The organism is Azonexus sp. MM2026_4 (genome assembly GCF_055901855.1).
This window is the reverse complement of the sequence record NZ_CM148380.1, coordinates 3,540,107-3,596,337: the sequence shown is the minus strand read 5'-3', so window position 1 is coordinate 3,596,337 and position 56,231 is coordinate 3,540,107. Positions and strand designations below refer to the sequence as shown.

Annotated in this window: 52 protein-coding genes and 2 tRNA genes (2 of these 54 running past the window's edge); 17 read left to right on the top strand and 37 right to left on the bottom strand. The window is 64.6% G+C overall.

The window, feature by feature from the left end:
- Positions 1-1,601: the 5' portion of a thiamine pyrophosphate-dependent enzyme gene (locus tag AC0KWY_RS16945; RefSeq protein WP_474026645.1), read on the bottom strand. It extends 274 nt beyond the left edge of the window; only the first 1,601 of its 1,875 coding nucleotides appear in the window; it begins with the start codon at positions 1,599-1,601; its stop codon lies beyond the left edge, outside the window.
- Between the two features lie 277 nt (positions 1,602-1,878).
- On the opposite strand from AC0KWY_RS16945, the gene aceE reads away from it, so the two are divergent.
- The 5 genes from aceE (at position 1,879) to AC0KWY_RS16920 (ending at position 10,076) form a co-directional block, all read left to right on the top strand.
- On the top strand, positions 1,879-4,554 hold the full coding sequence (gene aceE / locus AC0KWY_RS16940; protein ID WP_474026644.1) for a pyruvate dehydrogenase (acetyl-transferring), homodimeric type: 2,676 nt from the start codon (positions 1,879-1,881) through the stop codon (positions 4,552-4,554).
- A 15-nt stretch (positions 4,555-4,569) separates the two neighbouring features.
- On the top strand, positions 4,570-6,186 hold the full coding sequence (gene aceF, locus AC0KWY_RS16935) for a dihydrolipoyllysine-residue acetyltransferase (RefSeq protein WP_474026643.1): 1,617 nt from the start codon (positions 4,570-4,572) through the stop codon (positions 6,184-6,186).
- Positions 6,187-6,198: 12 nt separating this feature from the next.
- The gene (gene lpdA / locus AC0KWY_RS16930) at positions 6,199-7,971 is read left to right on the top strand and encodes a dihydrolipoyl dehydrogenase (protein ID WP_474026642.1); all 1,773 of its coding nucleotides are present in this window, start codon (positions 6,199-6,201) and stop codon (positions 7,969-7,971) included.
- A gap of 387 nt (positions 7,972-8,358) precedes the next feature.
- Positions 8,359-9,591, top strand: a complete 1,233-nt coding sequence (locus AC0KWY_RS16925) for an HD domain-containing phosphohydrolase (protein WP_474026641.1) — start codon at positions 8,359-8,361, stop codon at positions 9,589-9,591.
- Complete coding sequence (locus AC0KWY_RS16920; RefSeq protein WP_474026640.1) at positions 9,588-10,076, top strand: thioesterase family protein; 489 nt, start codon at positions 9,588-9,590, stop codon at positions 10,074-10,076. The genes AC0KWY_RS16925 and AC0KWY_RS16920 overlap by 4 nt, the downstream gene beginning before the upstream one ends.
- Before the next feature lie 6 nt (positions 10,077-10,082).
- Here the strand turns inward: AC0KWY_RS16920 and AC0KWY_RS16915 are convergent, their stop codons facing one another.
- A complete protein-coding gene (locus tag AC0KWY_RS16915; RefSeq protein ID WP_474026639.1) occupies positions 10,083-10,781 on the bottom strand; it encodes a cysteine hydrolase family protein in 699 nt (232 codons plus the stop codon).
- A 245-nt stretch (positions 10,782-11,026) separates the two neighbouring features.
- Here AC0KWY_RS16915 and AC0KWY_RS16910 point away from each other — a divergent pair, with 245 nt between their 5' ends.
- Together AC0KWY_RS16910 and AC0KWY_RS16905 are read left to right on the top strand one after the other, a co-directional pair.
- Positions 11,027-12,340 carry a cytochrome-c peroxidase gene (locus AC0KWY_RS16910; protein WP_474026638.1) on the top strand — a complete coding sequence of 438 codons (1,314 nt, stop codon included), beginning with the start codon at positions 11,027-11,029 and terminating at the stop codon, positions 12,338-12,340.
- 10 nt (positions 12,341-12,350) lie between these two features.
- Positions 12,351-13,025, top strand: a complete 675-nt coding sequence (locus AC0KWY_RS16905; RefSeq protein WP_474026637.1) for a Crp/Fnr family transcriptional regulator — start codon at positions 12,351-12,353, stop codon at positions 13,023-13,025.
- A 15-nt stretch (positions 13,026-13,040) separates the two neighbouring features.
- On the opposite strand, the gene ppk2 is transcribed toward AC0KWY_RS16905, so the two are convergent.
- From ppk2 to AC0KWY_RS16885, 4 genes are all read right to left on the bottom strand, one after another.
- Positions 13,041-14,156 carry a polyphosphate kinase 2 gene (ppk2, locus tag AC0KWY_RS16900; protein WP_474026636.1) on the bottom strand — a complete coding sequence of 372 codons (1,116 nt, stop codon included), beginning with the start codon at positions 14,154-14,156 and terminating at the stop codon, positions 13,041-13,043.
- A 63-nt stretch (positions 14,157-14,219) separates the two neighbouring features.
- Complete coding sequence (locus AC0KWY_RS16895) at positions 14,220-14,675, bottom strand: SixA phosphatase family protein (protein WP_474026635.1); 456 nt, start codon at positions 14,673-14,675, stop codon at positions 14,220-14,222.
- Positions 14,676-14,750: 75 nt separating this feature from the next.
- Positions 14,751-14,951, bottom strand: a complete 201-nt coding sequence (locus AC0KWY_RS16890; protein WP_374326952.1) for a hypothetical protein — start codon at positions 14,949-14,951, stop codon at positions 14,751-14,753.
- Positions 14,952-14,981: 30 nt separating this feature from the next.
- Positions 14,982-16,232, bottom strand: a complete 1,251-nt coding sequence (locus AC0KWY_RS16885) for an HD-GYP domain-containing protein (RefSeq protein WP_474026634.1) — start codon at positions 16,230-16,232, stop codon at positions 14,982-14,984.
- Positions 16,233-16,575: 343 nt separating this feature from the next.
- Here AC0KWY_RS16885 and AC0KWY_RS16880 point away from each other — a divergent pair, with 343 nt between their 5' ends.
- Positions 16,576-16,833: a PepSY domain-containing protein gene (locus AC0KWY_RS16880; RefSeq protein WP_474026633.1), complete on the top strand. Its 258-nt coding sequence runs from the start codon at positions 16,576-16,578 to the stop codon at positions 16,831-16,833.
- 58 nt (positions 16,834-16,891) lie between these two features.
- Positions 16,892-17,428 carry a cytochrome b/b6 domain-containing protein gene (locus AC0KWY_RS16875; protein WP_474026632.1) on the top strand — a complete coding sequence of 179 codons (537 nt, stop codon included), beginning with the start codon at positions 16,892-16,894 and terminating at the stop codon, positions 17,426-17,428.
- Between the two features lie 281 nt (positions 17,429-17,709).
- Here AC0KWY_RS16875 and AC0KWY_RS16870 read toward each other — a convergent pair whose 3' ends face one another.
- From AC0KWY_RS16870 to AC0KWY_RS16725, 30 genes are all read right to left on the bottom strand, one after another.
- Positions 17,710-18,546, bottom strand: coding sequence for an HDOD domain-containing protein (locus AC0KWY_RS16870; RefSeq protein ID WP_474026631.1), 837 nt, complete (start codon positions 18,544-18,546; stop codon positions 17,710-17,712).
- Positions 18,525-18,770 carry a hypothetical protein gene (locus AC0KWY_RS16865; RefSeq protein ID WP_474026630.1) on the bottom strand — a complete coding sequence of 82 codons (246 nt, stop codon included), beginning with the start codon at positions 18,768-18,770 and terminating at the stop codon, positions 18,525-18,527. Before AC0KWY_RS16865 ends, AC0KWY_RS16870 begins: the two co-directional genes overlap by 22 nt.
- Positions 18,767-19,579, bottom strand: a complete 813-nt coding sequence (locus AC0KWY_RS16860) for a CheR family methyltransferase (RefSeq protein ID WP_474026629.1) — start codon at positions 19,577-19,579, stop codon at positions 18,767-18,769. The genes AC0KWY_RS16865 and AC0KWY_RS16860 overlap by 4 nt, the downstream gene beginning before the upstream one ends.
- On the bottom strand, positions 19,579-20,172 hold the full coding sequence (locus tag AC0KWY_RS16855; protein WP_474026628.1) for a chemotaxis protein CheD: 594 nt from the start codon (positions 20,170-20,172) through the stop codon (positions 19,579-19,581). Before AC0KWY_RS16855 ends, AC0KWY_RS16860 begins: the two co-directional genes overlap by 1 nt.
- Positions 20,173-20,204: 32 nt before the next feature.
- The gene (locus AC0KWY_RS16850) at positions 20,205-20,750 is read right to left on the bottom strand and encodes a chemotaxis protein CheW (protein WP_474025690.1); all 546 of its coding nucleotides are present in this window, start codon (positions 20,748-20,750) and stop codon (positions 20,205-20,207) included.
- A gap of 9 nt (positions 20,751-20,759) precedes the next feature.
- Positions 20,760-22,385, bottom strand: coding sequence for a methyl-accepting chemotaxis protein (locus AC0KWY_RS16845; RefSeq protein WP_474026627.1), 1,626 nt, complete (start codon positions 22,383-22,385; stop codon positions 20,760-20,762).
- Between the two features lie 15 nt (positions 22,386-22,400).
- Positions 22,401-24,629 (bottom strand): chemotaxis protein CheA, encoded by a 2,229-nt coding sequence (locus tag AC0KWY_RS16840; protein WP_474026626.1) that lies wholly within the window; start codon positions 24,627-24,629, stop codon positions 22,401-22,403.
- Positions 24,630-24,644: 15 nt separating this feature from the next.
- Positions 24,645-24,950 (bottom strand): STAS domain-containing protein, encoded by a 306-nt coding sequence (locus tag AC0KWY_RS16835; RefSeq protein ID WP_474026625.1) that lies wholly within the window; start codon positions 24,948-24,950, stop codon positions 24,645-24,647.
- Positions 24,951-24,959: 9 nt separating this feature from the next.
- Positions 24,960-26,216 carry a methyl-accepting chemotaxis protein gene (locus tag AC0KWY_RS16830; RefSeq protein WP_474026624.1) on the bottom strand — a complete coding sequence of 419 codons (1,257 nt, stop codon included), beginning with the start codon at positions 26,214-26,216 and terminating at the stop codon, positions 24,960-24,962.
- The gene (locus AC0KWY_RS16825; protein WP_474026623.1) at positions 26,216-26,581 is read right to left on the bottom strand and encodes a response regulator; all 366 of its coding nucleotides are present in this window, start codon (positions 26,579-26,581) and stop codon (positions 26,216-26,218) included. Before AC0KWY_RS16825 ends, AC0KWY_RS16830 begins: the two co-directional genes overlap by 1 nt.
- A gap of 107 nt (positions 26,582-26,688) precedes the next feature.
- On the bottom strand, positions 26,689-29,241 hold the full coding sequence (locus AC0KWY_RS16820; protein WP_474026622.1) for a PAS domain S-box protein: 2,553 nt from the start codon (positions 29,239-29,241) through the stop codon (positions 26,689-26,691).
- A gap of 186 nt (positions 29,242-29,427) precedes the next feature.
- Positions 29,428-30,072, bottom strand: a complete 645-nt coding sequence (locus tag AC0KWY_RS16815; protein ID WP_474026621.1) for a response regulator — start codon at positions 30,070-30,072, stop codon at positions 29,428-29,430.
- Positions 30,073-30,531: 459 nt separating this feature from the next.
- Positions 30,532-33,279: a PAS domain-containing sensor histidine kinase gene (locus tag AC0KWY_RS16810; RefSeq protein ID WP_474026620.1), complete on the bottom strand. Its 2,748-nt coding sequence runs from the start codon at positions 33,277-33,279 to the stop codon at positions 30,532-30,534.
- A 551-nt stretch (positions 33,280-33,830) separates the two neighbouring features.
- Positions 33,831-33,906, bottom strand: a tRNA-Phe gene (locus AC0KWY_RS16805).
- A gap of 69 nt (positions 33,907-33,975) precedes the next feature.
- Positions 33,976-35,490 (bottom strand): sensor histidine kinase N-terminal domain-containing protein, encoded by a 1,515-nt coding sequence (locus AC0KWY_RS16800; RefSeq protein ID WP_474026619.1) that lies wholly within the window; start codon positions 35,488-35,490, stop codon positions 33,976-33,978.
- Positions 35,468-36,139 carry a response regulator transcription factor gene (locus AC0KWY_RS16795; RefSeq protein ID WP_474026618.1) on the bottom strand — a complete coding sequence of 224 codons (672 nt, stop codon included), beginning with the start codon at positions 36,137-36,139 and terminating at the stop codon, positions 35,468-35,470. The genes AC0KWY_RS16800 and AC0KWY_RS16795 overlap by 23 nt, the downstream gene beginning before the upstream one ends.
- Positions 36,140-36,351: 212 nt before the next feature.
- Positions 36,352-38,034, bottom strand: a complete 1,683-nt coding sequence (gene actP, locus AC0KWY_RS16790) for a cation/acetate symporter ActP (RefSeq protein ID WP_474026617.1) — start codon at positions 38,032-38,034, stop codon at positions 36,352-36,354.
- On the bottom strand, positions 38,031-38,348 hold the full coding sequence (locus tag AC0KWY_RS16785; RefSeq protein ID WP_474026616.1) for a DUF485 domain-containing protein: 318 nt from the start codon (positions 38,346-38,348) through the stop codon (positions 38,031-38,033). The genes actP and AC0KWY_RS16785 overlap by 4 nt, the downstream gene beginning before the upstream one ends.
- Positions 38,349-38,622: 274 nt before the next feature.
- Positions 38,623-40,272 carry a chaperonin GroEL gene (gene groL, locus AC0KWY_RS16780; protein ID WP_474026615.1) on the bottom strand — a complete coding sequence of 550 codons (1,650 nt, stop codon included), beginning with the start codon at positions 40,270-40,272 and terminating at the stop codon, positions 38,623-38,625.
- A 47-nt stretch (positions 40,273-40,319) separates the two neighbouring features.
- Positions 40,320-40,610, bottom strand: coding sequence for a co-chaperone GroES (locus tag AC0KWY_RS16775; protein ID WP_234087000.1), 291 nt, complete (start codon positions 40,608-40,610; stop codon positions 40,320-40,322).
- Positions 40,611-40,907: 297 nt separating this feature from the next.
- The gene (locus AC0KWY_RS16770; RefSeq protein ID WP_474026614.1) at positions 40,908-41,270 is read right to left on the bottom strand and encodes a hypothetical protein; all 363 of its coding nucleotides are present in this window, start codon (positions 41,268-41,270) and stop codon (positions 40,908-40,910) included.
- Between the two features lie 108 nt (positions 41,271-41,378).
- The gene (locus AC0KWY_RS16765) at positions 41,379-41,555 is read right to left on the bottom strand and encodes a hypothetical protein (RefSeq protein ID WP_474026613.1); all 177 of its coding nucleotides are present in this window, start codon (positions 41,553-41,555) and stop codon (positions 41,379-41,381) included.
- A gap of 128 nt (positions 41,556-41,683) precedes the next feature.
- A complete protein-coding gene (locus AC0KWY_RS16760) occupies positions 41,684-41,887 on the bottom strand; it encodes a cold-shock protein (RefSeq protein ID WP_474026612.1) in 204 nt (67 codons plus the stop codon).
- Positions 41,888-42,216: 329 nt separating this feature from the next.
- Positions 42,217-43,233, bottom strand: coding sequence for an RNA 3'-terminal phosphate cyclase (gene rtcA / locus AC0KWY_RS16755; RefSeq protein ID WP_474029748.1), 1,017 nt, complete (start codon positions 43,231-43,233; stop codon positions 42,217-42,219).
- Between the two features lie 23 nt (positions 43,234-43,256).
- Entirely contained in the window at positions 43,257-44,105 is an 849-nt protein-coding gene (locus AC0KWY_RS16750) for a HEAT repeat domain-containing protein (RefSeq protein WP_474026611.1), read from the bottom strand.
- Between the two features lie 4 nt (positions 44,106-44,109).
- On the bottom strand, positions 44,110-44,946 hold the full coding sequence (locus AC0KWY_RS16745) for a nucleotidyltransferase domain-containing protein (RefSeq protein WP_474026610.1): 837 nt from the start codon (positions 44,944-44,946) through the stop codon (positions 44,110-44,112).
- A gap of 3 nt (positions 44,947-44,949) precedes the next feature.
- Complete coding sequence (locus tag AC0KWY_RS16740; protein WP_474026608.1) at positions 44,950-46,170, bottom strand: RtcB family protein; 1,221 nt, start codon at positions 46,168-46,170, stop codon at positions 44,950-44,952.
- 62 nt (positions 46,171-46,232) lie between these two features.
- Positions 46,233-46,646, bottom strand: coding sequence for a zinc-ribbon domain containing protein (locus AC0KWY_RS16735; protein WP_474026607.1), 414 nt, complete (start codon positions 46,644-46,646; stop codon positions 46,233-46,235).
- A gap of 39 nt (positions 46,647-46,685) precedes the next feature.
- Positions 46,686-47,822 carry a slipin family protein gene (locus AC0KWY_RS16730; RefSeq protein WP_474026606.1) on the bottom strand — a complete coding sequence of 379 codons (1,137 nt, stop codon included), beginning with the start codon at positions 47,820-47,822 and terminating at the stop codon, positions 46,686-46,688.
- A 292-nt stretch (positions 47,823-48,114) separates the two neighbouring features.
- Positions 48,115-48,186, bottom strand: a tRNA-Met gene (locus tag AC0KWY_RS16725).
- Positions 48,187-48,521: 335 nt separating this feature from the next.
- Here AC0KWY_RS16725 and rtcR point away from each other — a divergent pair.
- Positions 48,522-50,120: an RNA repair transcriptional activator RtcR gene (gene rtcR / locus AC0KWY_RS16720; RefSeq protein WP_474026605.1), complete on the top strand. Its 1,599-nt coding sequence runs from the start codon at positions 48,522-48,524 to the stop codon at positions 50,118-50,120.
- A gap of 17 nt (positions 50,121-50,137) precedes the next feature.
- Here the strand turns inward: rtcR and cobA are convergent, their stop codons facing one another.
- Positions 50,138-50,929: a uroporphyrinogen-III C-methyltransferase gene (gene cobA / locus AC0KWY_RS16715; RefSeq protein WP_474026604.1), complete on the bottom strand. Its 792-nt coding sequence runs from the start codon at positions 50,927-50,929 to the stop codon at positions 50,138-50,140.
- Between the two features lie 185 nt (positions 50,930-51,114).
- Here cobA and AC0KWY_RS16710 point away from each other — a divergent pair, with 185 nt between their 5' ends.
- The 7 genes in view from AC0KWY_RS16710 to ahbB (AC0KWY_RS16680) are tightly spaced (at most 52 nt apart) and all read left to right on the top strand, a layout consistent with a single transcriptional unit that may run on beyond the window.
- Positions 51,115-52,833, top strand: a complete 1,719-nt coding sequence (locus AC0KWY_RS16710) for a cytochrome D1 domain-containing protein (protein ID WP_474026603.1) — start codon at positions 51,115-51,117, stop codon at positions 52,831-52,833.
- Positions 52,834-52,885: 52 nt separating this feature from the next.
- Positions 52,886-53,206: a c-type cytochrome gene (locus AC0KWY_RS16705; protein WP_474026602.1), complete on the top strand. Its 321-nt coding sequence runs from the start codon at positions 52,886-52,888 to the stop codon at positions 53,204-53,206.
- Between the two features lie 14 nt (positions 53,207-53,220).
- Positions 53,221-53,535 (top strand): c-type cytochrome, encoded by a 315-nt coding sequence (locus AC0KWY_RS16700; RefSeq protein ID WP_474026601.1) that lies wholly within the window; start codon positions 53,221-53,223, stop codon positions 53,533-53,535.
- 14 nt (positions 53,536-53,549) lie between these two features.
- The gene (locus tag AC0KWY_RS16695) at positions 53,550-54,743 is read left to right on the top strand and encodes a cytochrome D1 domain-containing protein (protein WP_474026600.1); all 1,194 of its coding nucleotides are present in this window, start codon (positions 53,550-53,552) and stop codon (positions 54,741-54,743) included.
- A 1-nt stretch (position 54,744) separates the two neighbouring features.
- Positions 54,745-55,755 carry a siroheme decarboxylase subunit beta gene (gene ahbB, locus AC0KWY_RS16690; RefSeq protein WP_474026599.1) on the top strand — a complete coding sequence of 337 codons (1,011 nt, stop codon included), beginning with the start codon at positions 54,745-54,747 and terminating at the stop codon, positions 55,753-55,755.
- Complete coding sequence (locus AC0KWY_RS16685) at positions 55,748-56,200, top strand: Lrp/AsnC family transcriptional regulator (RefSeq protein WP_474026598.1); 453 nt, start codon at positions 55,748-55,750, stop codon at positions 56,198-56,200. Before ahbB (AC0KWY_RS16690) ends, AC0KWY_RS16685 begins: the two co-directional genes overlap by 8 nt.
- A protein-coding gene (gene ahbB / locus AC0KWY_RS16680; RefSeq protein ID WP_474026597.1) for a siroheme decarboxylase subunit beta crosses the window boundary here: on the top strand, positions 56,197-56,231 show its beginning. The gene runs 484 nt beyond the window's last position; 35 of the gene's 519 nt are visible here — the first part of the coding sequence; the start codon lies at positions 56,197-56,199; its stop codon lies beyond the right edge, outside the window. The genes AC0KWY_RS16685 and ahbB (AC0KWY_RS16680) overlap by 4 nt, the downstream gene beginning before the upstream one ends.

Here is a 56,231-nt window from a genome sequence, read left to right as displayed (position 1 = left end):
TTGATCAGCACGCAGGGCTGGTCGGTGATGATGACCGACACCTCGGGCACCTTGACCTCCTCGCGGATGGTCTTGAACAGCACCGGCAGCTGATACGGATTGACCACGTGGATGCGCTCGTCCTTGACGCCGAGCGCCGACACCAGCTTGGCGAAGTCGATGCGCGGCGCCTCGTCGCCGTGAATGTCGCGGCCGTTGCCCGGGTTGTCCTGGCCGCCGGTCATGCCGACGGCGCGGTTGTCGAGCAGCAGGACGGTGACGTTGCCCTTGTTGTACACCATGTCGAGCAGACCCTGCATGCCCATGTGCAGGAAGGTCGAATCGCCGATCACGGCGACCACGCGCTTGTCCTTGTCGGATTCGCCGCGCCCCTTGTCCATGCCGTGGGCGATGCCCATCGAGGCGCCCATCGAGACGCAGGTATCCATCGCCTGCCAGGGATGACCGGCGCCCAGCGTGTAGCAGCCGATGTCGCCGGAGATGTTCAGGTTGCGCACCTGCGACAGCGTGTAATAGACGCCGAGGTGCGGGCAGGCGACGCACATCGTCGGCGGTCGCGGGAAAACCTGCAGGGCGGTGGCGGCCGGCGTTTCCGGCAGCGGCTCGCCGAGCAGGCGGGCGATCGCCGGCTTGAGCACGGCCGGCGACAGCTCGCCCTGCAAGGGCAGGATGTCCTTGCCGATCACCGCGATGCCCTGCGCCTTCAGTTCGGTTTCGACCAGCGGCTCGACTTCCTCAACCACCACCACCTGATCGACCATTGCCGCCAGTTCGCGGCACTTCTCGAACGGCACCGGGCAGGAGAAGCCAAGTTTCAGTACCGGCGCATCCGGGAAGGATTCGCGCACGTGCATATAGGCCGGGCCGGAAGCGATGAAACCGACGCGGCGGTCGTTGCCCGGCTCGATGAAGTTGAGCGGCGAGGTCTCGGCCAGCGCGCGCAAGTCGCGCTCGCGCTGGAACATCAGCGGGATGCGCTTGCCGGCGTTGCCCGGGACCATCACGAAGCGTGCCGGGTCCTTGCGGAAGCCGGCGCCGACGTGAGCCTGCCGTTCGCCGACGGTGACCAGCGCCTTGACGTGGTTGATGCGCGTCGTCATGCGCAGGATCACCGGCACCTGGAAACGCTCGGAGAGTTCGAAGGCTTCGAGCGTCATCGCGTAGGCTTCCTGCGAATCGGCCGGCTCGAACACCGGCACGTGGGCGAAGCGGCCCCAGTGGCGGGAATCCTGCTCGTTCTGCGACGACGACAGGCCGACGTCGTCGGCAATGGCGATCACCAGGCCGCCGCTGACGCCGGTCAGGGTCAGCGTCATCAAGGCGTCGGAAGCGACGTTCATGCCGACATGCTTCATGCAGCAGAAAGCGCGCGAGCCAGCGTAGGCGGCGCCGATCGCCACTTCGAGCGAAACCTTTTCATTGACCGACCACTCGGCGTAGAGGTCCGGATAAGTGGCGATGACTTCGAGCATCTCGGTCGCCGGCGTGCCGGGATAGGCGGCGGCAACCTTGACGCCGGCCTCCCAGACGGCACGGGCAACGGCTTCGTTGCCGGACAGGAAGAGACGGCTGGCGGCCGGGGCGGGCATAACTGCTGCCATGAAAACTCCTGACTGAAACAAAAGCTGTTGATTGTAAAGCGATAGCTCCCTGGTAATTTGATACAGCGCAACTTGCCGGCGATTTGTTTTTTGTTACGTATCGCCGACGCAACGGATCGCCAAACCGGCGCAAAGATTATTGCACGATACGAATTTTGTTTTTACAATGCGCAACAGAAGCTAAGTGTAAACACGGGGTGTGATCCTCCGTGCAAAGCGTTAAAGTTGTCCGGCTTACCCAGCCGGACAGAATGAAAACCCACGTAGGAGACAAACCATGGCCGAACAGCCGAACAACCTGCCCGCCGACCAGGACCCGCAGGAAACCAAGGAATGGAAGGACGCCCTCGACGGCGTCATCAGCAACGAAGGCGCCGAACGCGCCCACTACCTGATCGAGACGCTGATCGCTCAGGCCCGCGAGGACGGCATCGACATCCCGTACTCGGCGAACACCGAATACATCAACACCATCCCCGCCGACCAGCAGCCCAAGTACCCGGGCGACCCGGACATGGAAATCAAGATCCATTCCTACATCCGCTGGAACGCCATGGCCATGGTCGTGCGCGCCAACAAGGACACCAACGTCGGCGGCCACATCGCCTCCTTCGCCTCGGCCGCCGCGCTGTACGACGTCGGCTTCTCGCATTTCTGGAAGAGCCTCGACCACGAAACCGGCGGCGACCTGATCTTCTTCCAGGGCCACTCGGTACCGGGCGTCTATTCGCGCGCCTTCATGCTCGGCCGCCTCTCCGAGGAGCAGATGGACAACTTCCGCCAGGAGACCGGCGGCAAGGGCATTTCCTCCTACCCGCACCCGTGGCTGATGCCGGATTTCTGGCAATTCCCGACCGTCTCCATGGGCCTTGGCCCGATCCAGGCCATCTACCAGGCCCGCTTCATGAAGTACCTCGCCTCGCGCGGCCTGATCGACGCCGCCAAGGCGGAAAAGCGCAAGGTGTGGGCCTTCCTGGGTGATGGCGAGACCGACGAAGTCGAATCGCTCGGCGCCATCGGCATGGCCGGCCGCGAGAAGCTCGACAACCTGATCTTCGTCATCAACTGCAACCTGCAGCGCCTCGACGGCCCGGTGCGCGGCAACGGCAAGATCATCCAGGAACTGGAAGCCGAATTCCGCGGCGCCGGCTGGAACGTCATCAAGCTGATCTGGGGCACCCACTGGGACGCCCTGTTCAACCGCGACAAGAAGGGCATCATGAAGAAGCGCATGATGGAACTGTGCGACGGCGAGTACCAGACCTTCAAGGCCAAGAACGGCGCCTACGTCCGCGAACACTTCTTCAACACGCCGGAACTCCGCGAACTGGTCGCCGACTGGACCGACGACGACGTCTGGCAACTTAACCGCGGCGGCCACGACATCTTCAAGATCTTCGCCGCCTACAACGCCGCCGTCACCCACAAGGGCGCCCCGACGCTGATCCTGGCCAAGACCATCAAGGGCTTCGGCATGGGCCAGGCCGGCGAGGCGATGAACATCTCGCACCAGCAGAAGAAGATGGACAAGGAGCAGATCGCCCGCTTCCGCGACCGCTTCGCGCTGCCGGTACCGGACGACAAGCTGGAAGAACTGCCCTACCTGAAGTTCCCGGAAGACTCCGCCGAATACCAATACATGCGCGAACGCCGCATGGCGCTCGGCGGCTTCCTGCCGTCGCGCCGGCGCAAGGCCGAGCCGCTGGCGATCCCGGCGCTGGACAAGTTCGAGGCCCTGCTCAAGGCCTCCGGCGAAGGCCGCGAACTGTCCACGACGATGGCCATCGTGCGCATCATGAACATGCTGTTGAAGGACAAGCAGGTTGGCCGCAACGTCGTCCCCATCGTCCCGGACGAATCGCGCACCTTCGGCATGGAAGGCATGTTCCGCGCCGTCGGCATCTGGAACCAGCAAGGCCAGAACTACGTGCCGGAAGACCATGACCAGCTGATGTTCTACAAGGAGTCGAAGGACGGCCAGGTGCTGCAGGAAGGCATCAACGAGGCCGGCGCGATGAGCGACTGGATCGCCGCTGCCACCGCCTACTCGGTGCATGGCGTGCAGACCATCCCGTTCTACATCTGCTACTCGATGTTCGGCCTGCAACGCGTCCTCGACCTCGTCTGGGCGGCGGGCGACCAGCGCGCCCGCGGTTTCCTGGTCGGCGGCACCGCCGGCCGCACCACGCTGAACGGCGAAGGCCTGCAGCACGAGGACGGCCACAGCCTGGTCCTGGCCAACCTGATCCCGAACTGCGTCTCCTACGACCCGACCTTCCAGTACGAAGTCGCCGTCGTCGTCCAGGACGGCCTGCGCCGGATGAACCAGGAGCAGGAAGACGTCTTCTACTACATCACGGTGATGAACGAGAACTACGAGCACCCGGAAATGCCCGCCGGTGCCGAGGCCGACATCATCAAGGGGATGTATGCCTTCAAGAAGGGCGGCGAGGGCGAGTTGCGCGTGCAACTGCTCGGCTCCGGCACCATCTTCCGCGAAGTCATCGCCGCCGCCGACCTGCTCAAGGCTGACTGGGGCGTCGAGGCCGACCTCTGGGGCTGCCCGTCGTTCAACGAACTGGCGCGCAACGGCCAGGATGCCAGCCGCTGGAACCTGCTCCACCCGCTGGAAGAACCGAAGCTGTCGCACGTCGAACAGAAGCTCGCCGGCAGCGTCGGCCCGGTGGTTGCCGCGACCGACTACATCAAGCTCTACGCCGAGCAGATCCGCCCCTTCGTCAAGGGCAGCTACGTCACGCTGGGCACCGACGGTTTCGGCCGTTCCGACACCCGCGAGAAGCTGCGCCACCACTTCGAGGTGGATCGCCACTGGGTGACGCTGGCGGCGCTCAAGGCGCTCGCCGACGAAGGCAAGATCGGCCGCGAAAAGGTCGCCGCCGCGCTGGTCAAGTACAACCTGGATCCGGCCAAGCCGAATCCGCTGTCGGTTTAAGAAGGGAGCGACAACATGAGCCAGATCATTGAAGTCAAGGTTCCCGACATCGGCGATTTCGACGAAGTCCCGGTCATCGAACTGTTTGTCAAAGTCGGCGACACGATCAAGGTCGACGACGCCATCGTCACCCTCGAATCGGACAAGGCCACGATGGACGTGCCGAGCCCGGTTGCCGGCACGGTCACGGAAGTGCTCGTTCAGCTCGGCGCCAAGGTTGGCGAAGGCGCGCTGCTGATCAAGGTCGAAACCGGTGCTGCCGCTGCCGCTGCGGCGCCCGCTCCGGCGGCTGCGCCGGCCCCTGCCCCGGCCGCAGCCGCGCCGGTTGCCGCAGCACCCGCTGCCGGCGGTGGCGTGGTCGAAGTGAAGGTCCCGGACATCGGCGACTTCGCCGAGGTGCCGGTGATCGATCTCTTCGTCAAGGTCGGCGACACGATCAAGGTCGACGACGCCATCTGCACGCTGGAATCCGACAAGGCGACGATGGACGTGCCGTCCTCCGCTGCCGGCGTGGTCAAGGAAGTGCTGGTCCAGCTCGGCTCCAAGGTGAGCGAGGGCGCGCTGCTGATCAAGGTGGAGACCGGTGCCGGTGCTGCCGCCCCCGTCGCACAGGCGGCTGCCCCGGCGCCCGCCGCAACGCCCGCCCCGGTGGCCGCTGCTGCCCCGGCTTCGCTGCCGGCCGCCCAACCGCAGGCCCTCGGCCTCGGCGCCAAGGTCCACGCCTCGCCGTCGGTACGCGCCTATGCCCGCGAACTCGGCGTCGACCTGTCCAAGGTCAGCGCTTCCGGTCCCAAGGGCCGCATCGTCAAGGAAGACCTGACCAAGTACGTCAAGGGCGTGATGTCCGGCGCCACCGCCGCACCGGTCGCCGCTGCCGGCGCCAGCCTGGGTGGCGGGCTCGACCTGCTGCCCTGGCCGAAGGTCGATTTCAGCAAGTTCGGCGAGATCGAGGTCAAGCCGCTGTCGCGGATCAAGAAGATTTCCGGCCAGAACCTGTCGCGCAACTGGGTGATGATCCCGGCCGTCACCTACCACGAGGACGCCGACATCACCGACCTCGAAGCCTTCCGCGTCCTGCTCAACAAGGAAAACGAAAAGGGTGGCGGCGCCAAGCTGACCATGCTGGCTTTCCTGATGAAGGCTTGCGTCAAGGGTCTGCAGAAGTTCCCGGAATTCAACGCTTCGCTCGACGGCGACAACCTGGTGCTGAAGAAGTACTTCAACATCGGTTTTGCCGCCGACACGCCGAACGGTCTGGTCGTGCCGGTGGTCAAGAACGTGGACAAGAAGTCGGTCTTCGAACTGGCGCAGGAATCCGGTGACCTGGCCAAGCAGGCGCGTGATGGCAAGCTGAAGCCGGCCGACATGTCCGGCGCCTGCTTCACGATTTCCAGCCTGGGCGGTATCGGCGGCACCTACTTCGCGCCGATTGTGAACGCGCCGGAAGTCGCCATCCTCGGCGTCAACAAGTCGGCGATGAAGCCGGTCTGGGACGGCAAGCAATTCGTGCCGCGCCTGACCCTGCCGCTGTCGCTGACCGCCGACCACCGCGTCATCGACGGCGCGCTGGCGACCCGCTTCAACGTCTATATCGCACAACTGCTCGCCGACTTCCGTCGCGTCGCGCTGTAAGGGAGAAGAACCATGAGCAATCTGGTTGAAGTGAAGGTCCCGGACATCGGCGATTTCGACAGCGTGCCGGTGATCGACCTGTTCGTGAAGGTCGGCGACAGCATCAAGGTGGACGACGCGATCTGCACGCTGGAATCGGACAAGGCGACGATGGATGTGCCGTCGCCGGTCGCCGGTACGGTCAAGGAAGTGCTGGTGCAGCTCGGCGCCAAGGTCAGTGAGGGTTCGCTGCTGATCAAGGTCGAGGCTGGTGCTGCGGCAACTGTCGCCGCGGCCCCGGCTGCCGCCGCTGCTCCGGTGGCGGCGCCGGTCGCCGCCCCGACGGCGGCCGCCCATGCCGGCAGCGCCGACATCGAATGCGACATGCTGGTGCTGGGCGGCGGCCCCGGCGGCTATTCGGCCGCCTTCCGCGCCGCCGACCTCGGGCTGAAGACGGTGATCGTCGAGCGCTATTCGACGCTCGGCGGCGTCTGCCTCAACGTCGGCTGCATTCCGTCGAAGGCGCTGCTGCACGTCACCGCCGTCATGGAAGAAACCGCCCATCTGGCCGACGCCGGCGTCAGCTTCGCCGCACCGCAGATCGACGTGGACAAGCTGCGCGCCCACAAGGAAAAGGTCGTCGGCAAACTGACCGGCGGTCTGGCCGGCATGGCCAAGGGCCGCAAGGTCGACATCGTGCGCGGCGTCGGCACTTTCCTTGATCCTTACCATCTGGCCGTCGAAGTCACCGACGGCAGCGGCCAGGACAAGACCGGCGCCAAAAAGGTGGTGAAGTTCAAGCAGTGCATCATCGCCGCCGGCTCGGCGGCCGTACATCTGCCCTTCATCCCGCAGGACCCGCGCATCGTCGATTCGACCGGCGCGCTGGAACTACGCTTCGTGCCGAAGAAGATGCTGGTCATCGGCGGCGGCATCATCGGCCTCGAAATGGCCACGGTGTATTCCGCGCTGGGCGCCAAGATCGACGTCGTCGAAATGGCCGACGCGCTGATGCAGGGCCCGGACCGCGACGCGGTCAAGGTCTGGGAAAAGCTCAACGCCCAGCGTTTCGAGCGCGTCATGCTGAAGACCAAGACGGTCGCCGTCGACGCCAGGGAAGACGGTCTGTGGGTCAAGTTCGAAGGCGAAGCGGCGCCGAACGCCGACGCCGTGCGCTACGACATGATCCTGCAAGCCGCCGGCCGCGCGCCGAACGGCAAGAAGATCGGCGCCGACCAGGCCGGCGTCATCGTCGACGAACGCGGTTTCATCCCGGTCGATGCGCAGATGCGCACCAACGTGCCGCACATCTTCGCCATCGGCGACATCGTCGGTAACCCGATGCTGGCGCACAAGGCGGTGCATGAGGCGCACGTCGCGGCGGAAGTCGCTGCCGGCCAGAAATCGGCCTTCGACGTCCAGGTCATCCCCGGCGTCGCCTACACCCACCCGGAAGTGGCGTGGGTCGGCTATACCGAGGACCAGGCGAAGAAGGAAGGCCGCAAGGTCGAGACCGCCAAGTTCCCCTGGGCGGCCTCCGGTCGCGCCATCGCCAACGGTGCCGACTACGGCTTCACCAAGCTGATCTTCGATGCCGAATCGCACCGCGTCATCGGCGGCGCCATCGTCGGCCCATCGGCCGGCGACATGATCGGCGAAGTCTGCCTGGCGATCGAGATGGGCTGCGACGCGGTCGACATCGGCAAGACCATCCACCCCCACCCCACCCTTGGCGAATCGATCGGCATGGCCGCCGAAATCGCCCATGGTTCTTGCACGGACGTCCCGCCGCCGCGCAAGAAGTAAAGGTCCTCTGCGTTACGCTAACCTCTAGCTAGCGTTCGTATTTGGCGACGGTTTCATCCGTCGCCTTTTTTTGTCCACCGGCGAGGGCGTGTTCACAGTAATCTGCGGGACGGCGTTTGCCGTGGCGGGATGGGCGCCAAGGCGCGAGGCGCTGGGAATGGTTGTTCCATTCCCGAGCCGAGCAACGCCGGCGACCGCCCGCCACGGCAAACCCGAAGGGCAAGGGGTTGGCGGGGCGCATTGCCGCGTTGCCGCTCGCTTGTGCAGATCACTGCACGGCGCGACCGGCGCCTTGCACTGCCTCCCCGCCAACCCCTTGCGCCGCCCGCTGCTTACTGTGAACACGCCCTAGGGATACCATTGGGAAAAACCGCCGGAAAGAACAACATGTCCCCGCCCCTCCCCACCGGATTCCGCCATCTGGTCTATGCGCTGGCCGATGCCCTCGACCTGGTCGGCATCGACGACGTCGGCCACGGCAAACGGGTCGGCATCATGGCCGCCGAAGTCGCCGAGACCCTCGGGCTGGCGCCGGAACGCCGCCTCTTCTTGTTCGAACTCGGCCTGCTGCACGACATCGGCGTCTCGTCGACCGTCACCCATCACCACCTGGTCACCGAATTCGACTGGGAAGGCGCGCAGGCGCATTGCCTGACCGGCGCCGAGCTGCTGCGCGACTTCGCGCCGCTGCAGGCTTACGCCGAGCCGATCCGCTACCACCACACGCCGTGGGCAAGGCTGCCCGCCGACCTGCCCGCCGACCTCCGCCAGGCCGCCAACCTGGTCTTCCTGGTCGACCGCGTCGATGCCTTCGCCGCACCGCACTACGGCGACGGCAGCCTGCTCATGTCGACCGGCGAGATCCGCGATGCGATCTGCCAGCACGACGGCAGCTACTTCGACCCGGCACTGGTCGCCGCCTTCCTGCAGGCGTCGCGCTCGGAGGCGTTCTGGCTGCGCCTGGAAATGCGCAACGTCCAGGCCAGCCTCGCCGACCGCCTCAACGAACCCGACCAGCGCACCATCGCCATGGCGGAGCTGAAGCAACTGGCCGGCATCTTCTCGCGCATCGTCAACGCCAAGAGCGCCTTCACCGCCCAGCATTCGCTCGGCGTCTCGCGCCTGGCCGGGCTGCTTGCCGGCTATCTGGGGGTCGCCCCGGAACGCCGCGAGCAACTGGAAATCGCCGGCCTGCTGCACGACATCGGCAAGCTGCGCGTTCCCGACGAGGTGCTCGACAAGCCGGCCCGCCTCGACGCCCGCGAACGCAGCATCATGAACACGCACAGCTTCGAGACCTACCAGATCCTGCGCCTGATCCCGGGGCTGGAGGAAATCGCCTACTGGGCCGCCTGTCACCACGAGGAACCGGGCGGCAACGGCTACCCCTTCCATCTGGCGGCGGAGACCCTGCCGCTCGAAGCGCGCATCCTGCGCGTCGCCGACATCTTCCAGGCGATGGTCCAGGATCGCCCCTACCGGCGCGGCCTGCCGGCCAGCGAGGCGCTCGCCTTCGTCGGCGAGCTGGTGACCCAGGGTCGGGTCGATGGCACGATCGCCGCCACCCTCGCCAAGCATCTTGACGCCGCCTACGCCGCGGCCCGCCCGGAAAGCCCATGACCGCAACAGCACAGACTCGGCGCAGCGCCGCCGAACAGCAACGCCTCGAAAGCCTGCTGCAGGAGATGTTCGAACACCGCATCAGCTTCAACGAAGTGCTCGGCCTCAAGGTCGCCTCGTTCGCGCCTGAAGCGCCGCAACTGCGCTTCGCGATGCGCCCCGAACTGGTCGGCCACTACCTCTACGGCCGCCTGCACGGCGGCGTGATCGCCGCCGCCCTCGACACCGTCGGCGGCTTTGCCGCGGTGGTCGGCATCGCCGAGAAGTTCTGCGGCGAGACCGCCGAGCAGGTGGCGCATCGCTTCGGCCGCATCGGCACCATCGACCTGCGCACCGATTTCCTGCACCAGGGCATCGGCCACGAGTTCACGGCCACCGGCCGCATCGTCCGGCTCGGCGGGCGCATCGCCTCGATCCAGATGACGCTGGAAAACGAAAGCGGCCTGCTCATCGCCACCGGCAGCGCCGCTTACGTGGTCAGCTGAGGCGCCTCAGCGGCGCAGCGCGGCGACCGCCTCGGCGGTGCTGAGCACGCCGTTGGCGATCATCCCGAAATTGACCAGTGCCGCCTGGTAGGCCGCTTCGCCGGGAGCGCCGACGGCATCCTTGACGACATAGACGCGAAAGCCGTTCTCCATCAGCGCCCGCAGGTGCGAGTCGACGCACAGGTTGGCGACCAGGCCGGCCAGCACCACGGTGTCGATGCCGCGGCTGCGCAACTGGTAGATCAGGTCGTTGCTCTCCGGGCCGTAGAGCTTGTGCGGGGCGACGACGACGGTCGCCGGATCGTCGATGTAGGGCTTGAAGCGGGCGTAGAAGTCGCCACCGCCGCCAGCGTCGCGGCGCAACGCTCCCATGTCGAGCAACTGGCGCTGCAGCGCGCCGGCGTGCGTCCACTTGCCGTCGAGCGCGCCGTAGACCAGCGGATCGACGGCGAACAGGTAGCCGCCGGCCTTCGCCGCCTGCATCAGGCGCTCCAGGTTGGCGACGGTGTCGAGGCGGGCGAGGTTGTCCTTGAGCAGCCCGTAGAGCTTGCCGTCCTCGCGCAGGAAATCGTTCTGCGGATCGGTGACGACGAGGGCGCTGCGCCCGGGTTCGAACTGCAGCGCGGCACCGCCCCCGGCACTGGCGGGAACGGCGGAGAAGAGCAGCGGTACGGCAAGGAAGAGCGAGACGAATGGCTTTTTCATGATGCATCCTTTCCTTCGGACAGGGATTGCGGCCGCCCGGCATGGACGGCCTGGCGGCATTTTCGGCAGCCCGGCGAGCGGGTTCCGTAGCTTTGGCTACACAAGCCGCCATCCCGCGCCAACGTAGCTTTTGCTACAGAAGGCCGGGCCGGCACGGACTAGCCTGCGCTCAGATCCCCGACCAAGGAGTACCTCATGCCTGCCCCATCCGCCCCGAACGCCGCCAGCTTCACCGGGAGCCGGCCATGAACAGCGGCCTTTCCGATTTCCTGATGATCGGCATTCCGGCCATTCTGACCGGCGCCATCGTCCTCACCCTGATGGTCCGCCGCGAACTGGCGCCGGCCGTCGGCCTGCGCGGCGAACAACGCTGGCTGCTCGGGCTGGCGCTGGGCATGGGACTGGTCGCCTTCAGCATCAAGCTGGGCGTCGCCCTGCTCCTCAGCAGCGCCCCCGGCGCCACCGTCGAAGCGCTCGCCGCGCGCGATTTCGGCAGCGCCGTCATGCCCGACGACGATAGCGTCGCGCTGATCAAGGCCTTCATCAACCCGGCCTCGGGCAACGGCCAGCGCTACGTCTGGGAGCGCCTGCCAAACCGGGCCCCAGCACCGGCCGGGCTGCCGACGACGGCGGCCCGGGTGGCGCTCGGCGAGCGCCTGTTCAACGAACGCCGATTGTCCGGCGACGGCACGCTGAATTGCGCTTCCTGCCACGACCTGACCGGCCATGCCGGCGCCGACGGGCGGCCGCTGGCGCGCGGCATCGCCGGCCAGGTCGGGCCGCGCAACACGCCGACGGTGTGGAACGCCGCTTTCCAGTCGGTACTGTTCTGGGACGGCCGGGCGCCCTCGCTGGAAGCGCAGGCGGGCGGCCCCATCCTCAACCCGGTCGAGATGGGCCTCGCCTCGGCGGAAGAAGCCGAGCGCCGCCTGGGGGGCGATGCCGACTACCGCCGCCTGTTCGCCGCCGCCTTCGGCGACGCAGCCGTCACCTTCCCGCGCATCGTCCAGGCGCTGGCCGCCTACGAGCGCACGCTGATCACGCCGGACAGCCCCTACGACCGCTTCGTCGATGGCGACGCCGGCGCCCTCAGCCCGGCACAGTTGCGCGGCATGGCGCTGTTCGAGAAGCTGGGCTGCATCCTCTGCCATCGCGGGCCGAACTTCAGCGACGCCAGCCTGCTCGGCGGCCAGAGCGCGTTGCGCTACTTCCCGGCCAATCCGACGCCTTACGAGAAGCGCTACCCGCTGCTCGGCGCCGACGGCCGCCCCGGCGTCTGGCGCGTGCCGTCGCTGCGCAACGTCGCGCTGACCGGCCCCTGGCTGCACAACGGCTCGGTGGACCGGCTCGACGAAGTCGTCCGCATCATGGCCAGCGCCCAGCTCGGCCGCTCGCGCCAGTTGCAGGCGTGGATCGACGGCGAGTCGGCGCTGCACGTCGCCGACCAGACGCCGCTGCCCGACGCTCAGGTCGCCGACCTGGTCGCCTTCCTCGAAGCACTGAGCAGCGACCGCCTGCGCCGCCAGGCGGGCTTGCCGGAGGATACCCGCCCGGAATAAGCTGGCGGGCATGGACGACATGACCCCGATCACCGAAATCGCCCCCTTCCGCAACCTGTCCGACGCCGGCCGGGCGTTGCTGGCGCAGGTCCAGGTCAGCGTCCATATGCGCTCGCCGCAGGCGCTGATCCACAAGGGCCAGGCGGCGTCCGGCGCCTACTTCGTGCTCGCCGGCCGGCTGCGCGTCTATGCGCTGGCGCCGAACGGCAACGAGGCCACGCTGTATTTCATCGGCCCCGGCGAAACCTGCGTCTTCGCGCTGAACAGCCTGTTCAACGACCTACGCTACCCGGCCTGGGTGCAGGCGGTCGAGGACACCCGGCTGGCGACCATCCCGGGACCGGTCTACCGGCGCCTGTTCGCGGTCGAACCGGAAGTCCGCGACCTGACGGTGCGCACCCTGTCCACGCTGGTCTTCCGGCTGATGGCCGAACTCGAGGAAGTGCACGCCTACCGGCTGAACCAGCGGCTGGCCAACGCCATCCTGGTGCACGGCAGCGGCGAGGGGCTGCTGCGCATGACGCAGCAGCAACTGGCCGACCACCTCGGCACGACGCGCGAGGTGATCGCCCGCCTGATCGGCGAACTGGTCGACGCCGGCCTGATCGAGAGCCGCCGCGCCTGCATCCGCATCGCCGACGCCGCCGGCCTCGCCCGCCTGATCGCCGGCGAGGCGGCGGCCTGAGCCGCCGCTCCCGGCTTAGAGGATGGGCACCACCGACTGCTCGCCGCGCTCATAGACGACGTTGGCGCGACCGACGATCAGCGGATCGAGGTTGCCGATCAGCTTGGTGTCCTTGTTCGTGTACGGCAGCTTGTGCAGGATGTAGCGCATGGCGTTGAGCCGCGCCCGCTTCTTGCAGTTCGACTTGATCACCGTCCACGGCGCGTCGGCGGTGTCGGTGTGGAAGAACATCGCCTCCTTGGCCTTGGTGTAGTCGTCCCACTTGTCGAGCGAGGCCATGTCGATCGGCGACAGCTTCCACTGCTTGAGCGGATGCACCTTGCGCTCGCGGAAACGGCGACGCTGCTCCTCCTGGCTGACCGAGAACCAGAACTTGATCAGGTGGGTGCCGTTACGCACCAGCATGCGCTCGAACTCCGGCGCCTGGCGGACGAACTCGGCGTATTCCTGGTCGGAACAGAAGCCCATGACGCGCTCGACGCCGGCCCGGTTGTACCAGGAACGGTCGAACAGGACGATCTCGCCGTTGGTCGGCAGATGCTGCACGTAGCGCTGGAAATACCACTGGCCGCGCTCGAGCTCCGAAGGTTTTTCCAGGGCGACGACGCGCGCCCCCCGCGGGTTCAGGTGTTCCATGAAGCGCTTGATGGTGCCGCCCTTGCCCGCCGCGTCGCGGCCTTCGAAGAGGATCACCACCTTCTGCCCGGTTTCCTTGACCCAGGCCTGCAGTTTCAGCAGTTCGACCTGCAGCCGGTACTTCTGCCGCTCGTAATTGCGGCGCTGCATCAGGTTGCGGTACGGGTAGCCGCCGTCGCGCCAGTCCTTGGCCAGTTCCTCGTCGGGATTGAGGGCGCTGCCGTCGGCGCCGACCCGGCGCTGCTTGAGCAGGCTGCGCAGCATTGTCTGCGCCTCCTCATCCGGCGAGTTGGCGAGGATGTCGCGCATCGCCGACAGCTTCGCTTCCTGAGCGGCGTCCACCGCCGCATGCACGGTGAAGGATTCGATGCCGGCAGCCGTCTGCGTCGGCGGCACGTCGCCCTGGGCGACCTGCCGGGGTTGCCGGCCGCTGCTGCGCTTGCTGGTTGTTTTCGCGGCTGCCGGCTTGCTGCTTGCGTTCTTCGTTGTCGCCATGAACTCCCCCTCTTGTAATGGTTGTGCCAAAGGGGCTATTTCACGCCGACCGCGAAAGCTTGTCTACTCCAGCATTTCCACCGGCACCATGGCGCGCAGCACGGTCTGCGTCTCGCCGCGCCGCAGGCGGTTGCTCAGCCACCACAGGGCGCCCTTCTTGATGCTCCAGTCGGCTTCCTGCCCGGCCAGCAAGAGCGAGGCCAGGCGCCCGAGACCGGGCTGATGGCCGACGATCAGCACCGAACCGCTGGCATCCGGCCACCCCGAAGCGGCAATCAGTTCCGAAACGCAGGTGTCCGGACCGATCCGGCGGTTGGTTTCGAACGGCAGGTCGAGCGCCTGCGCCGTCTGCTGGGTGCGGATCGCCGGGCTGACGATGATCCGCGTTTCCTTCGGCAGGCGCTCGCGCAACCAGCCGGCCATACGTTTCGCCTGCCGCTCGCCGCGTTCGGTCAGGCGCCGTTTCAGGTCATCTTCGCCGTCTTCGGCTTCGGCGTGACGCCACAGCAACAAATCCATGATCTCCTCCTCAAACACAGGAAATGATATAGCTGGATTATTACCGCCCCATGTCAGCGCCATGGGCGAGACGAATCAGGCGAAGAGATCGGGCTGCGGCTGGCGCAGGCTGTCGCGGCCGACGGTCAGCCGCACCTTGCTGCCGCGACGGCCGATCGCCTCGACCACCATGCGGCCGGCGCAGGCTTCGGCGACGACGATGACGTTGCGCGACTGCGCCCGCGTCCTGCCGACGTAGAGCGCCAGATTACCCGGTTGCGGAGTCCATTTGAGCATGCGTCATGATAGCCAGCGTGGCGCCGGCTGTCAGCCCGGAGCGGCGTCGGGCCGGGCTGCCGTATCGAGCATGGCGATGATCGCCGCCATGCCTTCGCTGGCCACCGGATCGTCGCAGGCATCGACCCCGAGGTAGATGTTGCGCCCCAGGTTGCGCATGCGCCAGGTGACTTCGTTGACGATCTGCTGCATTTCCTCGAGCAAGCCCTGGTCGCAGGCATCCGCACCGGACAGACTGGCCGCATCGAGGATGCCGGTTGAACGCAGGGAGCGGGCAAACCCTTCAAGCAGGTGGAGTGCCCGGCTGACGATCTCGGCCAGGGGATTCGACAAGCGCTTCCCCGCCACCTCCTGCAGGGCGACACCGACCGCTTCGATATGCGCCAGCAGGCGATGCGCACGATCGACGCATTTCGTGTCGGTGCGGGCCTGCGGCGCCACCTTCAGCGTTTGCAGGCCGCGGATCAGCACGTCGGCGGCTTTCCGGTCGAACTCCTTGGGGACGATGCGCAAGGCCAGCGAAACCTGGCTGGCCCCGGAATTCCCCCGGTTGATCAGCGCCGCCGCCGAATCCGCCACCGCCATCCAACCGGCGAGGTCGTGTTGCTCCTTGCGGGTCAGACGCGCCGGGTAACCGCTGCCGTCGTGCCGCTCATGATGCTGGCCAACGCAAGCCAGCACGCCCTGCGGCATCGAGGTCAGGCTACGGATCAACAACTCGCCGACGCGGGGATGAGTCGCCACATGCTTCCATTCCTGCGGCGAAAGATGGCCCTGGCGCGTGATGTAATCGGGATTGACGTAGATTTCGCCAAGATCGTGCAGAATCGAGGCCACCAGCAGGGTGCGGGCTTCCGCGGCGGACGCCTCGAGCTCGGCGGCGATACCGGCACAAAGGGCGGCGACCACCTGGCTGTGCCGGAAGCTGTCGGCCGAAGTATGGCGAACGCAGGTCATCAACAGCATCAAGGGCGGCGGAATGTGCAGATCCTTGCCGTCACGCAGGATTTCCCGCGCCGCCCGGCTGCCGGCAATGCTTTCGAGCGCCGGATTCTGATCCACCAATTCCAGCGCCCCCTGCAGGATTTCGGCGACCGTCAGGCCATCACGTACCGACAGCGAGCTTTCCAGCGGTGCCCTCAGCTTGCGCAGCAACAGGCGATCCTGCATGTCGCGGGAAACCTCGGCGCCCTTGGCCAGTAGCTTGAACCCCTGCTCGTCGTAAATATCCTGTGTCGCGACGATCGAATGTGTCTCGGAAAGGTCGAGCAACTTCGCCACGCAATGCTGGTTTGAACTATAGACCGCCATCGGACTCCGCACCTTGTCGCCACAGGACTTCCCAACGGGGAATGCACACTGTTGCCTGATTTGTCACAGACGGTTTTTACACCCTTTCCAGCAAAATGGCCACCCTTCTAATACCAAGGTCATAGATTGTCGCCAAACGCACCAAGGCCACAGCCTTCATCAGCCCCGCGCAGCCTGGCAAGAATGCGCCCCGGCCCATCAAAAAATACCAAAGGCATCCTTTCCTTCAGCTTGTTTTAAGCCTCAAGGCATAAACTGGCGTCAGTTCCAGATACGGAACCCTTCCCTGCAAATCCTTTTACGGAGTTGAAACATGAACAAACTGATCAGCGCACTCATCGCCACCTTCATCGCCGGCAGCGCCATCGCCGGTCCGACCTGTACCGTTCCCGAAGAAAAGTGGATGAAGGAAGCCGACTTCAAGGCCAAGATCACCGCCCAGGGCTACCAGATCAAGACCTTCAAGGTTTCCAAGGGCAAGTGCTACGAGATCTATGGTTTCGACAAGGATGGCAAGAAGGTCGAGATCTACTACGACCCGAGCACCGGCGCCGAGATGGAACGCAAGTAAGCCTCTTCAGCAATCTGCCGGCTTCCCTGGTGAAGCCGGCAACCCCTTCAGCGAATCCATGAATACACCTACTACCCCCCGCAGCATCCGAGTCTGGGACCGCTTCGTCCGCCTCTTCCACTGGAGCCTGGTCAGTTGCGTCCTGATCAATTACTTTGCCATCGACGACGGCGAAACCGTGCACCAATGGCTCGGCTACTTCGCCAGCGCATTGGTCCTGGCCCGGATCGTCTGGGGGTTCATCGGCAGCAAGCACGCCCGCTTTGCCGATTTCTTCCCGACGCCGGCGCGTCTGCGCAGCCATCTGCAGGCCATGCGAACGGGAAAGGCCGATCCCCATCCGGGACACAACCCCCTGGGCGCGCTGATGATGCTGACCCTGATCGCCATCGTCCTGGGACTGGGCGTCACCGGCTACCTGCAGGGAACGGACATGTTCTGGGGCGAGGAATGGCTGCAGGAACTGCACGAAGTCCTGGCCTCGACACTGATTACCCTCGCCGGCCTGCATGCCCTGGCAGCGATCGTGATGGGCCGCCTCGAGCGCACCAACCTGGTCCTGGCGATGATCACCGGCGTCAAGAAACAAGGCTGAGCCGCTACGCTTTCACGTCAGAACGGATACGGGACGCTCTGGGCAGGCATCCCGTTCTGCCTGCTTCAGAAAACCTTCCGCTTCGGCCGCGACCGGCTCGAAAAGCAAAACGCCCGACCGAGAACTCACGACACAAACAGACAGTTACCCCGCCTCACGCGCACCAGAGCGCAGTCAGGCGCAAGCCGCAGCCAGAACGCTCGATTTCCGAGCCAGGCGTCAGCCTCGGGCGAGCGGCGATACGGGAACAATTCGCCGGCCCGACCGAGTGACAACGCGAACTAGCCTTTGAGTGCGACGACCAGGGCAGCGACCTCGTCCGCAGAATCGGCAAGGATGGCGCTGAGTTCGACGCCATCGACCTGCTGTTCGATGTCCACTGCCATCCCCTGCCGTCCCAGCCCTGAGAGTTCGGCCAACGGGGATTCGATGGGGGTCAGTCGATCGGCGAGCAACAGGGTGTCGCCAAGCGATGCGGCGGGCATGGCCAGATAGCCGCTCCACAGGACCTCCATGGCATTCAGTACGTTTTCCGGAACATCGAGGGCATGCAGCACGAAGCGTCCGACCTGCGCCTCCTTTTCCCCCACCCAGGCGGCCAGGTCTTCCTCCAGCAGACCGGGGAAGGCAGCCGCACGGGAGATCAGGTAGAAACCGCCGATCTCATGGACGATGCCGGCAAAAAAGGCCGTCTCCGGATCCTGGTGGGTGACACGACTGGCAATCACGCGCGACAGCGCAGCGACATGCACCGAGTGTTCCCAGAGGCGCTCGGCCAGCGCCCGGTGCGCCGGTATCCTGACCATGTTCGCCATCTGGCCGATGATGACGGCTGTGGCAAGCGCTCGCAGGGTGTTGAAGCCGAGTCGGGAAACGGCGGCGCGCAGGTCGGCGTTGCGTCTTCCCGAACGCTGGTAGAGCACGGAGTTGGCGATCGAGATAACACGACTGGCAAGCAGGGGCTCGGCGGAAATCAGGCGGATCAGGGACTCGATTGCACAATCGGGATCGTCGAGCTGGCGCTTGACGCTCAGCGCCAGCTCGGCATGGGTGGGAAAAACCATGCCAGTGCGCTCGGCCTCAGCGATGATGGTGCTCAGTGTGCGATCCACATCCACGGCACTTCCTCCTTCAAACGCGGCGAGTTGGTATTGCCGAACAGCTTGGCCTGGCGGGCGCCTGGACGGCAGCCGGCCGCGCCAAGCGGTTCGAGGAGAAGCCGGAGCGGCGCTGCGCCATAACATGCGCCGAGCAGCGTCGAGATACGCGTTCTGCCGCCGCCGAAATGGAATTCGCCGGGGTTGAGGACGACTTCGCGCAGCGGCTCGGGCAGATCCTTCATGGCTTGCGATAGATGGTCGGCGACACGGCCTGGACGCGGTCGGTGATGCCGTTGAGCGTTTCCGAATGGCCGATCACCAGGTAACCGCCGGATTTCAGCCGGGGCAGCAGGTTATGCACGACGCGGGTCTTGGTCGGCGGGTCGAAGTAGATCATCACGTTGCGCAGGAAGATCACCTCGAAATCGCCGATCTCGGCTTCGACCGGCTGCATCAGGTTGATCTGGTAGAAACGCGTGCGCTGGCGCAACTCCGGCGCGATCAGGAAAGTGCCGGCCTGCGAGCGGACGCCGCGCAGGCAGTATTTCTTCATGAAACCGGGCGGAATGCCTTCCGTCCTCGCCAGCGAGTAGTGGCCGCCGGCCGCCTTGGCCAGGACCTGGGTGCTGATGTCGGAGCCGACGATTTCCCAGGCTTTGTCGCCCAGGGCCTCGGCGAGCGCCATGGCCAGCGTGTAGACCTCCTCGCCGCTCGAACAGGCGGCGCTCCACACCCGGAACGGTGCCGCACTGTTGCGCTGTGGCAGGACCCGCTCGCGCAGGAATTCGAAGTGCTTCGGTTCGCGGAAGAAATAGGTTTCATTGGTGGTCAGCAGGTCCACCATGGTCTGCAGTTCTTCCGCATGCTCGCCGCTCGCCAGCATCCGGTAGTACTGGCTGAAGCTGGTGAAGGCGTAGGCCTTCAGGCGCCGCGTCAGGCGGCCGACGAGCAGGGTCTGCTTGGCCTCGCTCAGGCTGATGCCGGCAATCTTGTAGATCAGGCGCTGGAACAGCGCGAATTCCTGATCGGTGATGGGACTGGGTTCGGCCATCAGAACAGCTCGATCTTCTTGTCGGTGGTTTTCGTCTGCTGCACCAGCGTCTCGGCGTAGCTGCGCTCTTCGCGGGCGATCGTCTCGGCCGTCGCCATGTTGGTCACCATGCGCCGGCAGTAGGCGTCGCCGCTGGCCGGCAGGAACAACAGCTTGCGCGACCAGGGGCCGAGGAAATCGGCGGCGAGCAGCGGGATGCCTTCGCGCGCCAGCCACTCCTTGGCGAACTCGGCGTTGCGCTGGCCGATGTTCATCGCCGCCCCCTCGGCATTGATGATGGTGCCGCCGCCGAAGGCCTTGGCCTGCAGGCGGACTTTCTTGGCGCCGCGCAGGAGCAGCGCGTTGAGCAGCGACTCCATGGCGTAGGCGCCGGAGAGCAGGGTGTCGACGTCGTCGTGACTGCCCCGCCGGATGTTCGGCAGCATGAAGTGGTTGAGCCCGCCGACCCGCGCCTGCGGATCGAACAGGCAGACGGCGACGCAGGAGCCGAGCAGCGTGGACAACGGCCGTTCGGGTTCGATCGCCCAGGCGCCGGGGTGGATGACCCGGGCCAGGCGTTCGATCTCCTGGGTGGAAAGCTGGCTGGGGTCCATCGTTCAGGCGGCGCCCAGGTGGCGGTGGCGGCTCAGCCCTCGCCCGCCGCTTCGCCGGCGCCCGCTTCGACCCCGGTCAGCATGGCGATCTCCTCGACCGAGAGCACCCGGGTGATGTCGAGCAGGATGACGAACTTGCCGGCCACCTTGCCCATGCCCTGGATGAACTCGGCGCGGATGCGGGCGCCGAACGACGGCGGCGGCTCGATCTCGCTGCCGGGAATCTCCAGCACCTCGGAAACGGCATCGACGATGACGCCGATATCGTGGCGGCTTTCCTCGTCCGGTACCTCGATGATGACGATGCAGGTGCGGCGTCCGACCTCGGTGACCTTGCCGCCGAAGCGCGCCGCCAGGTCGATGACCGGGACGACGGCGCCGCGCAGGTTGATGACGCCGCGGATGAAGGCCGGCATCATCGGAATCTCGGTGATGCTGCCGAACTCGATGATTTCCTTGACGTTGAGGATGCCGACGCCGAACATCTCGCCGCCGAGCAGGAAGGTCAGGTATTGGGCCGGCGCCGCGCCGCGATTGGCGGCGACGGCCGAGCCCTTGTGGTGCACGACTTGTCCCATGGCGCTTCCTCAGTAACGCTCGAAATCGCCCGCGTTGACCTGCACGGCGTGGCTGCGCGCGGTCGCCGGGCGGCCACCGGCACGAGCTGGCGGGGCAAAGCTGCGGGCGGCGGCGACACCGCTGTCGGCAAGGCGGAAGAAGGTCATCGTCTGCTGCAGTTGTTCGGCTTGCGAACCGAGTTCCTCGGCGGTCGCCGCCAGTTCCTCGGAGGCCGAGGCATTCTGCTGCGTGGCCTGGTTCAACTGGCCCATGGCGCCGTTGATCTGGGCGACCCCCGACGATTGCTCGGCGGAGGCGGCGGCGATTTCCTGGACCAGGTCGGAAGTCTTGCGGATGGTCGGCACCATCTCGGTGAGCAGGGTGCCGGCGCGTTCGGCCTGCTTGACCGACGACGAGGCGAGGTCGCCGATTTCCTGGGCGGCGATCTGCGAGCGTTCGGCCAGCTTGCGCACTTCGGCGGCCACCACCGCGAAGCCCTTGCCGTGATCGCCGGCGCGCGCCGCCTCGATGGCGGCGTTCAAGGCCAGCAGGTTGGTCTGGTAGGCGATGTCGTCGATGATGCCGATCTTGCTGGCGATGCTCTTCATGTCCTCGACCGTCTGGCTCACCGCCGTGCCGCCTTCGGCGGCCTCGGCGGCGGCCTTCGAGGCCATGCCGTCGGTGACCTTGGCGTTCTCGGTGTTCTGCGAGATGGATGCGGTCATCTGCTCCATCGACGACGTGGTTTCCTCGACCGACGCCGCCTGCTCGCTCGACGATTGCGACAGCGACTGGGCGGTGGCCGACACCTGGCCGGCGGCGCTGGTCAGGTTGTCGGCAGCGGTACGCACCTCGCCGATGATCTGTGTCAGCTTGCCGATCATATTCTGCATTGCGTTCAGCAACTGGCCGACTTCGTCCTTGCTGTCGCTTTCCAGCTTGACCGTCAGGTCACCTTCGGCAAGCGCCATCGCCGCCTTGACGGCCTGGTTGATCGGTCGCGTGATGCTGATCGTCACCCACCAGGCGAACAGAACCGCAAGCAGCGCGGCGACCAGCGAAATCACGGTGATCACCGTCTGCGACGAACCGACCAGTTCGACCGCGCTCTTGCCGCTATTGGCCGCCAATACCTCCTGGAAATCGATGAAGGCCTTGGTCGCCTCGATGTATTCGTTGGCGGTACGCGTATAGTCACCGAATAGCATTACGATCGCTTTCTTCTGGTCGTACCTGGGCGAGGAGGTGTCGGCCAGCGCCAGTATTTCGGTCACCGCCGTGCCGTACTGGGCGCGGCTGTTCAGCATCTTGCCCAGCATTTCCTTGCCCTTGTCCGACTTGATCGTCGGCGCCATCTGGTCGAGGATTTCACCGTTACGCTTGCGCGCATTGGCGATGACTTCGAGTTGGGCCTTCTCGACGTTCTTGTCCTCGGCCAGGATCATGTTACGTACCGCCCGTGCCATGATCAGCGTGTTGATCTGTATCTCGTTGGCCTGCTTGACCTTGGGCATGCGGTCATCGACGATGCTTTTCGTCTCGCCGAGGATGTCGGCCATGCGCAACAGGGAAACGCTGGCCAGGGCAACCAGCAAAACGATCGTGATGGCAAAGCCCAGACCAAGTCTGACGCCAATCTTCAGATTCTTGAACATTTGAGTACTCCGTAATTAGTGTTGCGTGAATGCGTTGCAGGAAAGGGGGACCGCCACTGCGTGGCCCCGTTCGGAGAATCGGTTCTGTTCGCCCAGCGTCACGCTCTGCACCAGCGCGGCGACATCGAGGATCAGCGCAACGTCGCCGCTGCCCAGGATGGTCGAGCCGCCGATCCCTCGCAGATGCCGGAACATCGCGCCGAGCGGCTTGATCACCGTCTGGAACTCGCCCATCAACTGGTCGACGACGATGCCGGCGCGCTGCCCGGCGAACTGGACGACGACGATGTTCTCGCGCGGCGGCGCGTTGCCCGGAATCTCGAACAGTTCGCGCAGGCGGATGAAGGGCAGCGCCTCGCCGCGCAGGTTCATGAAGTTGCGGTCGGTCGGCAGGTTCTTCAGTTCGATGCACTCGACGACGGTATCGAGCGGAATCACGTAAGCCGCCTTGTGCACGCCGACCAGGAAGCCGTCGATGATGGCCAGCGTCAGCGGCAGGCGGATGGTGAAGGTCGCCCCCTGCCCGTCGACCGAAGCGACATCGACGGTGCCGCGCAGGGCCTGGATGTTGCGCCGCACGACATCCATGCCGACGCCGCGCCCGGACAGGTTCGACACCTTGTCCACGGTCGAGAAGCCGGGCTCGAAGATCAGGTTGACCACTTCGTGCTCGGACAGCGTCTCGCCGGGCTGGATCAGGCCGCGCTCGATCGCCTTGGCGGTGATCTTTTCCTTGTTCAGACCGCCGCCGTCGTCGGCGATCTCGATGACGATGCTGCCCGAGTCGTGATAGGCGTTGAGCGAGACCCGGCCGCAGGCCGGCTTGCCGCGGGCGAGACGCACGGCCGTCGGCTCGATGCCGTGATCCAGCGAATTGCGCACCAGGTGCATCAGCGGGTCGCCGATCTTCTCGACCACCGTCTTGTCCAGTTCGGTCTCGGCGCCGCTGATCTGCAGTTCGATTTCCTTGTCCAGTTCCTTCGAGACGTCGCGCACGACGCGCTGGAAGCGGTTGAAGGTGTCGCCGATCTGCACCATGCGCAGTTGCAGCGCCGCGTCGCGGATGTTCTCGACGAGCCGTGACAGCACCGAGGTGGTTTCCACCAGCTCGCTTTGCCGGGCCTTCTGCGCCAGCAGGTTGGCCGAAGCACCGGCGATCACCAGCTCGCCGACGAGGTCGATCAACTGGTCGAGCTTGTCGGCCTGAACCCGGACCAGGCGAGCTTCCCTGGCTTTCCTGTCGCTGACCTGCGCCTGCTTGACGACGGCCGCCTCGACGACTTCCTGGCTGATCACCTTGTGGTCGACCAGGATTTCGCCCAGCGGCTGGGTTGGCGCGGATTCGTCCCCGGCGCCGCGTTTCTGGTCGCTCAAGCCGTGCTCAAGCTCGGCCTGGGTCAGCGCACCGCAGCGGACCAGCATTTCGCCCAGGCGCATGCTGTCTTCCGGCAACTCCTGGATATGCCTGAGGTACTCGGAGAGCCGGCTGTTCGGCGGCAGGATGCGCAGCTCGCATTCGTCGCGCACGAAGTCGAAGACGCGCTCGATATCCTCCTTGGAACTGCGGGTCTGCAACTGGACCTCGAAACCGAGGTAGCAGGATTCCGGGTCCATCGCTTCAGCCAGCGGGATGGCGTCGGTAATGGTTACGATGGCGAGGATTTCGCCCAGCGAGCCCAGGTAGCGGATCAAGGACAAGGGATCGACGCCACCGCGCATGACGTTCTCGCCGAAACGCACCGAAACGTGCCAGCTGTCGTTGAGGACGATGCCGCCGCCGGAGCTTTCGACCTCGACCGCCGGGTCGTTGTCGGCGACGGTCAGTTCCGACGCCGCGGCGGGTTCGCCGCCGCCGATGCCGTCGAGGAAATCCTGCAGTTGCCCGCTCAGGGCGTCGCCCTGCGTCTGCAGGTCGCCGGCCGGCCCGGTTTCGCCGGCCGCCAGCACATCGACCAGGCTGACCATATGGTCGCAGCAGCCGAGCAGCAGCGTGGTCAACGCCGGACTGACCGCCAAGGCGCCGTTGCGCAGCGCATCGAGCACATTCTCGACGCGGTGCGTGAATGCCTCGATGAAGTGACATTCGATGACGCCGGCGCCGCCCTTGATCGTATGCGCGGCGCGGAAGATGGCGTTGATGTTGTCCGGATCGTCCGGATTCTGTTCCAGGCGGAGCAGGCAGGATTCCATGTCGGCAAGCTGCTCGCGGCTCTCCTGGACAAAGACGCTGGTGATTTCATCCATGCTCGTTTCCTTTTCTCAGGCGGCTTCGCGGGCCGGAATGACCAGCGGGTCGCCGAACTCGGCGGCCATGTTGCAGAAATCGATCAGCGAACTGACGGCCTGACTGTGGGCGACGATACGCACCCGCTTGCCGGCCCGCTGCGCTTCCTTCTTCAGCAGGACCAGCAGTTGCAGGCCGGCGGCATCCATCTCGGGCACCTGCGACAGGTTCAGTTCAAGTTCGTCGGTTTCCGCCAGGGCGTCGAGCAGCAACGACTTCTGTTCGAGCGCGTGGTAGATGGTCAGGGCCTTGCTGATGACGAAGGGCTGGCTGGCAGACATCATGTCCTCCTAGAACAATTCGATGCGGGAAGCGGCCGCAGCCGTGCCTGCCGCTTCCATCTTCAGCGCGCTCTGATGCGTGGTGCGCTGGCTTTCCATCACATAGCGGCTGTACAAGGCCTCCAGGTGCTTGGCGATCGGCTGGTATTCGAAAGCTGGATCGCCGAAGGCCTGAACACGCTCCGCCAGCAGGGCGGCATGTTCGTCGAGACGCGACAGTGCCTGCATCACCTGCTCGATCTGCTGCCGGCTGACATCCTGGAACTGGACGCTGGCTTGCGCTTCCATGAACATCGCCGCCAGTTGCCGGCTGCTGTCGCGGATTTGCGCCAGAACACCGGCCTCGTGGCGCATCAGTTCCTCGTAGCTATGACCGAGTTCGTTCATCTGGCAGGAGAAGAAATCGAGCAACTCCCTTTCCTGGGCCAGGTTGACGTTGGACAGCTTGTCCTGGAACTGCACTTCGATGTGCTCGGCAACGGCGGCAATTCCCCGGCTGATCTTGACCACGGCGGATTCGGTCTCGCCCGACAGCTTGCGCACCTCGTCGGCGACCACGGCGAAGCCGCGCCCGGCTTCACCGGCGCGGGCCGCCTCGATGGCGGCGTTGAGCGCCAGCAGGTTGGTCTGCCCGGCAACGTGCTTGATCAACTGGACCAGCGATTCGAGCGAACGCGCTTCCTGGACCACCTGCGTCACTCGCAACTGGTCCTGCTCCGATTCCTGGAGGCGCTGCCGGACATAGCCCTCCATGCGTCTGAGAACCTCCTGGTTCTGCTCGATGCGCATCTCGGAATCCTTGGCCAGCTCGGCGCTTTCGCTAGTCGTTTGAGTGACGAAGCGATCGAGCCGGCCAACCACCTCGTCGATCGTCTGCAACTGGCTGACGATGGCAAAGGCGGCACTTTCGGTGTCGTCGATGACGCCCTTCAACTGGCCGCGCACCACTTCGTTGAAGTCGCGCACTTGCAGCAGCTCGCCGGAAACCTCTTCGGCCACCCGGCGAAAGGCCCCTTCCTGGCTGGCCCTTTGCGCCGCCAGATTACCCAGGCCGAGCGACCAGTCACGATAGAAGGCGCGTGACACCAGGTACTGCCCCAGGAAAGCGACGCAGACGATGAAGATCGTGCCCAATGCGTCGGCCACGCTGGCCGGCGCGAAAGCTTGATGGAACACGTCGTGCATGAAGTAGACGGCACCACCGGCGCCCAGCGCCACCATGCCGGCAACCAGCAAGGCGCGTTGCAAGAATTGCGTTTGGTTCATCAGCGGACAACCAGCTTGATGGTATTGAGCAGCTCGTCCGCCGTCGCCGGCTTGACGATCCAGCCGGAAGCCCCGGCCGCCTTTGCTTCCAGCTTGCGCGACTGTTGCGACTCGGTGGTCAGGAACAGGATCGGCACGAACTTGTAGGCCGGCAGCTTGCGCACTTCCTTGATCAGGTCGATGCCGTTCATGCCCGGCATGTTGAGGTCGGTGATCAGGAGATCGATCTTCAGCCCACCTTGCAGCTTGCGCAGCGCCTCTTCGGCATTGGCGGCCTTTTCGGCGGCATAACCGGCCTTGGCGAGAATGCCGGAGATGCTCAACAGGATGGTTGCCGAATCATCGACAAGAAAGATGGTTTTCATTTTGACTGTAACCCCCTACATAAACGCCAGGAAATATCTGATTCATGGAAATCACTGGAAATCGCTCACGCCTTGCATTCCTCACGGACGGTTGTCGGGACGGCATGCTATGGCTGGCGCTTTCCAGAACGCCGGCAATGGCGCTGGATTGCTTCGACCAGAAGCTCGAGATTGAGTGGCTTGGCAACATGCTCGACCATGCCGGCGGCCATGCAGTTATCGCGTTCCTCCGCCAGGGCGTGCGCCGTGATGCCGATGATCGGCAGTTCGGGCGCCATCTCCCGGAGATGCCTTGCCGCCGCATAGCCGTCCATGACCGGCATCATGATGTCCATGAGTACGACATCCCAGACATCGGCGCCGCTCCTGGTCACCGCCTGCACCGCTTCCAGCCCGTTTTCGACGCAGGTCAGACAAACACCTTCGTCAACCAGCATCTCCTGCAGCACCAGACGGTTGATCTCGTTATCCTCGGCCGCCAGGATGCGCACATTGGCGAGCCGCGGTCCCGTCGCAGCCACTTCCGGCAACGCCCTTATCGGCAGTTCGGTCGGCCGCAAGGGAAGCCGGACCTCGAAAACACTGCCGAAGCCGCTGCGGCTGTCCACCCGGATCTCCCCCGCCATGGCTTCGAGCAGACGGTGGCAGATGACGAGACCGAGTCCGGTACCGCCAAAGCGACGGGTGGTCGATGTTTCCGCCTGCTCGAAAGGAGAGAAGAGACGGCCCATCTGTTCCTGGGTCATGCCGATACCGGTGTCGATGACGCGGAACATCAAGCGCTCTTCGACCACACCGGCTTCGAGGACGACGCTTCCCCAGTCGGTGAATTTGATGGCGTTGGAAAGCAGGTTGATGAGGATCTGCAGCATCCGGGTTTCGTCGCCCAGGCAGGCCTCGGGAAGCTTGTCGTCCTTGCGGATGGAAAAACGGATGCCTTTGCCCCGCGCGCGCTCCGCCGTCAGATCGACGGCCCGGTCGATCAGTCGCTGCAGGCAGACCGGATGCGATTCGAGCTGCAATTTGCCGGCTTCGATCTTCGAGAAATCGAGGATGTCGTCGATGATCGCCACCAGCAACTCGCCGGACTCGAGAATCCGGCGGAAGGTCTCCCCGCACTGGCGGTTGGCGCTATTGCGCGCGCCAACCTGGGCAAGCCCGATCACGGCATTCATCGGCGTGCGGATCTCGTGGCTCATGTTGGACAGGAATTCACTTTTCACCTGACTCAGGCGCTCGGCATTCATCCGCGCCTTCTGCAGGTCGGCCGTTCGCTCGGCAACCAGTTCCTCGAGGTGCTCGCGATAGGCCGCCAGTTCCTGTTCGTTCCGGACGCGGTCGCTGACGTCCTGCTTGACGGCGATGTAGTGCCGGATGTTGCCGGCTCCGTCGGGGATCGGCGTGATCGTCTGGAATTCGTGGTAGAGACTGCCGTCCTTGCGTCGGTTGATCAGTTGCCCCTTCCAGACCTGGCCGCTGCTGATCGTCCGCCAGAGGCAGGCATACTCGCCGGGATCCTGCTGACCGCTGCGCAGCAGCTCGCCGGGGCGCCGGCCGAACACTTCGCGCGCCGCGTAGCCGCTCATCTCGAAAAAGGCCGCATTGGCCCATTGAATGGTACCGTCGGCCTCCGTGACGATGATCGCGTTGGCCGCAGCATCCAGCGCCGCCACGCGCAAGCGAAGTTCGCTCTCGATCTGCCGACAGGACGTGACGTCCTGAACGATTACCGTCGACAGATGCTCGGAGCCATTTCCCGCCAACAGTGCCGCCGAGAGCGCAACGTTGATCGGCCGCCCATCGCGGCGCAACATTTGCAGCTCGATTTCGTAAGTCGCCCCGTGCGCGAAGCAACTGAACTTGTCCCGCCCGACCCTGGCGAAGCTTGCGTCGTCCAGATAAAGCTTGCGTGATGATTGATGGAGCAGTTCGTCCGCTGAATAACCTGTCAGCGCGCACAGGGCGGGATTGACCTCGATGAAACGCCGCTCCGCATCCATGACTGCAATGCCGATCGGCGCCGTCCCGAGAATCGCGCGCAGCCGCGCTTCGTTTGACTCGAGAACGGAATTTCCGGACTTCGACAACGACTCCGGAGCGCCCCCCGCGGCCGGATCAAGCAGCATGCCCAGGAATTGCGTTGGAGACTCCGGCAAACGCACCAGGTACAAGTCTCTCCGGCATTCGCCCTTGCCGGGTGTAGACAGGTGGAGGGCCCGCAAGCACGCGCTCCCCAGCTGAGCGGCGATGCGAAGCGCTCCCTCCAGTCGTTCCCGCTCATCCTCCCTGAGCAGATCGGGGAGGAAATCGGTCCGCAACGAACCAAGCCCGGGGTCGAAAAAGCGCCTTGCTTCGACATTGACGCCAGTGATGATGCCGTCGATATCCGTTTCGAAACATGGCAGCGGAAGCTGCTTCAATTGACCGACAAAATTGGCAAACGCTTGCGAACTTGCATTCCGGGCATGCTGCAACTCGTCAATCTGCTTTTCCAGTTCAATCTGGTAGCGACAGAGATGTTCAGCCCAGACAGCAGGATTCTCTCCGCTGCTGATCAACAGTTTCCTTGCCCCGATGAAATCGCCATTGCGCAGCGCAATCCGGGCGCTTTCGGCAACCATTGCCTGCTCCTGCAAACGGGTGTTCGGTTCGATATCCATCGTGATCTATCCCCAACTAGCCAGTTCGTTTGGCCACGACAGGAAAACGAAGGGGCTGGCGATAACCTGATGTCGTATGTCTCTGTTATGCCGAAGATGATATCTATGGGCCCCGGACGCCGATATTCAGGAAAGGCCCTATTTCTTCTACCCGGATGCCGGTAGATGCAGTCCGCAAGAAATCGATTAATCCTGGTCGAAACCGCAACTGATGACGTAACGGGTCAATTCGGCGACGCTGTGCAGGTCGAGTTTGCGCATGATGTTGCGGCGATGCACCTCGACGGTGGACGGCGCGATGTTCATCTGCTCGGCAATCTGGATCGAGGTGCATCCTTTGGCCACCTGTATCAGGACTGCGCGCTCACGAGGGCTGAGTTGGGGTTGCTGCGGAGTGCCGAGCAACGTTGGAAGCGAAGCATTACCGGTCAACAAGGTCGCGGCATCGGGGCACAGATAGTGGCGCCCGCGGCGTACAGCCTCGATGGCGCGCAGGAGCTCATCACTGGCTTCTGCCTTGGTTACGTAAGCGGCAACGCCGGCATCGAACATGTCGAGCACGTAGCGCCGTTCCGCGTAGGTGGACAATGCGATCACCTTTGTCGCAGGCAATGCAGCCCGCAACTGCCGGGCAGCCTTAATGCCATTCATCCCCGGCATGCCGATGTCCATACATACGATATCCGCTCCGGTCTGCTGCGCCAGAGGCAGAACATCATTGCCATTCCCCGCTTCCCCCACAACCACCAGGCGTGGCACGCGCTCGAGCAGCAGACGCAATGCGTCGCGGAACATCCGGTGATCATCGGCAAGGAGAATGCGCTTTGTCATGATGGACTAGTGACGACTGAATTCGCACGAAAACCTCGCCGGAATGCGATTAGAGCAAGCTCGTGGCACCCTCCGGAGAGATAAGGGCAAAAATCTCCAAGGAGGAATTCTTACTACACCGTACCGCACTGTCTCATTTGCCAATTGCGCCATGTCTCATCGGCGCTTCCCCTGTAGCCGGCGTTCCCTTTGCCTCGCCCCGTCTCCGTCAGTCTTGCTGACGGCATGCAAATACAAAATTCAACAAATAACCGGTTTTATTTATAGTGCAACGGATAATATCGATTGACCACAGCATGCGGTATCCCAGAAAACCCCTAGCCGCGCTACCTGTTTACCTGTATTCGGCACCAAGGCAGCAGGATCGGGATAGGTCACATTGCCCCAAATATCTGAGTCCCTGGCGCCGTGAGCCTCGCTCGTCTCACCGGAAACGCCCGGGGGCGGTGCTGGCCTGTGTCAGTTCTTTGCCGGACTGGAGGGAATCCGGACACGAATGCTTGTGCCGTGCCCCACATCGGACTCGAAAGCGAAGCTGCCGCCTGCAAACTCTGCCATTTCCTTCATATTGATCAGCCCCAGCCCGCTACCGAAGGATGGCCCGCCGAGCCGCCCTGCATCAAACCCGCGCCCGTCGTCACTGAGAGTCAAGTCCAGGGAACAATGCCCCGGTGCGATTTCAACCTCGACCTTTGTGGCTTGTGCATGCTTGGCGACGTTGGTCAGAGCTTCCTGGAAGATGCGGAACAACACCGACTCCAGTTCCGATGTCAGTTGCGGCAACTGCGCCGACGAATGGATGCTGACTGCGATGCCGGTGCGGCGCCGGAAATGCTGCGCATAGCTTTCGATGGCAGAAAGAAGGCCAGCGTAATCAAGCAGCGACGGACGTAGCTCGGCACTGATCTCGCGAATGCTGGCAACGGTGTCTTCAATCAGGGCACGGGTGTCTTCCAGGCGCTCGGTGATCTCGTCGTTGCCTCTCGAAAACAAGGTTTCAGCCAGGAGTCCGATGTTGATCGAGACGGCCGCGAGATTCGGACTTGTCCGGTCATGCAGGTCGGCGGCCAGGCGGCGGCGCATTTCTTCCTGGGCGGCCAGCAGACGTCGCGACAGGGATTCGATTCTCCGAGCCTGATCGCGCAACATTTCCTCGTCCCGCTTGCGGGCCGTGACGTCTCGCAGCACACCGACAAACTGGCTGATCCGCCCATCGGCATCGAAGACCGGGGTGATCGAAAGTTCATTCCAGAATGCTGTTCCGTTCTTGCGATAGTTCAGGAGTTCACCATGAAATGGCTGCCTGGTCTGTAGGGCGATACGGATTGCCGTCCGACTGTTGGCGTCGCTGTCCGGCCCCTGCAGAAAACTGCAGTTCCGGCCTAGAATTTCGACCATCGAGTAGCCGGTGATTGCCTCGAAAGCGCTGTTCGCATAAGTGACACGCTGCTCCGCGTCGGTAATCAACACCCCCTGCGAAATCGCCGACAAGGCGTTGTCCCGTAGGCGAAGAAGGTGCAGTTGATCATGCAACAGTTGCTCCGCCTCCTTGCGCCGAGTGACGTCAAGGTGAGTACCGACGACGCGCAGCGGACGCTGCGCGGAATCCCGCTCGACCACCTTGCCGCGGCCCAGAATCCAGACCCAGTGACCGTCGCGATGACGCAGGCGGTACTCGTTTTCGAAAGCCCCGGAATCGGCGGCTAACTGACGCTTCAGCTCCAGTTTGAACGCATCGATGTCATCTGGATGCAAGCGGCTTTCCCAGATCTGGACCTGCTGCGCCACCTGCCCCGCTGGTTCGCCGAGCATGGCAGCCCAACGGGCGTCGACCTTGATCCGACCGCTTGGCAGGTGCCAATCCCACATCCCCAGATCGGCGCCGGCCAGTGCCAGTTCGAGGCGTTGCCGGTTCTCTTCCTGCTCACTTTCCCGGCGTTTGCGCGCGGTGATATCGCGAAACTGGTTGATGCTGCGCAATTCCCCCTTGCTGTCCACGAAAAGAGTCGAAATGACTTCGGCCGGAAAATGCCGTCCACTACCGTGGATGCAGGTCAGTTCGCCACGCACCTGGCGGGTACGTAGACGTTCGACGAGGCCGTCGCGCAAGCGCTGATCGTTCATATCGACAATCCCGGCGCGCCCCAGCTTGCGCAACTCTTCTTCACTTAGCCCAAGCAAGTTATGAGCAGCAGGGTTGGCGGTCTCGATGCGGCCATCCGGCCAAGCGAAGATGATTGCTTCACCGGTGTTTTCAAAGATGAGCCGGAAGCGTTCCTCACTCTCCCTGAGCCTTCTCTCATTTTCCTTGCGCACCGTAATGTCGAGATGCGTGCCCACTGCACGCAGGGGGCGCCCATTGGCATCCCATTCGAGCACCTTGCCGTGATCGAGTATCCAGATCCACTGACCGTCGCGATGCCGAACCCGATGCTCCGATTCGTAGGCTGGCGTCTTGCGGCGAAGATGCGCGATCCAGGCGGCTTTGGTCCTGCCCCTGTCCTCCGGATGCAGGCGACTGCGCCAGCTTTCTATGTGTGGCGGCAGCAACTCCGGCGACTCTCCCAGCATTGAGGCCCAGCGCTCGTTGAAGAGGACCCGGCCGCTCGGAATATGCCAGTCCCACATGCCGAGATCCCCACCGGCCAGCGCCAGCTCCAGGCGCTCACGATCCTTTTCCCGCTGGACTTCAATTTGCTTGCGTTCACTGATATCACGGGCGAAGCCGACGCAACCGAGCAACTCGCCGTTTGCATCCAGAACCGGTGCCTTGTAGGTCTCAAACCACAAACGCTGACCACGTGTGAATATCTCCTCCTCGACGATCAGCTTTTGTCGCGACATGAGCACTTGCCGGTCGATGGCGCGATAAGCCTCGGCCAATTCATACGGCGCAATATCGAAATCGCTCTTGCCGATCAGGGCTTCCGCCTCAGCGACACCAAAGGTTGCCGCGAACGCTTCATTGACGGCAAGAAACCGGCTTTCCGTGTCTTTCAACCAGGCAGGAAAAGGCAGGTTGTCGAACGCGGCACGAAAGTGTGCCTGAGGGAGGGGCTGACATTCCGATTGCACGGGCGTGATCATTTTTGGACTTCCCAGCGATGCAGCCAAAGTGGCATGCCTGGCTGGAAACCATTTGCATATTTCATCGGTGCCCCCCCTAACAATCGGCAGCAGTATTTCGGCTTTGCCGTAGAGGGTCAAGCTGTCATGCGACGAGCTACCGAATCGCTGCTTCCCGACTCGTAATTATGCCGATGTGCTCAACAATGGGCACTGCTGACACCTGGCACTTCGATCCGCTGATTTGCCTCCAGCCGACGCTGGATATGTAGGAGGAATTGCAGACTGGCGGTTCCCCTGACGCAACCGGATTTGGCAGCGACGGCACCATTGATCCGAACTCAGCGCAGTTGCGCTTGCTCGCGGAGCACTGCGGAGGGCTCTAACCGGCGCCCCCCACCGACCGACCAAGAAGCTGGCTGAGCTGATTTTCCGGACGTAGCAGGCAATGATCGACGGCCACGCCTACCTGTCACTTCGCCTTGATCCGTTGATTGACCTGATGCCGGACGATCTTTTCCCCGGGCACCCGGGCACTTGTCGGAACAGCGAGAGGAAGGTGATCGCGCGGCCGGCACCGGGGCGCACGAAAACCTTGCCCGCCGACCAACTCGCGCCGGCAGGAAGCGCCTTCAACGGCGCCGGAAAGCAAAAGCCCCAGTCAGTGACCGGGGCTAAATGCAGAAATCTTTTGGTGGCCAAGGGCGGAATCGAACCACCGACACGCGGATTTTCAATCCGCTGCTCTACCAACTGAGCTACTTGGCCAAAGGAGGCCGCATTATAGCGACGCCCCCCGCCTTGTGCAAGAGGATTCTCGCCGATTTGCCGCTCCACTCACGGACCGATCGGCGGCGACTGGCGGTAGAGCTCGGCATAATCTTCCGGCGGCGGCCGCGGCGGTAGCGGCGGGTGCCAGGCGCTGAAGACGACCCGGGCGACCGCCCCCTTGCCCCGGGGATTCGGCCGCAACATGGCGCGCGCCCCGTGCTGGCTGGCGATTTCCTGGACGATGGCCAGCCCGAGGCCGCTCCCTTCGGTGGTCGCGTCATCGACCCGGTAGAAGCGCTCGAAGACCAGTTCGGCCTGCTCTTCCGAAATACCGATCCCGTCGTCCTCGATTTCCAGCAGCACGCTGACCTCGGTGACGATGGTGCGACAAGTGACGTGACCGCCGGCCGGCGTGTAGCGCAAGGCGTTGTCGATCAGGTTCTTGATCAGTTCGCGCAACATGAACTCGTTGCCCGAAATCATCGCCGGACCGGGCGACTCGAACCCGAGATCGATACCTTTTTCGAGGGCGACGATCACCCAGTCCTCGACCACCTCGCGCAGCAACTGCGTCAGGTCGGTTGGCGCATGCTGCTGCTGGCTCAGCTCACCGCCCTCGGTACGAGCCAGCGTCAGCAACTGGTTGACCAGGCGGCCGGCGCGGTCGACGCCGGTGGCGATCTGGCGCAAAGCGTGCCGCAAGGCGGCCGGATCGGTTTCGCGGGCGGCAAACTGGGCCTGCGTCTTGAGGCCGGTGAGCGGCGTGCGCATCTGGTGCGCAGCATCGGCGACGAAACGCTGCTGCGCTTCGACGTTGCGCTTCATGCGTTCGAGCATCTCGTTGAAGGCCTCGACCAGCGGCTCCAGTTCCTCTGGAACCCGGCGCGTGGCGATCGGCGAGAGATCGCCGGGATCGCGGTCCTCGATCGTGTGGCGCAGCCGGGTCAGCGGTCGCAGACCGCGCGACAGGCCAAACCAGACCAGCATGACGGCGAGCGGGATGATGATGAACTGCGGCAGGATGACGCTGGCGACGATGCGGTTGGCAAGCTGGGTACGCTTCTCGGTGGTCTCGGCAACCTCGACCAGCAGCCAGTGCTTGTCCGGCCGTTGCGGATCGAGCAGGTAGGAATAGGCGATGCGCAGTTCCTGGCCGTTGAACTCGAGGTCGCGGAAATAGACTTCGCCGGGCACCAGGTTGCCCTTGCCGGTCCCTTCCGGAATCGGCAGTTCGCGGTCGCCGACCAGCAGCTTGCGGTTCTCGTCGACGACGTGGAAATAGACACTGTCGATCTCGTCGGCACGCAGCAGCGCCCGGGTCGAGGCGTGCAGCGCGACCACCGGCTTGTCGTCGACGTACTGCACCTGGCGACTGAGCGTGGCAACCAGTTCGCGCAGCGACTGGTCATACGGAAAATTGGCGACGTTGTTGGCGAAGTAATGCGTGAAGGCGATGCTCAGCGGCCAGACGAAGAGCAGCGGCGCCAGCATCCAGTCGAGAATCTCGCCGAACAGCGAGCGCTCGGCCTCCGGCGAGGGCGTGCCGGCCCGCCCGGCGTCATTCGCCTTGCGGTCGCTCAAGACAGTAACCCAGGCCGCGAACAGTGGCGATCTTGACCCCGCCGGACTCCAGCTTCTTGCGCAGGCGGTGGACGTACACCTCGATCGCGTTGTGGCTGACTTCTTCGCCCCAGCCGCACAGGTGATCGACCAGTTGATCCTTGCTGACCAGGCGCCCCATCCGGCTGAGCAAGACCTCGAGCAGGCCGATCTCGCGCGCCGAGAGTTCGAGCGGCACACCGTCGATCTGCGCCACCCGGCCAACCTGGTCGAAGCTCAGCGCACCGCACAGGATGGTCGGCGCCGTCCCCGACGAACGCCGGGTCAGCGCCCGGACACGGGCTTCCAGCTCGGCCAGCTCGAACGGCTTGACCATGTAGTCGTCGGCGCCCAGATCGAGCCCCTTGACCCGGTCGTGCGTGCCGTCAAGCGCGGTCAGGATCAGGACCGGCAGTTGCGAATTGCGCGCCCGCAGGCGCTTCAGCACTTCGAGACCGGAAAGCTTGGGCAGGCCGAGGTCGAGGATCAGCAGATCGTAGGAAACCGTGAGCAAGGCGGTATCTGCGTCATGCCCGTTGGCCGCCCAATCGACCGCATAACCGGCCTGACGCAACGAACGGCAGAGTCCGTCGGCGATGATCGTATCGTCCTCGGCAATCAGGATACGCATGATGCAGCCCCCCTGGCGACGTAAGCATTTTGTAAGCGAATTGTAGTAACCTGCACGGGCTGTTCTCCTTTTATGGTCTCGGAGCTTCAGGTTCATCCTGGGCTCAGGGGGTAGGCCCGACCTGCACTGGGCAACCCCCTACCTTCTTTTTCCCGGAACTCGTCAAGTCTAACAAAGAAAACGCATCGGCGTTTTCCGGGGACTCGCTCGGCTCAGTGCGAGCGGGCCGCCGACGCACCAATGCCGGTTTCCGAGCGGATCAGTTGATCCGGGAACAAGGCGCGTTCGCGCGCCGCCTGCGGCGAACGGTCGAACTGCGAAATCAGCCAGATCGCCAGGAAGGCCAGCGGCATCGAGACGATCGCCGGCGACGCATACGGAAACGGCGCCGAACCGACTGGATGACGCAGCACGCTCTCCCAGACCACCGGCGACAGCACGGTCAGCACCACCGCGCTGAAGAGCCCGAGAAAACCGCCGACGGTAGCACCGCGCGTCGTGCAGTCTTTCCACAGCACCGCCATCGCCAGCACCGGAAAATTCACCGAACAGGCGACCGAGAACGCCAGCATCACGATATAGGCGACGTTCTGCCGCCCGAAAACGATGCCCAGCAACACGGCAACGACGCCGAGCACGAAGGTGGACAGCTTGGACACCCGCCGCTCCTGTTCCGAGCTCACCGCCCCCTTGCGCAGCACCGTCGCGTACAGGTCGTGCGATACCGCCGAGGCGCCGGACAAGGTCAGGCCGGCGACGACGGCGAGGATGGTGGTGAAGGCGACGGCGGCGATGAAGCCGAGAAAGAGGTCGCCGCCCAGCACGCCGGCCAGGTGGATGGCGGCCATGTTGGCGCCGCCCAGCAGGCCGCCGGAAACCCGGCCGCCGACGAAATGCTGCCCCGGATGACCGATCAACGCGACGATGGCGCCGAAGCCGATGATGAAGGTGAGGACGTAGAAATAGCCGATCCACATCGTCGCCCAGGCCACCGACTTGCGCGCCTCGCGGGCGTCGGCGACGGTGAAGAAGCGCATCAGGATGTGCGGCAGGCCGGCGGTGCCGAACATCAGCGCCATGCCGACGGAAAGCGCCGACACCGGGTCCTTGATCAAACCGCCGGGCGCCATCAGCGCATCCTTCAGGCGATGCAGGTCGGTCGCCCGGGAAAACAGCGCGTCCGGATTGAAATCGGCGCGGTAGAGGACAAGCAGCGCCAGCAGCGTGGTACCAACGAGCAGCAGGACCGCCTTGTTGATCAGCACCCAGGTGGTCGAGATCATGCCGCCGAACAGCACGTAAAGCGTCATCAGGGCGCCGACCAGGACCACCGCGTAGGTATATTCCAGCCCGAACAGCACCTTGACCAGCTGCCCGGCGCCGACCATCTGGGCGATCAGGTAGAACAGCACGACCACCAGCGACCCGACCGCCGCCAGGCTGCGCACCGGTTTCTGCGCGAAGCGGTAGGCGGCGACATCGGCGAAGGTGAATTTGCCGAGGTTGCGCAAGCGTTCGGCCATCAGGAAGGTCACCACCGGCCAGCCGACGAGCCAGCCGACGGAGAAGACCAGGCCGTCGAAACCGCTGGCGAAAACCAGCCCGGAAATGCCGAGGAAGGACGCCGCCGACATGTAATCGCCGGCGATCGCCAGGCCGTTCTGGAAGCCCGAGATGCCGCCGCCCGGCGTATAGAGGTTGGCCGAGGCCCGACTGCGCGCCGTCGCCAGCCGGGTCATCCACAAGGTCAGGCCGACGACGACGAAGAAGGTGCTGATCGCCGACCAGTTGGTCGTCTGCCGCAGACCGATGTCGATCGACGGCATGGCAACGGCAGCGCCGGCCAGCACGAGGCTGGCCACGGCCAGCACCAGGAAGCGGAGGCCCGGCGTCATTTCAACGCCTGGCGCCGGATTTCCAGCGCCTCCGGGTCGAACTCCCGATTGGCCCGGCGCACGTAGAGCACGGTCACCAGCACGGTCAGGGCGATCACGCCGAGGCCGAAGAGGATGCCGACGTTGGCCGTCATGCCGCGTGCCAGCGGCCGGGCGATCCAGTCCGGCTGAAAGGCGACGCCCAGGATGAAGGCGAAGTAGGCGAGCATGATCAAACCCGCCAGAGAAAAGGCATAACGATTGCGTCGCCTGAGCAGCGACCGGAAACGCGGGTTCTCCCGAACCAGCGCACAACTCGCGGCATGCTTTTGCATCGAAACCTCCCCGACCCCCCGGCCTGCTAAAGCGAAGGGCGCAAGAATAGCGCATTACGGGTTTTGTTGCGACGCCGCAAAAGCGGCCGTCGAGCCGCCTCCGGCGCCCCACCCGTGGCCGCCAGAAAACGCCGATGGCGGCCCGCAGCGAGGCCTTGCAAGCCACCGAAACGCTTCAGCGGGATGGCTCACAGCCGCGGAAAGCGGCAAAAAAAACACCCGGCCGCAGCCGGGTGTTCTGTACTTCCTTGAGCGACGCTCAGGCGGACATGTATTACATGCCCATGCCCATACCGCCCATGCCGCCCATGCCACCCATGTCGGGCATGCCGCCGGCCGGCTTGTCTTCGGCCAGTTCGGCAACCATGCACTCGGTGGTGAGCATCAGGCCGGCCACGGAGGCGGCGTTCTGCAGCGCGGTGCGGGTCACCTTGGTCGGGTCGAGGACGCCCATTTCGACCATGTCGCCGTACTCGCCGGAAGCGGCGTTGTAACCGTAGTTACCCTTGCCGCGAACGACCTTGTCGACCACCACGGACGGCTCGTCGCCGGCGTTGGCGACGATTTCGCGCAACGGGGCTTCGATCGCCTTGAGGATCAGCTTGATGCCGGCGTCCTGGTCGTGGTTTTCACCCTTCAGGGTCTTGACCGCGGCACGGGCACGCAGCAGCGCGACGCCGCCGCCGGGAACGATGCCTTCTTCAACGGCGGCACGGGTGGCGTGCAGCGCATCTTCGACACGGGCCTTCTTTTCCTTCATTTCGACTTCGGTGGCGGCACCGACCTTGATCACGGCAACGCCGCCGGCCAGCTTGGCAACACGTTCCTGCAGCTTTTCGCGGTCGTAATCGGAAGTGGCTTCCTCGATCTGCACGCGGATCTGCTTGACGCGGGCTTCGATCGAAGCAGCATCGCCGGCACCGTCGATCAGGGTGGTGTTTTCCTTGGCGATTTCAACGCGCTTGGCTTGACCCAGATCCTTCAGGGTGGCCTTTTCCAGGGACAGACCGGTCTCTTCGGAGATGACGGTACCGCCGGTCAGGATGGCGATGTCTTCGAGCATGGCCTTGCGCCGGTCGCCGAAGCCCGGAGCCTTGACGGCGACGGTCTTCAGGATGCCGCGGATGTTGTTCACCACCAGGGTGGCCAGCGCTTCGCCATCGACGTCTTCGGCGATGATCAGCAGCGGGCGGGAAGCCTTGGCAACTTGTTCCAGCACCGGCAGCAGGTCGCGGATGTTGGAGATCTTCTTGTCGAAGAGCAGGACGAACGGGTTGTCGAGCAGGGCGATCTGCTTGTCCTGGTTGTTGATGAAGTACGGCGACAGGTAGCCGCGGTCGAACTGCATGCCTTCGACGACGTCGAGTTCGTTGGCCAGGGACTTGCCGTCTTCAACGGTGATGACGCCTTCCTTGCCGACCTTTTCCATCGCGTTGGCGATGATTTCGCCGATGTCGGCGTCGGAGTTGGCGGAGATCGAACCGACCTGGGCGATTTCCTTGGTCGTCGTGCACGGCTTGGAGATCTGCTTCAGTTCTTCGATGGTGGCGGCGACGGCCTTGTCGATGCCGCGCTTCAGATCCATCGGATTCATGCCGGCGGCAACGTACTTCATGCCTTCGCGGACGATCGCCTGGGCCAGCACGGTGGCGGTGGTGGTGCCGTCACCGGCGATGTCGGAGGTCTTGGAAGCGACTTCCTTGACCATCTGGGCGCCCATGTTGGCGAACTTGTCCTTCAGTTCGATTTCCTTGGCCACGGAAACGCCGTCCTTGGTGACCGTCGGGCCGCCGAAGGAACGTTCCAGAACCACATTGCGGCCCTTCGGACCGAGCGTCACCTTGACCGCGTCGGCCAGGATGTTGATGCCATCGACCATGCGGGCGCGGGCGGAATCACCGAATTTGACTTCTTTGGCTGCCATTTATCTAGCTCCTGAAAATTGTTCTGTAGAGAGAGTCGAGCGCAGGATTACTTCTGCAGCACGCCCATGATGTCTTCTTCGCGCATGACCAGGACTTCCTGACCATCGACCTTGACCGCCTGGCCGGCGTACTTGCCGAACAGCACGCGGTCGCCGACCTTGACGTCGGGAACGAGGTACTTGCCGGCGTCGTCGCGCTTGCCCGGACCGACAGCCAGCACTTCGCCCTGATCCGGCTTCTCGCCGGCGGAATCGGGGATGACGATACCGGAAGCGGTGGTGCGCTCGGCTTCGACGCGCTTGACGATCACGCGGTCATGCAGGGGACGGATGTTCATAGATATCACTCCTGAAATATTGTTCTTGGAACGGGAAATTGGCCGGACGCAACAATTGCGGACCCGGGACCGGCGCGTGCCGCTGTTAGCACTCCTCGCTGGCGAGTGCTAATAATAGGGACGCACTGCCGGCATTTCAAGAGTCCGACAGATTTTTTGTTGTCGCTGATCGCTCACCGGAAAGACAAAGGAGCCCAGCGCTCAAGCGCTGAGCCCCCGCCCGGAAAGACCCCGCTTCCTGCCGACGCCAGCCGATCTTGCCGCAGCAGACGAGCGGCGGCGCCGGTCAGGCACGGCTCATTCGACCGGCGCGAACCCGTAGTAGGAACCGTAGGCCGACGGTGCCGGCGCGTAGGCGGCGACCTTGATCGCATCAGCCAGGGTCACCTGGTTGGTGAGGCCATCGACGCCCCCCTCCTCCCCGAGCCATCGCTCTTCAACTTCCCTTTCGCTCAAGCCGTGGAGATTGAGGTTCCGGTCGAAGCGTTCGGCGCGATACTCGAAAGCCGTGTCATGCGCGATGAACAACGTATGGAGACAGGCGGTAATGCGCGTCTCGTCCTGCGGATCGGCACCCATGACCCGGGTGCCGCAGAAGGGGCAATGAACGGGCGTGTAGTAAAAAGTCTTGAGTTCGGTTCGCTGAATGGCGTTGCTCATGGCGTGCTCCTTGGATTTCGGGAAAAGACGGCGCCGGGGCCGTCGCCTGGAAAGCCGGACAGCCGGTGAACCGACCGATCCGGAGGCAGGACTGGCGAGACTTCGGCGTCAGCGCCGGGTCGGCTGATAGCGCTGCAGATCGGTTTGGGAAAGTCCTGCCAGTTCGCCCACCACGTGATTGACACCCCGGCCCAGCAGCCACCAGGCATTCCCATACGGCAGGACGGAAATACCCGATTCGGCGCAAAGCCGTTCGGCTTCCGCGCGTTGTTTTTCTAAATTCATTTGATCTTTTCAAGGTTTGCCCGGGAATCGGCGGTCGCCGATCCGGGCGCCCCTGGCCGGCAATATCTTCCGGCACGAAGGGGGCGGGCAACCGCGTCGAGCGGCTGCCTGAGAGAGCGTCTGAAGGATCAGGCGATCTGAATGTTGCTGGCTTGCTTACCCTTGGGGCCGTTGGTGATGTCGAAACTCACCCGCTGGCCTTCAGCCAAGGTCTTGAAACCGTTCGATTGAATTGCCGAGAAATGCGCGAAGAGATCTTCGCCGCCGCCTTCCGGCGTAATGAAGCCAAAACCCTTGGAATCGTTAAACCACTTGACGCTACCTGTTGCCATATCTTGAATCTCCGAAAATTAACGGGGCGCAAAGCCCCTGGTTGGGGCGAGATCAAGGGGGCGAGGTGACAGTGGGGGAATGGCGCCGCAGAACTGCGGGTACTAGACCAACAAAATAACAACACAACTAGAAATCGCTGCGGTGCACAATACGCGTCATTGATTCCCACGGCAAACTATATTTGAAATTTCTATCGCCGCCGGCGTGTTCACCGCAGACGACGGGAGCAGGTTTGCCGCGCCCCCGGTCGTCCAGGCAACGCTGATCGCGCACGGGGAACGTGCCGCTGACGATCAGCGACGGCGATGGGAGCGGCCCGGCGGACAAGCTAACGCGGCAGACTGACCCGCACGTGATTCCCGATTTCCTCGATCAGGAAGTTCGTGGAAAGGAAGGTCTCGATAACCTCGCAATTGCTCCGAAGATGCGAGGAAGCCACAGTCGTGGTGAAACGCCCCTGCCCCGCCAGAGCAATCGGCAGAAGCAACTGGTCCGCCAGATGCTCGCCGAGCGCCGCACCACTGTCCCGATACAGACGGGCTTCGCGGGCGACGCGGTCGGCGACGGCCTCGCCCGCAAGCCCGCGTTCGCCGCAGGCGGAAAACAGCTCGGTCAGTTCCGGATACTCCAGCGCCACCATCAGAACATTGCCCGGCCCCTCATTACTCGGCAGCACCCGCAACTCCTCGTCCAACGGCCCCAATGAACTTGCGGCCCGCTGCATCTCGCGCTTGGCGACATCAACCGGCACACCGGAAACCACACCGATGGCACGGGTGCGCCGCAACTCGCCACGCGCCTCCAGTTGCAAGGGCTGCCAGGCCGTGACCGGCGCCGTGGACGCCAGCACCTCGCCGCCGCCCGCCGGGTAGAAACCGTGGCGCAGCAACTGGACCTCCAGCGTCACGCCCATGCGCTGCAGCAGCGGCTGCCAGCAGTGAATGAGGAAATCGGCCGGCGGCGCCGCCGGGTTGTGGGTACCGCCGCTGACCCGCAGCGTGCTCGGTCCGTCGGCGAACCACAGCGCCGGCAACACCGTCTGCAGCACCAGGGTGCAGCTACCGGCGGAGCCGATGGCGAAGGCGTAATCCCCACCCCGGATCGGCCCCGGGTGGAAGCGCAGTTGCGACGAGCCCGCCGTCGCCCCTTCCACCTGCGCCCCGCACACCGCGGCCGCCGCCTGCACGGCCGTCAGATGCTGACGCAGCAAGCCCGGCTTCTTGCGCCCGGCGCGAATGCGCTCGATGGCAAAAGGGATGCCGGTAATCATCGACAGGCTCAAGGCCGTCCGCAAAATCTGACCCCCGCCCTCACCGCGTGAACCGTCGAGTTCTATCCATTCCATGTTGTTCTGCTTCATTGTCGTTGTTATGTACCGTTGGACGATTCAGAACAAGCCTGAATCGCATCGGCAAGCACGCTTGAAAAATAGGCTGCATCGGCAATCTCCGGGTTCTGCCGAAGGTGCTCCAATACGGGCAGGAATTGCGGATCGGCATAGTGACCGGCTGCATCAATGGCCCAAGTGCCATGGAACTCGTCGCCAAGCGCCTCCAGTACTAACGTCTTGCCACGCTCATCGCCTCTTCTGGCCAAGCCAACCATCGCCTCGCCGCGCACTTCCGGTTCGCTGTCATGAGCCGCTACTAGCAGGCCATCCCGAATTGCCGGGCTATCCTGATCGCTCTGGCTCCCCAAACCGAAAGTCGCCCAGTCCCGAACGAGGCTCGACGTATCCCTCATCAACTCGAGAAGCCCCTCGGTCGCCTCCTGCTGGGGATACATTCCCAAGGAAAAAGCCAAGGCATAGCGTATTTCCTCATTAGGGTCACCGACATACACCAACATCTCAGGCAAATATTCCGGAAATTCGCGGTGCCCCAAACCGAAAAGCCCAGCCTCAACCACCCGCCAATGCTGATCCCGCAATGCCCGCCCAAGAACTTCCCGAGCCAGTTCCAACTGCAGCGGCTCCCACGGCACCCCGTCCTTAAGCGGGCGCCCCAACTGGCAAATGACATTCACCGCCAGAACCCGCTTGCGCCAATTCCGGCTCTTGAAATTGCGTCGAATCCAAACGACCTGATCTTCGCAGCGATATAGCTGCAGTTTTCCGACGCATTCCCAGTAAACGTCATCCTCTTCTCTATCCTGCAAGGCCATGCCGACCAGCGAGCGAACGCTTTTGTCGGCCAACCCGTGGCATTGTCGTTTCATGGGGCTACCTCCGCATTTCAGCAGCAGATACCGCCAACACCGTCCGCTTCAGAAAGGCATCAAGTTCGTCAGCTTCGCCTTCCGGTTTCTTGTAATTCGCATCGACCACGGTTCGCGCCAGCTCGCTTTCGATGAAGGCGTGGATGTGCGGCCAGCGCGGGCTGTATTCGGCCTCGCCGGCGCGCATCTTGATTGCCAATAGCGCATTGATTTCATCGAGCAGCGCCGCGTCCGTCACCATGCGCTCGGCGAGATCGGCAAAGCGCATCGGCGGCTGACCGAGGCCGCGCTCGATCCACTGCGCCGCCAGCAGCGGACGCAGCACGTAGAGGTACTTTTTCAGGCGCACGCTGTCGCCCTGCAGGTAGCCGCGAAAGTTGCGGTGCGCCATGGACAGGTAGTGATAGCGCCCGCGCAGCGGCGAAAACCACTGTGTCGCCAGCTCGCGGATGCCTGCGGTCAAGGCCGTGTCTTCCCGATAAACCACCGGCGAATCGAGCCATTCGAGCAGCACCGGATTGGCCCGCCGCAACAGGCGCAGCGCCTTGCGCAACTCCCAGCCGCCGACATCCAGCTCGTCGCTGATCGGCAATTCGATCACGTCGCGCTGCGGCTCGACAGAGAGATACCAGGGCAGACGATGGACGTAGAGGAAACGCACGTCGTAATCGCTGTCCGGCGACGCAAAGCCCCAGCCCCGGCTACCGGATTCGCAGGCGTAGAGCACCGTGACATCGTGTTCGGCCTCGATGTCGGCGAGCGCCTGCATGACCCGTTGGCGAACTTCCGGGGCTATGGGGTGGGCGCTGAGCACCTTGCCGGGTGCCATCAATTCGGACATTTCCTATCCCTTCACACAAACCACTTGGCGCAGCGTATGCACCACTTCCACCAGCTCGCGCTGGGCGTGCATCACGGCGTCGATGTCCTTGTAGGCCATCGGAATTTCATCGATCACCTCGCTGTCCTTGCGGCATTCGACGTGGGCGGTGGCCTTGATCTGGTCGTCCACGGTGAAGCGGCGCTTGGCTTCGTTGCGGCTCATCGTACGGCCGGCGCCGTGGCTGCAGGAGCTGAAGGCTTCCTCGTTACCGAGGCCGCGCACGATGTAGCTGCGGGCGCCCATGGACCCCGGAATGATCCCGAGTTCGCCCTTTTTCGCCGACACGGCACCTTTACGCGTCACCAGCACCTCGCTTCCGAAGTGGGTTTCGCGCTGCACGTAGTTGTGATGACAGTTCACCGCTTCGACGTCGGCCGAGAACGGCTTGGCGATCACCTGACGCGCGGCGGCAACCACGTTCGCCATCATCACGTCGCGGTTACGGCGCGCGTAATCCTGCGCCCAACCCACGGCTTCGACGTAGTCGGCAAAGTGCTCGGAACCTTCTTCGAAGTAGGCGAGATCCTTGTCCGGCAGGTTGGCGATGTGCTGACGCATGTCGGCCTGGGCCAGTTCGATGAACAGGTTGCCGATGGCGTTGCCCACCCCGCGCGAACCGGAGTGCAGCATGAACCACACGTGATCGGCCTCGTCGAGACAGACTTCGATGAAGTGGTTGCCGGTGCCCAGCGTTCCCAGGTGCTTGTGGTTGTTGGTGTTCTTCAGGCGCGGGTACTTTTCGGTGATGCGCGCGAACCCCGGCAGCAACGAGGCCCACATGGCATCGACAGCTTCCGGCGGGTTTTCCCAGGCGCCCTTGTCGCGGCGGCTCTGGCGCGGCGGCGTGCGCCCGTGCGGGACTGCCGCCTCGATCGCCGAACGCAGGCCGTGCAGGTTGTCCGGCAGATCGGCGGCGCTCAGCGTGGTGCGCGCCGCCATCATGCCGCAGCCGATATCGACGCCGACCGCCGCCGGGATGATCGCGCCCTGCGTCGGGATCACGCTGCCGATGGTCGAACCCTTACCCAGATGCACGTCCGGCATCACCGCCAGGTGGCGGAAGATGAAGGGCATCTTCGCGGTGTTCATCAGCTGCTTGCGGGCATCGTCCTCGACCGGCACGCCTTCGGTCCACAGCTTGATCGGCTTGCCTTCGGCCACGTCTTGTACTTGATAGCTCATCTTCTTTTCCTTTGCTCCCGGTCGCGATGGTAGCGAGCCGGATTTCATTCGTCTTGCATTTGTTATTGGGCCGCGCCGGCCAGGCGCGCCTGCTTCTTCAACCAACCGGCTTGCGCTACCTGCCGGGCCAGTTCCTTGCGTTGCCGCTCGCGCTGGCGGCAGGGACGGCAGCGTTTGGCGATGGCGTCTTGCGAGCCGCCCACGGTTTCGTACCACCAGCGTTGCTGTTCGGCGGTCCACACGCAGGCCGCAGCGCAATCGCAGCAGTTGAAGGGCCTATCGACGTAGTAACCACGCTGGGCAAAGGCGCTCAGGCCATAGCTGTTATTGGCTTTCAGCTTGCTGAAATCCACCGGCACGACAGGGCCAGGCGGTGGCACAACAATCCGGTTGACCACTCGCGCGGCCAGGCGATGCCCCCGCCGCGCCGCCTTGATCTCGGCGCGCCGCTGTTTCCCGCTTTTGTAGCCTTCCATGCTCTTTTCTCCTTGCTACAGGCCGTTCCAGCTAGACGCCTACTTCGCCAGCGTCACCAGCCCGTTCAGCACCTGATCGAGGCCACCGAAGACCGAGATGCGGTCGATCCGTTCGGCGACCCGTTCCAGCGTTTCCAGTTCCTTCAGGCGCAGGGCGACCGGGTTGTCTTCCATAACCCTGGCGGTGTTGAGTAGCGAACGGGTCGCCGCCGTTTCCTCGCGCCGACGGATCACGTTGGCTTCGGCGGCTTTACCCGCTTCGACGACCTGCGCCAGGATGGTCTTCATCTCGCCCGGCAGCACGATGTCCTTGACGCCGACGCCGCCGATTTCGAGGCCGAAACCGGCCAGTTTTCTGGCGACATGGCCGCTCACCACCTCGTCGATCAACTGCTTGTTTTCCAGCAGTTCGTCGAGGTTGCGCGTGCCGACCGCCGCCCGCAGGCCGAATTGCAGCTCGCGGTAGAGGTGTTCGGCCGGCTTGGCGAGCTTGGCGAAGGCCGTGCTCACGTCGTCAAAACGCCAGGTGGCGGCGAGGTTGAGGCGCAGCCCCACCTTGTCGCGGGTGAGGATTTCCTGGCCGGTCACTTCCATGGTCTGCCAGCGCATATCGACCAGTTCCAGTTGCAGATCGCGGTTGAAGCGCCAGTAGGCGGTCACGCCCGGCGCCAGCAAGGGTTGTTGCACGCCATCGATACGCAGCAGGCCGACATGCGCCGCCGGCACCTGGACGACGAAAACGCCGTTCAACCCCAATACCGGGCGACCGCGCAAGGACGGCTGCAGCAGGCGTTTCACCATCTCCGCCGGCAAGGCGGCACCGGCGCGCAGGTCGAGCTTTTCCAGCCGCTGCGCGAGCAGACCGCGCCAGAAGAAACGGCGCGCCGCCGGCGGCAGCACTTCGACCAGAACCTCGTTTTCATAGCGCAACCCGACCTCGTCCTCGCTCAATTCCATGCAGACGAAATGGCGCTCCGCCTCGGCGGGCTCGTTCTGGCGCAGGTAATCGACGAGTTCGCTATCGAGCATCGGCGTATCGGTGTGCCACACGGTCAGCGACAACTCGTTGAGCGGGTCGAAGAAATAGTGGCGGCCCGGATTCAGGATGCGCTGGAAATCGCCGTTGCGCAGCAGGGCGGCCCGTTCGTTCTTTTTCACGATGAAACGCTTCAACATTTTTCTACTCCCTCTTCGTCTTCAAACATCGTCGTCAACAATCACTGCTCAAACTTGCCGGCTCACGCCGGTCCAGCGGGCGCTTCGCCTGGCTTCCGCGGGGAGGCGGCCGCTGCGGACAACCGGGGCTGGCAGCGACCCGGGCCAATCGCCCAGGCCACGCGGCCCCTGCCGCCCGACAGCGGATGCCCTGCCGCGCAAGCGGAGCGAAGCACCGGGCCGGACCGGCGGCGGGTGCTTGCGCATACCGCAGCCGGCGGGTACTGCTATAACCACTGTCGTGGAAGGACAGTTTCCGGAGCGGGAGTCGAACCCGCGTCAGACCGTTGATGAGACGGTTGCTCTACCTCTGAGCTATCCAGTAGGGGGATGACCGGGAATCGAACCCGAACGCGCCACCAGGCACCCCAATATCGCTTTCCCGCGACGGCGGCATACGGCGGAATGACCGGAAAACTCCTGATTCCACCGCACCGGCGGGGTCGCAACCCCTAACCCGTCGGCCTTGCCGCAAGTCGGCGATGACTTCCCTATTGCCAGAGTCGTGCCAGCGCAGCAGAAAATCGGCAAGCCATTGATTTTCATTGGATTGATGAAAATCACGGCGATCACGAATCGCGATGTCGCGATAGTTTGATATAGTGATTTATAAATTTTTCTAGTCTTCAGGCGGACCGCGCCGCCAGATTCCCCGTCACCATGAAAAAAACCGTCGTCATCGGCTTTCTCGGCACCCAGCTCGACTACGCCGGCAAGGGCAGCCCGCGCTGGGACAAGTGGCGGCCGACAGTCGCCCTGTGCCAGCAGGAAGACCTGGTCGTGCATCGCCTGGAAATCATTCATGACCTGCGCAGCCGCGGCCTGGCCGAGCGCATCGGCAACGACATCGCCCGCATCTCGCCGGAAACCGAGGTCAAGCGCGTGGAGATGGAACTGCGCGACCCGTGGGATTTCGAGGAGGTGTACACCGCCCTGCACGATCTGGCGCGCAGCTATCCCTTTGACACGGAAAACGAGGATTACCTGATCCACATCACCACCGGCACGCACGTGGCGCAGATCTGCTGGTTCCTGCTCGCCGAGGCGCGCTACCTGCCGGCGCGCCTGTTGCAGACCTCGCCGCCGCGCAAGAAGGAGATCGCCAACAGCGTCGGCAGCTACGAGATCATCGACCTCGACCTCTCACGCTACGACCGCATCGCCCAGCGCTTCGCCCGGGAGCGCGACGACAACCTGTCTTTCCTGAAGTCCGGCATCGCCACGCGCAACCCGGCGTTCAACCGGATGATCGAGCAGATCGAACAGGTCGCCGGCCGCTCGCGCGCGCCGATGCTGCTGGTCGGCCCGACCGGCGCCGGCAAGTCCTTCCTCGCCCGCCGCGTCTTTGAACTGAAACGCCAGCGCCAGCAACTGAAAGGCCGCTTCATCGAAGTGAACTGCGCCACGCTGCGCGGCGATTCGGCGATGTCCACGCTCTTCGGTCACAGCAAGGGGGCTTTTACCGGTGCGCAGCAGGAACGGCCGGGGCTGCTACGCTCCACCGACGGCGGCCTGCTCTTTCTCGATGAAATCGGCGAACTCGGTCTCGACGAACAGGCCATGCTGCTCAAAGCCATCGAGGAAAAACGCTTCTTCCCCTTCGGCAGCGACCAGGAAGCGAGCAGCGACTTCCAGCTCATCGCCGGCACCCACCGCGACCTGCGCCAGTGGGTACGCCAGGGCAAGTTCCGCGAAGACCTCTACGCCCGCATCAACCTGTGGACCTTCGACCTGCCCGGCCTCGCCGGTCGCCCGGAGGACATCGAACCCAACCTCGACTACGAACTGGAACGCTTCGCCGCCGAACACGGCCAGCAGGTGCGTTTCAACGTCGAAGCACGGCGCCGCTACCTGGCCTTCGCCACCTCACAGGCCGCACGTTGGCACGGCAACTTCCGCGAGCTCGGCGCTTCCCTCACCCGCCTCGCCACGCTGGCCAGCGCCGGACGCATCACGGAAAGCGACGTCGCCGACGAAATCGCCCGCCTCACCGCCACCTGGGCCGACGCCCCGGCGGCGGACGCCAGCGCCCAGGTGCTCGGCGAGCTTGCCGAGCAGCTCGACCTGTTCGAGCGCTGCCAGTTAAATACCGTGATCGACACCTGCCGCAACAGCCCCAGCCTTTCCGAGGCCGGACGCCGCCTGTTCGCGATTTCCCGCGCCGGGAAGAAACAGAGCAACGACGCCGACCGCCTGCGCAAATACCTCGCCCGTTTCGCGCTCGATTTCGAGACGCTGAAGAACGACGCCCGCCGCTGACCTGACGCTCTCGCCGCTCAGGCAACGCTGACGATACGCGCGGCGATGCAGCACTCGCGTTCGCGTTCCGGCCGGTAGAGCCCGGTCACCGGGCCGATGACGATCAGCGACGGCGATTTGAGTCCGGCGTCGCGCACCGCGTCGGGCAGTTCGGCGATGGCCGCGTGCACCGTGCGCTGCGCCGAGGTGCTGGCCGACTGGACAACGACGCCGGGCGTCGCCGGGTCGAGGCCGTGTTCGATCAGGCGCTGGCAGATGATGGCGAGCGCCCCCAGCCCCATGTAGATCACCACCGTCTGCTGCGGCCGGGCGAGTGCCGGCCAGTCGAGGTCGGGGCTGCCGTCCTTGAGGTGGCCAGTGGTGAAGACCAGGGTCCGGGCGTGGTCGCGGTGGGTCAGCGGAATCCCGGCGTAGGCGCCGACGCCGGCCGCCGAGGTGATGCCGGGAACGATCTCGCAGGCGATGCCGGCGGCTTCCAGCGCCTCCATCTCCTCGCCGCCGCGGCCGAAAATGAAGGGATCGCCGCCCTTCAGCCGGATCACGCTGATGCCCTCGCGGGCCAGTTCGATCAGCAGGCGGTTGGTTTCCTCCTGCGGCAGCGCGTGGTGTCCGGCTTCCTTGCCGGCATAGACGCGGCGCACGCCGGCCGGCAACAGATCGAGGATGCCCGGCCCGACCAGGTGGTCATAGACCACTACCTCGGCCCGGGCGAGCAGCCGGGCGGCGCGCAGGGTCAGCAGCTCCGGATCGCCGGGACCGGCGCCGACCAGATAGACCTTGCCAAAAACTTCTCGTTCGACAGCCCTCATTCTCTCCTCCCCGATACGGCGCCGGCCGGGCGATTCCCGGCGGCACGCGACGAAATCACTGTAGCCCTTCGTTCGTTTCAAGAAATTAAGAGACATCAAGGATTTCCCCGGCATGAAAAAAAGATACTGCCCGCACCGTCAATAACGGCTGCGTATTTCGGAGAGGTTCTCAAGGAGAGAAGAAGATGAAACGGAATAAATGGTTGCAACGATCGCTGGGACTGGCCATGCTTCCCCTGGCCATCGGCGTCGCCTTCGCGGACAACGCGAAGAAGGACGCCGCGGATGTGCAGTACCACGCCGGCGGTTCGCCGCTGGCCAACGTCGAGATGTATCAGGACATCAACCCGAAGGCGCCGCCGATGACCAAGGCGGAATTCGACAAGGCCCGCCGCATCTACTTCGAACGCTGCGCCGGCTGCCACGGCGTGCTGCGCAAGGGCGCCACCGGCAAGCCGCTGACCCCGGACATCACCCTCGACAAGGGCACCGACTACCTGAAGGTCTTCATCCAGTACGGTTCGCCGGCCGGCATGCCGAACTGGGGCACCTCCGGCGAACTGACCGACGCCGAAGTCGACCTGATGGCCCGCTACGTGCAGCAAACCCCGCCGCAGCCGCCGGAATACGGCATGGCCGAGATGAAGAACACCTGGAAGGTGATCGTGCCGCCGGAAAAACGGCCGACCAAGAAGATGAACAGCTACAACCTGGACAACATCTTCTCGACGACGCTGCGCGACAGCGGTGAAATCGCCCTGATCGACGGCGACAGCAAGCAGATCATCAACATCGTCAAGACCGGCTACGCCGTGCACATCTCGCGCACCTCGGCGTCCGGCCGCTACCTGTACGTGATCGGCCGCGACGCCAAGATCAACCTGATCGACCTGTGGATGCCGAAGCCGGACAACGTCGCCGAAGTGCGCATCGGCCTCGAGGCACGCTCGGTCGAAACCTCGAAGGCCAAGGGCTACGAGGACAAGTACGCGATCGCCGGCGCCTACTGGCCGCCGCAATTCACGATCATGAACGGCGACACCCTGGAGCCGCTGAAGATCGTCGGCACCCGCGGCATGACCGTGGACACCCAGGAATACCATCCGGAACCGCGCGTCGCCTCGATCGTCGCCTCCCACTTCAAGCCGGAGTTCGTGGTCAACGTCAAGGAAACCGGCAAGATCCTGATGGTCGATTACAGCAACATCAACGCCCTCAAGACCACCGAGATCGGCGCCGCCCGCTTCCTGCACGACGGCGGCTGGGACGCCTCGAAGCGCTACTTCATGGTTGCCGCCAACCAGTCGAACAAGGTTGCCGCGGTCGACGCCAAGGACGGCAAGCTGGCCGCCCTGATCGAGGTCGGCAAGATCCCGCACCCGGGACGCGGCGCCAACTTCGTCCATCCCAAGTTCGGCCCGGTGTGGGCGACCGGCCACCTCGGCGACGAAACGGTCAGCCTGATCGGCACCGATCCGCAGAAGCATCCGAAACAGGCCTGGAAGGTCGTCGACACCCTGAAGGGCCAGGGCGGCGGCTCGCTGTTCCTGAAGACCCATCCGAAATCGAAGAACCTCTGGGTCGACACCGCGCTCAATCCGGACCCGCAGGTCAGCCAGTCGATCGCCGTCTTCGACATCGACAATCTGGGCAAGGGCTACCAGGTGCTGCCGATCGCCGAATGGGCCGGCGTCGGCGAAGGCGCCAAGCGCGTGCTGCAGCCGGAATACAACCTGGCCGGCGACGAAGTCTGGTTCTCGGTGTGGTCGGCGAAGAACCAGCAGTCGGCGATCGTCGTCGTCGATGACAAGACGCGCAAATTGAAGGCGGTGATCAAGGACTCGCGCCTGATCACGCCGACCGGCAAGTTCAACCTGCACAACACCCAGCACGACGTCTATTGACCCGTGCCGCGCGGAACCGGCCCGGCCGGTTCCGCTTCCGGAGGATAAAGCCATGAAATTCCTGATTCTTCCCGTCGCCCTCGCCCTCGGCGCCAGTCTGCCGCTGGCCGCCACGGCGTCCGAAGCGATCGCCAAGCAGGCCGGCTGCCTGGCCTGTCACGCCAAGGACAAGAAACTGGTCGGCCCGGCGTTCAAGGACATCGCCGCCAAGTACCAGGGCGATGCCGGCGCGCCGGCCAAGCTCGCCGACAAGGTGCGCCAGGGCGGCAAGGGCGCCTGGGGGGCGATCCCGATGCCGCCCAACCCGGCGGCCAAGATCGGCGATGCTGACCTCAACGCCGTCGTCGCCTGGATCCTGAAAGGCGGCGCCTGAGCGCCGGCCGCGCCATGCGCCGCCTCGCCCTTTTGCTGCTGCCCGCCTGCCTCGGCGCGGCGGCGGCAGCCCCGGACGCCGCCGCCGAACGCCGGCTGGTGCACCTGGTGCGCCAGGATTGCGGCTCCTGCCACGGCCTCACCCTCAAGGGCGGCCTCGGCCCGCCGCTGACCCCGGCCGCCCTCGCCGACAAGCCGGCCGACGGTCTCGCCCTGACCATCCTGCACGGCCGCCCCGCCACCCCGATGCCGCCCTTCCGCGGCCTGCTCGACGAAACCGAAGCAGCATGGATCGTCGACCGCCTGCAGCGCGGCTTCCCGGCCGAATGAAACGGACTCCCGCCATGCCAGCCATCCCCGCCCTCGCCCGCTGCCGCAGGCTGCTCGCCTGCCTGCCCTTCCTCTTCCTCGCCGCCTGCGCCAGCCAGGCGCCGCTGCGCGGCAGCGGCGGCCTCGGCGTCGTCATCGAACGCGCCGACGGCCAGATCCAGATCGTCGATCACCTCGCCCGCCGCAGCCTGGCCAGCGTCGCCGGCCTCGGCGACCTCTCGCACGCCTCCGTCGTCTTCTCGCGCGACGGCCGCTACGCCTACGTCTTCGGCCGCGACGGCGGGCTGAGCAAGGTCGACCTGCTGCAGGCGCGCGTCGAGCGGCGCATCGTCCAGGCCGGCAACAGCATCGGCGGCGCCATCTCGCAGGACGGCCGCCTGGTCGTCGCCCAGAACTACGAACCCGGCGGCATCAAGGCCTTCGACGCTGAAACCCTCGAACTGCTTGCCGACGTCCCGGCCGACTACGGCGACGGCCAGCGCTCCAAGGTGGTCGGCCTCGCCGACCTGAGCGGCAATCGCTTCGCCTACGCGCTGTTCGACGCCGGCGAAATCCGCATCACCGACCTGTCCGACCCGAAACAGCCGCGCACCCAACGCTTTCCCGCCGGCAAGCAGCCCTACGACGCACTGGTGACGCCAGACGGCCGCTACTACATCGCCGGCCTGTTCGGCGAGGACGGCCTCGCCCTGCTCGACACCTGGCAGCCGGAACTCGGCACCCGCCGCATCCTTGCCGGCTACGGCCGCGGCGAAGCGCCGCTGCCGGTGTACAAGATGCCGCACCTGCGCGGCTGGGCGATCGCCGGCGGCCGCGCCTACCTGCCGGCGATCGGCCGCCACGAGGTGCTGGTGGTCGACACCACGAGCTGGCAGGAAGTCGGCCGCATTCCGGTCAAGAGCCAGCCGGTCTTCGTCATGGCGCGGCCGGACGGGCGCCAGATCTGGGTCAATTTCGCCTTCCCCGACAACGGCTGGCTGCAGGTCATCGACCCGCTGCGCCAGCAGGTTAGCGCCACGCTGCAGCCCGGACGGGCGATCCTGCACCTCGAATTCTCGGCCAAGGGCGAACAGGTCTGGGTCTCGGCGCGCGACGACAACGCCGTGCTGGTCTTCGACACCGCCAGCCAGCGTCTGCTGCAGACGCTGCCAGCGCGCAGCCCGAGTGGCATCTTCTTCACCCAGCGCGCCTTCCGCATGGGATTCTGAGATGCTTGCCGACAGCCTCGCCGCCCACCTGCCGCTGCTCAACGACTACCAGCAGCGCTTCCCGCTGTGCCCCGAGCCCTTCGCGGCGATCGGCACAGCGCACGGCCTGACGCCGGCGGCGGTGCTCAACCTCTACCGGCGCTGGCAGGCCGACGGCCTGTTCACCCGCATCGGCCCGGTGATCGCGCCGCACCGCGCCGGGACCAGCACGCTGGCCGCGCTGGCGGTGCCGGATGGGCGCCTCGACGCGGTCGCCGCAAAGGTCAGCGCCTACGCCGAGGTGAACCACAACTACGAGCGCGAACACCGCTGGAACCTGTGGTTCGTCGCCACCGCCCCGGACGCCGCGCACCTCGCCGGCGTCCTCGCCCGGATCGCCGCCGAAACTGACTGCCCGCTGCTCGAACTGCCGCTGCAGACCGCCTACCACATCGACCTCGGCTTCGACCTCGCCGCCCCGCCCGACCGCCGGCCGGCCGCCCCGGCGCCGGCGACGGGCGGCGCCCCGGCCTGTGCTCTGGACGGCATCGACCGCGCCCTGCTCGGCGCCCTGGCCAACGGCCTGCCGCTGTGCGCGCGCCCCTACGCGCCGGTCGCCGCCGCCGCCGGGGTGAGCGAGGCCTGGCTGCTGTCGCGCCTTGAGGAGTGGCTGGACAGCGGCCTGCTCAAGCGTTTCGGCGTCGTCGTCCGGCACCATGAACTCGGCTACGTGGCCAACGCGATGTGCGTCTGGAACGTCCCGGAAGAACGCATCGACGCGCTCGGCCGCGAACTGGCGCGCGAACCCGGCGTCACCCTGTGCTATCGCCGGCGCCGGCAGATGCCGGACTGGCCGTACAACCTCTACTGCATGATCCACGGCCGCAGCCGCGAGGGCGTACTGCAACTGCGCGACGCGCTGGCCGGGCGCACCGGGCTCGACCGCCACCCCGGCCAGGTGCTGTTCAGCCGCCGCCGCTTCAAGCAGTGCGGCGCCCGCTATCAACTTTCCGCCGGAGCCTGCCATGGCTGAGCTCGACACCATCGACCGTGCCATCATCAACGCCCTGCAGGGCGATTTCCCGCTCTGCCCGGCGCCCTTCGCCGCCGCCGCGGCGCCGCTCGGGCTGAGCGAGGGCGAACTGCTGGAGCGCCTGCGCGCCCTGCGCGACGCCGGCACCCTGAGCCGCTTCGGCCCGCTCTACCAGATCGAACGCCTCGGCGGCGCCTTCTGCCTGGCGGCGATGGCGGTGCCGGAAGCGGACTTCGAGCGGGTCACCGGCATCGTCAACGGCTTTGCCGAAGTCGCCCACAACTACCGGCGCGAACACCGCCTCAACATGTGGTTCGTGCTGGCTACCGAAACGCCGGCGGAGATCGCCGCCACCTGCGCCGCCATCGAGGCGGCGAGCGGCTTGCCGGTGCTGCCCTTTGCCAAGGAGCGGGAATACTTCGTCGACCTGAGGTTGCAGGCATGAACGCGCCCACCGCCCCCGACGCCTTCGAACG

What these genes read in the sequence shown, in the direction of transcription:
- AC0KWY_RS16890 (WP_374326952.1), bottom strand. Translation starts at nt 14,951, where the DNA reads ATGCTCAAATGGACTCCGCAACCGGGTAATCTGGCGCTCTACGTCGGC.
- groL (WP_474026615.1), bottom strand. Translation starts at nt 40,272, where the DNA reads ATGGCAGCCAAAGAAGTCAAATTCGGTGATTCCGCCCGCGCCCGCATG.
- AC0KWY_RS16830 (WP_474026624.1), bottom strand. Translation starts at nt 26,216, where the DNA reads ATGAACCAAACGCAATTCTTGCAACGCGCCTTGCTGGTTGCCGGCATG.
- AC0KWY_RS16925 (WP_474026641.1), top strand. Translation starts at nt 8,359, where the DNA reads ATGTCCCCGCCCCTCCCCACCGGATTCCGCCATCTGGTCTATGCGCTG.
- AC0KWY_RS16695 (WP_474026600.1), top strand. Translation starts at nt 53,550, where the DNA reads ATGCCAGCCATCCCCGCCCTCGCCCGCTGCCGCAGGCTGCTCGCCTGC.
- AC0KWY_RS16785 (WP_474026616.1), bottom strand. Translation starts at nt 38,348, where the DNA reads ATGCAAAAGCATGCCGCGAGTTGTGCGCTGGTTCGGGAGAACCCGCGT.
- rtcA (WP_474029748.1), bottom strand. Translation starts at nt 43,233, where the DNA reads ATGGAATGGATAGAACTCGACGGTTCACGCGGTGAGGGCGGGGGTCAG.
- AC0KWY_RS16760 (WP_474026612.1), bottom strand. Translation starts at nt 41,887, where the DNA reads ATGGCAACAGGTAGCGTCAAGTGGTTTAACGATTCCAAGGGTTTTGGC.
- AC0KWY_RS16815 (WP_474026621.1), bottom strand. Translation starts at nt 30,072, where the DNA reads ATGACAAAGCGCATTCTCCTTGCCGATGATCACCGGATGTTCCGCGAC.
- AC0KWY_RS16700 (WP_474026601.1), top strand. Translation starts at nt 53,221, where the DNA reads ATGCGCCGCCTCGCCCTTTTGCTGCTGCCCGCCTGCCTCGGCGCGGCG.
- cobA (WP_474026604.1), bottom strand. Translation starts at nt 50,929, where the DNA reads ATGAGGGCTGTCGAACGAGAAGTTTTTGGCAAGGTCTATCTGGTCGGC.
- AC0KWY_RS16875 (WP_474026632.1), top strand. Translation starts at nt 16,892, where the DNA reads ATGAATACACCTACTACCCCCCGCAGCATCCGAGTCTGGGACCGCTTC.
- AC0KWY_RS16745 (WP_474026610.1), bottom strand. Translation starts at nt 44,946, where the DNA reads ATGTCCGAATTGATGGCACCCGGCAAGGTGCTCAGCGCCCACCCCATA.
- AC0KWY_RS16910 (WP_474026638.1), top strand. Translation starts at nt 11,027, where the DNA reads ATGAACAGCGGCCTTTCCGATTTCCTGATGATCGGCATTCCGGCCATT.
- AC0KWY_RS16905 (WP_474026637.1), top strand. Translation starts at nt 12,351, where the DNA reads ATGGACGACATGACCCCGATCACCGAAATCGCCCCCTTCCGCAACCTG.
- AC0KWY_RS16795 (WP_474026618.1), bottom strand. Translation starts at nt 36,139, where the DNA reads ATGCGTATCCTGATTGCCGAGGACGATACGATCATCGCCGACGGACTC.
- AC0KWY_RS16730 (WP_474026606.1), bottom strand. Translation starts at nt 47,822, where the DNA reads ATGTTGAAGCGTTTCATCGTGAAAAAGAACGAACGGGCCGCCCTGCTG.
- AC0KWY_RS16915 (WP_474026639.1), bottom strand. Translation starts at nt 10,781, where the DNA reads ATGAAAAAGCCATTCGTCTCGCTCTTCCTTGCCGTACCGCTGCTCTTC.
- ppk2 (WP_474026636.1), bottom strand. Translation starts at nt 14,156, where the DNA reads ATGGCGACAACGAAGAACGCAAGCAGCAAGCCGGCAGCCGCGAAAACA.
- actP (WP_474026617.1), bottom strand. Translation starts at nt 38,034, where the DNA reads ATGACGCCGGGCCTCCGCTTCCTGGTGCTGGCCGTGGCCAGCCTCGTG.
- AC0KWY_RS16850 (WP_474025690.1), bottom strand. Translation starts at nt 20,750, where the DNA reads ATGGGACAAGTCGTGCACCACAAGGGCTCGGCCGTCGCCGCCAATCGC.
- AC0KWY_RS16860 (WP_474026629.1), bottom strand. Translation starts at nt 19,579, where the DNA reads ATGGCCGAACCCAGTCCCATCACCGATCAGGAATTCGCGCTGTTCCAG.
- lpdA (WP_474026642.1), top strand. Translation starts at nt 6,199, where the DNA reads ATGAGCAATCTGGTTGAAGTGAAGGTCCCGGACATCGGCGATTTCGAC.
- AC0KWY_RS16845 (WP_474026627.1), bottom strand. Translation starts at nt 22,385, where the DNA reads ATGTTCAAGAATCTGAAGATTGGCGTCAGACTTGGTCTGGGCTTTGCC.
- AC0KWY_RS16775 (WP_234087000.1), bottom strand. Translation starts at nt 40,610, where the DNA reads ATGAACATCCGTCCCCTGCATGACCGCGTGATCGTCAAGCGCGTCGAA.
- AC0KWY_RS16685 (WP_474026598.1), top strand. Translation starts at nt 55,748, where the DNA reads ATGGCTGAGCTCGACACCATCGACCGTGCCATCATCAACGCCCTGCAG.
- AC0KWY_RS16865 (WP_474026630.1), bottom strand. Translation starts at nt 18,770, where the DNA reads ATGAAGGATCTGCCCGAGCCGCTGCGCGAAGTCGTCCTCAACCCCGGC.
- rtcR (WP_474026605.1), top strand. Translation starts at nt 48,522, where the DNA reads ATGAAAAAAACCGTCGTCATCGGCTTTCTCGGCACCCAGCTCGACTAC.
- AC0KWY_RS16750 (WP_474026611.1), bottom strand. Translation starts at nt 44,105, where the DNA reads ATGAAACGACAATGCCACGGGTTGGCCGACAAAAGCGTTCGCTCGCTG.
- AC0KWY_RS16835 (WP_474026625.1), bottom strand. Translation starts at nt 24,950, where the DNA reads ATGTCTGCCAGCCAGCCCTTCGTCATCAGCAAGGCCCTGACCATCTAC.
- AC0KWY_RS16840 (WP_474026626.1), bottom strand. Translation starts at nt 24,629, where the DNA reads ATGGATGAAATCACCAGCGTCTTTGTCCAGGAGAGCCGCGAGCAGCTT.
- aceF (WP_474026643.1), top strand. Translation starts at nt 4,570, where the DNA reads ATGAGCCAGATCATTGAAGTCAAGGTTCCCGACATCGGCGATTTCGAC.
- AC0KWY_RS16820 (WP_474026622.1), bottom strand. Translation starts at nt 29,241, where the DNA reads ATGGATATCGAACCGAACACCCGTTTGCAGGAGCAGGCAATGGTTGCC.
- AC0KWY_RS16705 (WP_474026602.1), top strand. Translation starts at nt 52,886, where the DNA reads ATGAAATTCCTGATTCTTCCCGTCGCCCTCGCCCTCGGCGCCAGTCTG.
- AC0KWY_RS16825 (WP_474026623.1), bottom strand. Translation starts at nt 26,581, where the DNA reads ATGAAAACCATCTTTCTTGTCGATGATTCGGCAACCATCCTGTTGAGC.
- AC0KWY_RS16855 (WP_474026628.1), bottom strand. Translation starts at nt 20,172, where the DNA reads ATGGACCCCAGCCAGCTTTCCACCCAGGAGATCGAACGCCTGGCCCGG.
- AC0KWY_RS16880 (WP_474026633.1), top strand. Translation starts at nt 16,576, where the DNA reads ATGAACAAACTGATCAGCGCACTCATCGCCACCTTCATCGCCGGCAGC.
- AC0KWY_RS16735 (WP_474026607.1), bottom strand. Translation starts at nt 46,646, where the DNA reads ATGGAAGGCTACAAAAGCGGGAAACAGCGGCGCGCCGAGATCAAGGCG.
- AC0KWY_RS16920 (WP_474026640.1), top strand. Translation starts at nt 9,588, where the DNA reads ATGACCGCAACAGCACAGACTCGGCGCAGCGCCGCCGAACAGCAACGC.
- AC0KWY_RS16740 (WP_474026608.1), bottom strand. Translation starts at nt 46,170, where the DNA reads ATGAGCTATCAAGTACAAGACGTGGCCGAAGGCAAGCCGATCAAGCTG.
- AC0KWY_RS16895 (WP_474026635.1), bottom strand. Translation starts at nt 14,675, where the DNA reads ATGGATTTGTTGCTGTGGCGTCACGCCGAAGCCGAAGACGGCGAAGAT.
- AC0KWY_RS16765 (WP_474026613.1), bottom strand. Translation starts at nt 41,555, where the DNA reads ATGAATTTAGAAAAACAACGCGCGGAAGCCGAACGGCTTTGCGCCGAA.
- AC0KWY_RS16710 (WP_474026603.1), top strand. Translation starts at nt 51,115, where the DNA reads ATGAAACGGAATAAATGGTTGCAACGATCGCTGGGACTGGCCATGCTT.
- ahbB (WP_474026599.1), top strand. Translation starts at nt 54,745, where the DNA reads ATGCTTGCCGACAGCCTCGCCGCCCACCTGCCGCTGCTCAACGACTAC.
- AC0KWY_RS16770 (WP_474026614.1), bottom strand. Translation starts at nt 41,270, where the DNA reads ATGAGCAACGCCATTCAGCGAACCGAACTCAAGACTTTTTACTACACG.
- aceE (WP_474026644.1), top strand. Translation starts at nt 1,879, where the DNA reads ATGGCCGAACAGCCGAACAACCTGCCCGCCGACCAGGACCCGCAGGAA.